Origin of the sequence: Rhizobium hidalgonense, from assembly GCF_002914525.1 — a bacterium.
Classification (GTDB): Bacteria; Pseudomonadota; Alphaproteobacteria; order Rhizobiales; family Rhizobiaceae; genus Rhizobium; species Rhizobium hidalgonense.
Window position 1 is genome coordinate 279,692 of sequence record NZ_LODW01000059.1, and the last position, 55,719, is coordinate 335,410.

59 protein-coding genes and 3 pseudogenes (1 of these 62 running past the window's edge) are annotated in these 55,719 nt (G+C 59.9%); 30 read left to right on the forward strand and 32 right to left on the reverse strand.

Annotated elements, in window-relative coordinates:
- Positions 1-459, reverse strand: partial view of an aldo/keto reductase family oxidoreductase gene (locus ATY29_RS18760; protein WP_097533012.1) — the 5' portion only. 417 nt of this gene lie to the left of the window's left edge; only the first 459 of its 876 coding nucleotides appear in the window; its start codon is at positions 457-459; its stop codon lies off the left edge, out of view.
- 96 nt (positions 460-555) lie between these two features.
- Between ATY29_RS18760 and ATY29_RS18765 the strand changes: the two genes are divergently transcribed.
- A complete protein-coding gene (locus tag ATY29_RS18765; RefSeq protein ID WP_003572156.1) occupies positions 556-1,467 on the forward strand; it encodes a LysR family transcriptional regulator in 912 nt (303 codons plus the stop codon).
- A gap of 15 nt (positions 1,468-1,482) precedes the next feature.
- Here the strand turns inward: ATY29_RS18765 and ATY29_RS18770 are convergent.
- From ATY29_RS18770 to ATY29_RS36935, 5 genes and pseudogenes are all read right to left on the reverse strand, one after another.
- Positions 1,483-1,956 (reverse strand): annotated as a pseudogene (locus ATY29_RS18770) (pyridoxamine 5'-phosphate oxidase family protein).
- Positions 1,957-2,024: 68 nt separating this feature from the next.
- Positions 2,025-2,603, reverse strand: a complete 579-nt coding sequence (locus ATY29_RS18775) for an alpha-ketoglutarate-dependent dioxygenase AlkB (protein ID WP_097533079.1) — start codon at positions 2,601-2,603, stop codon at positions 2,025-2,027.
- 11 nt (positions 2,604-2,614) lie between these two features.
- Positions 2,615-2,809, reverse strand: a complete 195-nt coding sequence (locus ATY29_RS18780) for a hypothetical protein (protein WP_003572153.1) — start codon at positions 2,807-2,809, stop codon at positions 2,615-2,617.
- A gap of 62 nt (positions 2,810-2,871) precedes the next feature.
- Positions 2,872-3,105: a 30S ribosomal protein S21 gene (gene rpsU, locus ATY29_RS18785; RefSeq protein WP_097533013.1), complete on the reverse strand. Its 234-nt coding sequence runs from the start codon at positions 3,103-3,105 to the stop codon at positions 2,872-2,874.
- Positions 3,106-3,144: 39 nt separating this feature from the next.
- Positions 3,145-3,297: a hypothetical protein gene (locus tag ATY29_RS36935; protein WP_165779353.1), complete on the reverse strand. Its 153-nt coding sequence runs from the start codon at positions 3,295-3,297 to the stop codon at positions 3,145-3,147.
- A gap of 426 nt (positions 3,298-3,723) precedes the next feature.
- Here ATY29_RS36935 and rapA2 point away from each other — a divergent pair, with 426 nt between their 5' ends.
- Together rapA2 and ATY29_RS18800 are read left to right on the forward strand one after the other, a co-directional pair.
- On the forward strand, positions 3,724-4,440 hold the full coding sequence (gene rapA2 / locus ATY29_RS18795; RefSeq protein WP_097533015.1) for a calcium-binding lectin RapA2: 717 nt from the start codon (positions 3,724-3,726) through the stop codon (positions 4,438-4,440).
- 168 nt (positions 4,441-4,608) lie between these two features.
- Positions 4,609-4,797 carry a hypothetical protein gene (locus ATY29_RS18800; RefSeq protein WP_003572146.1) on the forward strand — a complete coding sequence of 63 codons (189 nt, stop codon included), beginning with the start codon at positions 4,609-4,611 and terminating at the stop codon, positions 4,795-4,797.
- Positions 4,798-5,021: 224 nt separating this feature from the next.
- Here the strand turns inward: ATY29_RS18800 and ATY29_RS18805 are convergent, their stop codons facing one another.
- The 7 genes from ATY29_RS18805 to otsB all read right to left on the reverse strand — a co-directional run bounded on the left by ATY29_RS18805 (position 5,022) and on the right by otsB (position 11,898).
- Entirely contained in the window at positions 5,022-5,786 is a 765-nt protein-coding gene (locus ATY29_RS18805; protein WP_097533016.1) for an SDR family NAD(P)-dependent oxidoreductase, read from the reverse strand.
- A 40-nt stretch (positions 5,787-5,826) separates the two neighbouring features.
- Positions 5,827-6,555, reverse strand: a complete 729-nt coding sequence (locus ATY29_RS18810) for an SDR family oxidoreductase (RefSeq protein ID WP_097533017.1) — start codon at positions 6,553-6,555, stop codon at positions 5,827-5,829.
- 24 nt (positions 6,556-6,579) lie between these two features.
- The gene (locus ATY29_RS18815; RefSeq protein ID WP_097533018.1) at positions 6,580-7,839 is read right to left on the reverse strand and encodes a sugar ABC transporter permease; all 1,260 of its coding nucleotides are present in this window, start codon (positions 7,837-7,839) and stop codon (positions 6,580-6,582) included.
- On the reverse strand, positions 7,836-8,657 hold the full coding sequence (locus ATY29_RS18820; protein ID WP_097533019.1) for an ATP-binding cassette domain-containing protein: 822 nt from the start codon (positions 8,655-8,657) through the stop codon (positions 7,836-7,838). The genes ATY29_RS18815 and ATY29_RS18820 overlap by 4 nt, the downstream gene beginning before the upstream one ends.
- 72 nt (positions 8,658-8,729) lie before the next feature.
- On the reverse strand, positions 8,730-9,803 hold the full coding sequence (locus ATY29_RS18825; protein ID WP_025417943.1) for an ABC transporter substrate-binding protein: 1,074 nt from the start codon (positions 9,801-9,803) through the stop codon (positions 8,730-8,732).
- Between the two features lie 233 nt (positions 9,804-10,036).
- Entirely contained in the window at positions 10,037-10,921 is an 885-nt protein-coding gene (locus tag ATY29_RS18830; RefSeq protein WP_003572137.1) for a helix-turn-helix domain-containing protein, read from the reverse strand.
- A 197-nt stretch (positions 10,922-11,118) separates the two neighbouring features.
- Entirely contained in the window at positions 11,119-11,898 is a 780-nt protein-coding gene (gene otsB, locus ATY29_RS18835; protein WP_025417944.1) for a trehalose-phosphatase, read from the reverse strand.
- A gap of 122 nt (positions 11,899-12,020) precedes the next feature.
- On the opposite strand from otsB, the gene ATY29_RS18840 reads away from it, so the two are divergent.
- Positions 12,021-13,106, forward strand: a complete 1,086-nt coding sequence (locus ATY29_RS18840) for an ROK family protein (RefSeq protein ID WP_097533020.1) — start codon at positions 12,021-12,023, stop codon at positions 13,104-13,106.
- Positions 13,107-13,882: 776 nt separating this feature from the next.
- On the opposite strand, the pseudogene ATY29_RS18850 reads toward ATY29_RS18840, so the two are convergent.
- Positions 13,883-14,281: pseudogene (locus ATY29_RS18850) on the reverse strand (PIN domain-containing protein).
- Positions 14,278-14,529: an antitoxin gene (locus tag ATY29_RS18855; RefSeq protein WP_025417946.1), complete on the reverse strand. Its 252-nt coding sequence runs from the start codon at positions 14,527-14,529 to the stop codon at positions 14,278-14,280. Before ATY29_RS18855 ends, ATY29_RS18850 begins: the two are co-directional and overlap by 4 nt.
- Positions 14,530-14,739: 210 nt before the next feature.
- Here ATY29_RS18855 and ATY29_RS18860 point away from each other — a divergent pair, with 210 nt between their 5' ends.
- From ATY29_RS18860 to ATY29_RS18900, 9 genes are all read left to right on the forward strand, one after another.
- Complete coding sequence (locus tag ATY29_RS18860) at positions 14,740-15,579, forward strand: transporter substrate-binding protein (protein WP_003572128.1); 840 nt, start codon at positions 14,740-14,742, stop codon at positions 15,577-15,579.
- A gap of 131 nt (positions 15,580-15,710) precedes the next feature.
- Positions 15,711-16,373 carry an amino acid ABC transporter permease gene (locus ATY29_RS18865; protein WP_003572126.1) on the forward strand — a complete coding sequence of 221 codons (663 nt, stop codon included), beginning with the start codon at positions 15,711-15,713 and terminating at the stop codon, positions 16,371-16,373.
- Positions 16,374-16,377: 4 nt separating this feature from the next.
- On the forward strand, positions 16,378-17,037 hold the full coding sequence (locus ATY29_RS18870) for an amino acid ABC transporter permease (protein ID WP_003572125.1): 660 nt from the start codon (positions 16,378-16,380) through the stop codon (positions 17,035-17,037).
- Positions 17,038-17,049: 12 nt separating this feature from the next.
- The gene (locus tag ATY29_RS18875; protein ID WP_003572124.1) at positions 17,050-17,820 is read left to right on the forward strand and encodes an amino acid ABC transporter ATP-binding protein; all 771 of its coding nucleotides are present in this window, start codon (positions 17,050-17,052) and stop codon (positions 17,818-17,820) included.
- Positions 17,821-18,113: 293 nt separating this feature from the next.
- Positions 18,114-18,857, forward strand: a complete 744-nt coding sequence (locus ATY29_RS18880; protein ID WP_097533080.1) for a GntR family transcriptional regulator — start codon at positions 18,114-18,116, stop codon at positions 18,855-18,857.
- A 3-nt stretch (positions 18,858-18,860) separates the two neighbouring features.
- Positions 18,861-19,646: a transporter substrate-binding domain-containing protein gene (locus ATY29_RS18885; RefSeq protein WP_003572122.1), complete on the forward strand. Its 786-nt coding sequence runs from the start codon at positions 18,861-18,863 to the stop codon at positions 19,644-19,646.
- A gap of 77 nt (positions 19,647-19,723) precedes the next feature.
- Positions 19,724-20,395 carry an amino acid ABC transporter permease gene (locus ATY29_RS18890; protein ID WP_097533022.1) on the forward strand — a complete coding sequence of 224 codons (672 nt, stop codon included), beginning with the start codon at positions 19,724-19,726 and terminating at the stop codon, positions 20,393-20,395.
- The gene (locus ATY29_RS18895; RefSeq protein WP_003572120.1) at positions 20,392-21,051 is read left to right on the forward strand and encodes an amino acid ABC transporter permease; all 660 of its coding nucleotides are present in this window, start codon (positions 20,392-20,394) and stop codon (positions 21,049-21,051) included. The genes ATY29_RS18890 and ATY29_RS18895 overlap by 4 nt, the downstream gene beginning before the upstream one ends.
- Complete coding sequence (locus ATY29_RS18900) at positions 21,029-21,754, forward strand: amino acid ABC transporter ATP-binding protein (RefSeq protein WP_097533023.1); 726 nt, start codon at positions 21,029-21,031, stop codon at positions 21,752-21,754. The genes ATY29_RS18895 and ATY29_RS18900 overlap by 23 nt, the downstream gene beginning before the upstream one ends.
- A 98-nt stretch (positions 21,755-21,852) precedes the next feature.
- On the opposite strand, the gene ATY29_RS18905 is transcribed toward ATY29_RS18900, so the two are convergent.
- The 4 genes from ATY29_RS18905 to ATY29_RS18920 all read right to left on the reverse strand — a co-directional run bounded on the left by ATY29_RS18905 (position 21,853) and on the right by ATY29_RS18920 (position 24,201).
- Positions 21,853-22,359 (reverse strand): RES family NAD+ phosphorylase, encoded by a 507-nt coding sequence (locus ATY29_RS18905; protein WP_097533024.1) that lies wholly within the window; start codon positions 22,357-22,359, stop codon positions 21,853-21,855.
- Positions 22,356-22,841: an Xre family toxin-antitoxin system antitoxin gene (parS, locus tag ATY29_RS18910; protein WP_003572115.1), complete on the reverse strand. Its 486-nt coding sequence runs from the start codon at positions 22,839-22,841 to the stop codon at positions 22,356-22,358. The genes ATY29_RS18905 and parS overlap by 4 nt, the downstream gene beginning before the upstream one ends.
- Positions 22,842-23,023: 182 nt before the next feature.
- Entirely contained in the window at positions 23,024-23,758 is a 735-nt protein-coding gene (locus ATY29_RS18915) for a PspA/IM30 family protein (RefSeq protein ID WP_097533025.1), read from the reverse strand.
- Positions 23,755-24,201 (reverse strand): YjfI family protein, encoded by a 447-nt coding sequence (locus tag ATY29_RS18920; RefSeq protein WP_003572110.1) that lies wholly within the window; start codon positions 24,199-24,201, stop codon positions 23,755-23,757. Before ATY29_RS18920 ends, ATY29_RS18915 begins: the two co-directional genes overlap by 4 nt.
- A 105-nt stretch (positions 24,202-24,306) precedes the next feature.
- Here ATY29_RS18920 and ATY29_RS18925 point away from each other — a divergent pair, with 105 nt between their 5' ends.
- From ATY29_RS18925 to ATY29_RS18950, 6 genes are read left to right on the forward strand one after another with little or no spacing between them, the layout of a single operon-like run.
- The gene (locus tag ATY29_RS18925; protein ID WP_097533026.1) at positions 24,307-25,362 is read left to right on the forward strand and encodes an ion channel; all 1,056 of its coding nucleotides are present in this window, start codon (positions 24,307-24,309) and stop codon (positions 25,360-25,362) included.
- Complete coding sequence (locus ATY29_RS18930; RefSeq protein WP_097533027.1) at positions 25,359-26,018, forward strand: YjfK family protein; 660 nt, start codon at positions 25,359-25,361, stop codon at positions 26,016-26,018. Before ATY29_RS18925 ends, ATY29_RS18930 begins: the two co-directional genes overlap by 4 nt.
- Before the next feature lie 33 nt (positions 26,019-26,051).
- Positions 26,052-26,453, forward strand: coding sequence for a DUF350 domain-containing protein (locus tag ATY29_RS18935; protein ID WP_003572104.1), 402 nt, complete (start codon positions 26,052-26,054; stop codon positions 26,451-26,453).
- Positions 26,454-26,463: 10 nt separating this feature from the next.
- Positions 26,464-27,066, forward strand: a complete 603-nt coding sequence (locus tag ATY29_RS18940) for a DUF1190 domain-containing protein (protein WP_097533028.1) — start codon at positions 26,464-26,466, stop codon at positions 27,064-27,066.
- Between the two features lies 1 nt (position 27,067).
- Entirely contained in the window at positions 27,068-28,225 is a 1,158-nt protein-coding gene (locus ATY29_RS18945; RefSeq protein WP_097533029.1) for a glutathionylspermidine synthase family protein, read from the forward strand.
- Positions 28,226-28,283: 58 nt separating this feature from the next.
- A complete protein-coding gene (locus ATY29_RS18950; protein ID WP_165779354.1) occupies positions 28,284-29,150 on the forward strand; it encodes an alpha/beta hydrolase in 867 nt (288 codons plus the stop codon).
- Between the two features lie 63 nt (positions 29,151-29,213).
- Here the strand turns inward: ATY29_RS18950 and ATY29_RS18955 are convergent, their stop codons facing one another.
- Positions 29,214-30,323 (reverse strand): LacI family DNA-binding transcriptional regulator, encoded by a 1,110-nt coding sequence (locus ATY29_RS18955; RefSeq protein ID WP_037092666.1) that lies wholly within the window; start codon positions 30,321-30,323, stop codon positions 29,214-29,216.
- A gap of 323 nt (positions 30,324-30,646) precedes the next feature.
- Here ATY29_RS18955 and ATY29_RS18960 point away from each other — a divergent pair, with 323 nt between their 5' ends.
- The 5 genes from ATY29_RS18960 (at position 30,647) to ATY29_RS18980 (ending at position 36,834) form a co-directional block, all read left to right on the forward strand.
- Complete coding sequence (locus tag ATY29_RS18960; protein WP_003572097.1) at positions 30,647-31,609, forward strand: sugar-binding protein; 963 nt, start codon at positions 30,647-30,649, stop codon at positions 31,607-31,609.
- A 78-nt stretch (positions 31,610-31,687) separates the two neighbouring features.
- The gene (locus ATY29_RS18965) at positions 31,688-33,229 is read left to right on the forward strand and encodes a sugar ABC transporter ATP-binding protein (RefSeq protein ID WP_097533031.1); all 1,542 of its coding nucleotides are present in this window, start codon (positions 31,688-31,690) and stop codon (positions 33,227-33,229) included.
- Positions 33,230-33,269: 40 nt separating this feature from the next.
- Positions 33,270-34,295, forward strand: a complete 1,026-nt coding sequence (locus tag ATY29_RS18970) for an ABC transporter permease (RefSeq protein ID WP_003572093.1) — start codon at positions 33,270-33,272, stop codon at positions 34,293-34,295.
- Between the two features lie 264 nt (positions 34,296-34,559).
- The gene (locus ATY29_RS18975) at positions 34,560-35,549 is read left to right on the forward strand and encodes an AraC family transcriptional regulator (protein WP_165779355.1); all 990 of its coding nucleotides are present in this window, start codon (positions 34,560-34,562) and stop codon (positions 35,547-35,549) included.
- A gap of 58 nt (positions 35,550-35,607) precedes the next feature.
- Positions 35,608-36,834 carry an MFS transporter gene (locus tag ATY29_RS18980; RefSeq protein ID WP_025417955.1) on the forward strand — a complete coding sequence of 409 codons (1,227 nt, stop codon included), beginning with the start codon at positions 35,608-35,610 and terminating at the stop codon, positions 36,832-36,834.
- 115 nt (positions 36,835-36,949) lie between these two features.
- On the opposite strand, the gene ATY29_RS18985 is transcribed toward ATY29_RS18980, so the two are convergent.
- The 3 genes from ATY29_RS18985 to ATY29_RS18995 form a co-directional block, all read right to left on the reverse strand.
- Positions 36,950-37,354, reverse strand: coding sequence for a hypothetical protein (locus tag ATY29_RS18985; protein WP_003572083.1), 405 nt, complete (start codon positions 37,352-37,354; stop codon positions 36,950-36,952).
- A gap of 372 nt (positions 37,355-37,726) precedes the next feature.
- Entirely contained in the window at positions 37,727-37,984 is a 258-nt protein-coding gene (locus ATY29_RS18990; RefSeq protein ID WP_003572082.1) for a hypothetical protein, read from the reverse strand.
- A gap of 234 nt (positions 37,985-38,218) precedes the next feature.
- Complete coding sequence (locus ATY29_RS18995; RefSeq protein WP_097533033.1) at positions 38,219-39,361, reverse strand: helix-turn-helix transcriptional regulator; 1,143 nt, start codon at positions 39,359-39,361, stop codon at positions 38,219-38,221.
- Positions 39,362-39,966: 605 nt separating this feature from the next.
- On the opposite strand from ATY29_RS18995, the gene ATY29_RS19000 reads away from it, so the two are divergent.
- From ATY29_RS19000 to ATY29_RS37780, 4 genes and pseudogenes are all read left to right on the forward strand, one after another.
- Positions 39,967-40,167, forward strand: coding sequence for a hypothetical protein (locus tag ATY29_RS19000; RefSeq protein WP_003572080.1), 201 nt, complete (start codon positions 39,967-39,969; stop codon positions 40,165-40,167).
- Positions 40,168-40,574: 407 nt separating this feature from the next.
- Positions 40,575-41,807, forward strand: coding sequence for an HlyD family secretion protein (locus ATY29_RS19005; RefSeq protein WP_097533081.1), 1,233 nt, complete (start codon positions 40,575-40,577; stop codon positions 41,805-41,807).
- A complete protein-coding gene (locus tag ATY29_RS19010) occupies positions 41,789-43,783 on the forward strand; it encodes a glycosyltransferase (RefSeq protein WP_003572078.1) in 1,995 nt (664 codons plus the stop codon). Before ATY29_RS19005 ends, ATY29_RS19010 begins: the two co-directional genes overlap by 19 nt.
- A gap of 23 nt (positions 43,784-43,806) precedes the next feature.
- Positions 43,807-44,195, forward strand: a pseudogene (locus ATY29_RS37780) (hypothetical protein); the annotation flags it as partial.
- A gap of 337 nt (positions 44,196-44,532) precedes the next feature.
- Here ATY29_RS37780 and ATY29_RS19020 read toward each other — a convergent pair.
- On the reverse strand, positions 44,533-45,129 hold the full coding sequence (locus ATY29_RS19020; RefSeq protein ID WP_003572073.1) for a TetR/AcrR family transcriptional regulator: 597 nt from the start codon (positions 45,127-45,129) through the stop codon (positions 44,533-44,535).
- A gap of 91 nt (positions 45,130-45,220) precedes the next feature.
- Between ATY29_RS19020 and ATY29_RS19025 the strand changes: the two genes are divergently transcribed.
- On the forward strand, positions 45,221-46,312 hold the full coding sequence (locus ATY29_RS19025) for a saccharopine dehydrogenase family protein (RefSeq protein WP_097533034.1): 1,092 nt from the start codon (positions 45,221-45,223) through the stop codon (positions 46,310-46,312).
- 154 nt (positions 46,313-46,466) lie between these two features.
- Here ATY29_RS19025 and ATY29_RS19030 read toward each other — a convergent pair whose 3' ends face one another.
- The 8 genes from ATY29_RS19030 to ATY29_RS19065 all read right to left on the reverse strand — a co-directional run bounded on the left by ATY29_RS19030 (position 46,467) and on the right by ATY29_RS19065 (position 54,817).
- Positions 46,467-47,510: an ABC transporter ATP-binding protein gene (locus tag ATY29_RS19030; protein WP_003572068.1), complete on the reverse strand. Its 1,044-nt coding sequence runs from the start codon at positions 47,508-47,510 to the stop codon at positions 46,467-46,469.
- A gap of 19 nt (positions 47,511-47,529) precedes the next feature.
- The gene (locus ATY29_RS19035; RefSeq protein ID WP_097533082.1) at positions 47,530-49,242 is read right to left on the reverse strand and encodes a GH32 C-terminal domain-containing protein; all 1,713 of its coding nucleotides are present in this window, start codon (positions 49,240-49,242) and stop codon (positions 47,530-47,532) included.
- Between the two features lie 4 nt (positions 49,243-49,246).
- Complete coding sequence (locus ATY29_RS19040; protein ID WP_097533035.1) at positions 49,247-50,140, reverse strand: carbohydrate ABC transporter permease; 894 nt, start codon at positions 50,138-50,140, stop codon at positions 49,247-49,249.
- Positions 50,133-51,071 (reverse strand): carbohydrate ABC transporter permease, encoded by a 939-nt coding sequence (locus ATY29_RS19045; protein WP_097533036.1) that lies wholly within the window; start codon positions 51,069-51,071, stop codon positions 50,133-50,135. The genes ATY29_RS19040 and ATY29_RS19045 overlap by 8 nt, the downstream gene beginning before the upstream one ends.
- 222 nt (positions 51,072-51,293) lie before the next feature.
- The gene (locus ATY29_RS19050) at positions 51,294-52,586 is read right to left on the reverse strand and encodes an ABC transporter substrate-binding protein (RefSeq protein ID WP_025417965.1); all 1,293 of its coding nucleotides are present in this window, start codon (positions 52,584-52,586) and stop codon (positions 51,294-51,296) included.
- A gap of 36 nt (positions 52,587-52,622) precedes the next feature.
- Entirely contained in the window at positions 52,623-53,627 is a 1,005-nt protein-coding gene (locus ATY29_RS19055) for a LacI family DNA-binding transcriptional regulator (RefSeq protein ID WP_097533037.1), read from the reverse strand.
- A 130-nt stretch (positions 53,628-53,757) separates the two neighbouring features.
- Complete coding sequence (locus ATY29_RS19060; protein WP_003572057.1) at positions 53,758-54,078, reverse strand: hypothetical protein; 321 nt, start codon at positions 54,076-54,078, stop codon at positions 53,758-53,760.
- 103 nt (positions 54,079-54,181) lie between these two features.
- Positions 54,182-54,817 carry a transcriptional regulator NanR gene (locus ATY29_RS19065; protein ID WP_244597421.1) on the reverse strand — a complete coding sequence of 212 codons (636 nt, stop codon included), beginning with the start codon at positions 54,815-54,817 and terminating at the stop codon, positions 54,182-54,184.
- Positions 54,818-55,060: 243 nt separating this feature from the next.
- Between ATY29_RS19065 and ATY29_RS19070 the strand changes: the two genes are divergently transcribed.
- Positions 55,061-55,594 carry a GNAT family N-acetyltransferase gene (locus ATY29_RS19070; protein WP_097533038.1) on the forward strand — a complete coding sequence of 178 codons (534 nt, stop codon included), beginning with the start codon at positions 55,061-55,063 and terminating at the stop codon, positions 55,592-55,594.
- Positions 55,595-55,719: the final 125 nt, after the last annotated feature.

Sequence of the window (55,719 nt, forward strand, 5' to 3'; positions counted from 1 at the left end):
CAAATCGGCAAGCACCGTCAGCGGCGCTTCGATCGACCCTTCGGCAGGGCCATGCAGGTCGAACGCAATCCTGAAGTTGACAACGTCAAGCACGTCGAGGCCGAGATTGCGGAGGTTGTCGTGTACCGCCGCCGTCAACTCTTCACGCGAGAAGGCCGGAATCCAGGATCCGTCCGTGCCGCGGCGCGCGCCGATCTTGGTGACGATGACAAGGTCGTCGCGATAGGGATGGAGCGCTTCACGAATGATCTGGTTGGTGACGTGCGGACCATAAAAATCGCTTGTGTCGATGTGGTTGACGCCTGAAGCAACTGCCTCGCGCAGCACGGCCAAAGCCGCACCGTGATCCCTGGGCGGGCCGAACACGCCGGGGCCGGCAAGCTGCATGGCGCCGTAGCCGAGCCGCTTCACGCTGAAGTCGCCGAGTTTGAAGGTTCCGGACTGATCGATTATGGACATGATGTTACTCCTTTCAAGAGGTGACGCCAAGATAGGCGCTGTTGACGCGCGCGATAATCCGGTACAATCCGCACGGGCTGTGCGGAAAGGCGAACAATGAAGACAGACCTCGGTGATCTCACCGCCTTCGTCGCTGTGGCGCGGGCCGGCGGTTTTCGCGAGGGCGCGCGTGTCAGCGGCAGTAGCGCCTCCTTTCTCAGCGAGGCGGTGCGTCGCCTGGAGGCCGAGCTCGGTGTCCGGCTCTTCAACCGCACAACACGCAGCGTCGTCCCGACCGAAGCGGGCAAGGGCTTGCTGGAGAGGCTCGGCCCTGCTCTGACCGAGGTGGAGTTGGCACTGGACGTGGTCAACGGATTCCGCGACCGGCCGGCCGGCTCGCTGCGGCTCAACGTGCCGGTCAGCGCGGCGCGGCTGGTGCTGCCCGCCATCGTTCCGCCGTTCCTCGCCGCCTATCCCGACATTCGCCTGGAAGTGATTGCTGAGGAGAGTTTCGTCGACGTGCTCGCCGCCGGCTGCGATGCCGGCATCCGTTATGACGAGCGGCTGGAGCAGGATATGATCGCGGTGCCGATCGGGCCGCGTGTGCAGCGCTTTGCCACGGCCGCCTCCCCTGACTATCTCCACCGCCATGGCCGGCCGCAGCATCCAAGCGAACTGCTCGGTCATGCCTGTCTGCTGGGTCGTTTTGCCAGCGGCGCGCTGACGAGCCCATGGGAGTTCGAACGTGAGGGCGAAGTGGTTCGGGTGGAACCTTCAGGGCCATTGATCGTGAGGGTCGGCGGGGCGACCGACCTGACCGTCGACGCAGCGATTGCGGGCACTGGGATCATCTGCGTTTTCGAGGATTGGCTGCGCCCGCATCTCGACAGCGGCGCTCTCGAGCCCATCCTCGAACCCTGGTGGCAGCACTTTTCCGGTCCGTTCCTCTATTACCCCGGACGGCGACTGGTGCCGGCCCCGCTCAGAGCATTTATCGATTTCATCAAGGCCTCGGCCAGGCAGGCTTGAACGGCGCTTCATGCGTCAAAGCTTAACCTCGGCATTGTCGCCCATATCGGGCTTGCTTCGAAACCGCTGCGGCCGCCATTTTGATATAGCTGATGATCGTGCCCGGGCTGTCCCAGTATTCGGCCGAAGTCGGTCCTTGAGGATGCGGATGGAGGGATCATCGGCATTGTCCCAGCATGCCTTGGCTGGCGTGGCCCACAATTCTTTGATCTTCTCGCGATCGTTCTGCACCTCGGCCACGCCCGACACGGAAACATATTTTTGTCCCTTGGTGTCGGCAAAGGCGAGGCACACCTTTGGCGATCGGGCGATCTCGTCGTCCTTGTGGCTGGCCACATCCGTCAGAAAATAGACCGCATTCTCGAGCTGTGCGGAATAGGCAGACATCGGGCGGGCACGCAGATCGTCACCGCTGCGGCTCGTCAGCATGCAAAATCCTATTTTGTCGATCAACTCCCATACCCGTGTCGCATCGTCCTGCTCGGCCATCATTATCTCCATCTTTGCAGAAGACGGGATAACCATCTGCCGAAGCAGAGGTTCCGGCGTGTTGGCTGCTACTGAGCCAATTCCCGGAAGGTGATCGAATAACGCAGCCGATCGACGGGCGGGATGGAATGTTCCCAGAGTACTCGCGACGCGCCGGCCATGAGATAGGCCGAGCCGGGTTCGACGATGAGAGACCGCCGCTGCCATTTGCCGCCGTCCCGCAGCCTCAGCCTGAAGGTACAGGACGAGAGCAGGGAAATACCGACGACCCGGCCGAATACGAACTTGTCTTTGTGCCAGCCGATCGGAGCACCCGGGCCATATTCGGTTACCAGAACCTGCTCGAGCGCAGCCGGTTCGATACCGGCGAAACTTGCGGCTATCTCGCGAAGGGGCAGCAGCAAATGTGGTATCGGCTCGGATTTCCTCACGCACCGGCTGTCGAAGTCGTATTTCCAGCCGAAAGAGACGGTCCTTCGCTTGCCTTCAAAACCGTGAAAATCAAAGGCTTTGAAGGGAAGCGTAGGAATTGCCTCTAGAACAGAATGCTGAAGCTCCAAGGGAACGATATCGGGAGAATATCGAAAGCCCTCAGGAAGTGACTCGTCGGGCGCACCAAAGAGATCCTTCTGTGCCGTTACCTTCACGCGATTGTGCCTCAATGCACGCTTGGGGTTTCCATGACCATTGCGAAGTCTTCGGCCACCAGCTCGCTGACGGCGATGAGAATTTCCTCGCGGGAAAAGCCGGAGGACAATGCGCGTTGGATCAGATCCTGCAGATCCGGTTCCACGACATCGCGGCAATCCTCGAGGCGCTCTTCTGAAACGGTGAGGCTATTGAGTTCGTCCATGTTCTGTCCTTTCCGGGGAATATAAACACTAGAAGCCTGGGAAGGCCGGATCGAGATGGGCCTTAACGGGCGGCCGTCCGCTGTGGCCCGGCGATCAGGCCTTCGCGCTGCATTTTCTTGCGGGCAGCCTTGCGATGCCGGCTGATCGCCTGCGCCTTTTGCCTGACGCGCCGTTCGGAGGGCTTCTCATAGGCGCGCCGTTCCTTCATTTCGCGGAACAACCCTTCACGCTGCATTTTCTTTTTCAGAACCCTCAGCGCTTGGTCGACATTATTATCTCGGACGAGTACCTGCATTTCGAATTCTCCTTGTTTGGTTGATGAGCCGATCGCCGTTCAGCCAAGCTGCTCGGCGATCAGGGCCTGCAATTCGCGGCGGGTGAGAAGGCAGGGAGACGGCTTCCAGGCTCTGGCAGCACAGCGGGCGGCCTCGTCACGCTCACGCGGGTTGACCGCCGCGACCGCGGTGGCTTTATGTGTGTCGTTCAAAAGTAATCCTTTACCGGCAAGCGCCGGCGTCATCGATTGTTTGTGGGATTGCCTGTCGCAGCCTCGAGGGCGCGCAGCGGTTCAGCCGACTAAGAGGGCTCTGCTCGGATCGGTTATAGCCCTAAAATAGTCGTCTCGGGACGAGATTGCAACGACAGGCCGAATGGCACGGTACCAGCGTCCCGAATCACCTATAGATATATAAGTCCTAGATCTTCAAGTTAGCCGGGTATAGTTTTCGCCCAATGTTCTTCAATTTCGCTTAAATATGACATTATTCCGTCGGCAATGAAGCAACGGGTAAATCGGCGAGGACATTAACCTTTCATTAAATAACCCATTGACTTGCAGTATTAATAGGTTGTTAAAGGAGCCGCTCGCTGAGGTCGAAATTGACCCGCCAATAAACAATTTTAGGAGATAGCGATGGCTTCGCCGATACACGCAACTGATGATAGTGCAACTTTTCTAGAAACTGACGTTATTTCCGGAAATCTGCTTTCCAACGATTCATCTGACAATGGCCACTTGTTCCTGCGCGCCTTTGACGGTGCGACCGTCGGCGCCAAGAGCGGCAACAGCCAGGTGACCGAGATCAAGGGCGACTACGGCACGTTCTTCGTCAAGCCGGACGGCAGCTACACCTATGTCCTGAGCGACGCTGCCAAGATCGGTTTCGCCAACGGCGAATCGTACCAGGAGAGGGTTTCCTACAAGATCTCCGACGGTAGCGGTCACACCGACGTCGGCGTCTTCTCCCTGAACATTCAGGGCGTAACCCAGGTCAAGCCGGTCGCGGTCGACGATACCTTCCACTTCACCGAAGGCAGCGCCATCGGCGGCAACGTTCTGGACAACGACATTGCCGGCGACAACGGCAAGATGTTCCTCCGTCAGTTCCTGAGCACCCAGGTAAACGGCAGCACCGACGCCGTGACCGACGTCGCCGGCACCTACGGCACGTTCCATGTCAAGTCGGACGGCTCGTTCACCTATGATCTGAACACCAATCTGAACGACGGTCAGACCTACACGGAAGTTCTGCGCTACTACAAGATTTCCGATGGCGAAGGCCACACGGACACCGCCAAGGTGACGCTCAACATCACCGGCACCGATTTTGATGCGACCCATATTGCTTGATCAACCGCAATAGATAAGCGAGACACGCCCGCCGCGCAATCGGCGGGCGCTTTCGTATATTCGCCTACGGTGTGGCTGAAATATTCGGTCGAATGCCCTTATAATTCTTTTTAGCTAGTTCTTATAAATGCCGGGGAGGCGTAGTCTCGAAGTTCGGAGGACACGCCCTTGACCGAACACATCGAACCAAAGCAAATCGAAACGGATGATCTGACGAAAGTCTGGTCCGTCACCGAGTATTGTGCTCGCCATCGGATAGATGCCGAGGAACAGGCGCTGTTGCTTAAACTTTTCGGGCCTTTCGCGACAGCCTGCGAACTACTCCACAACGCCAAGCGCGCACCACGATTCAGATGAGCCTTTCTCTATTCCCTGATTGATCTTCTCGAAAATATAGCTGGCTGGTCGATGAGCGAGGCTGCGCCAGATTTCGCTTGATTGGGTGACCCCTGCCACCCTCCTGCTGAATACGGCCGGCGCGGGAGCCGAGTTCGAAATCACCATACCCGTGTAATTCTCTTATGACTGGCCGATTCCCGGGGAGGCGACGAACCGCCCTTCCCCGACCCATCGCTTGCGTCTTACCGCGTTGTATAACCGCCATCGATGACAAGTACTTCGCCGGTGACATAACTTGCCGCCGCCGAGCAGAGAAACAAGGCGGCACCCGCCACCTCCTCCGGCTGCCCGACGCGGCCCATCGGGGTCATGCTGCGCCAGGTCGGGAACCAGTCGGGATTGTCGATGCCGCCGCGTGACAGGTCGGTCTCGATGTAGCCCGGCGCAATGGCATTGACGCGGATGTTTTCGGCGGCGACTTCGCTCGCCAGGCTCTTGGTCATCATATGAACCGCCGCCTTGGAAGAGTTGTAGGCGACCTGGTTCTGCGGAATGTTGGAGACGATACCCGATATCGAGCCGATATTGAGGATGACGCCGCCCCCCTGGCGTCGCATGGGGGCAAGTGCCGCGCGGCAGGCGCGGAAGACGGCGTCGACGTTGACGGTCATGATCTTGCGCCAGATCGCGTCGGAAAACGCGCCGCTGTCGCCATGAATAGCGACGCCGGCATTGTTGACGAGGATGTCGAGCCGGCCCGCCCGTGAGAGCGCCTCTGTGACGAGCGCGTCGGCGGCATGATCTTTGGTCAGGTCGGCGGCGATGAAATCGCAATCGACGCCGGCCTTGGCGAGCCGGTCTTCCGCAGCCGCATTGCGCGACCTTCCCGCAATGAGCACCTTAGCGCCCGCCTCGCCGAGCGCCTCGGCGATCGCAAGCCCGATGCCACGCGTGCCGCCGGTTACCAGCGCCACCTGCCCGTCCAGGCGAAATCTGTCGAAGATCATGGCGGTTTCCTTTCTGGTTTGGGAAGGCGGCAAGCGCTGATCAGATGTCGGTACTTTGCGGCAGGATGACGAGGTCGCGGATCGTGACGTTGCGCGGGCGCGTCAGCATGAACAGCACCGCCTCGGCCACTTCCTTCGGCTCCATCAGGCCGCCGGCGGCAAGCGCCTCATCCAGCTTCTCCTGCGGCCAATCGCTCAAAAGAGCAGTGACCACGGGGCCCGGCGCGACCGCCCCGACCCGCAGGCCATGCTTTGCCACCTGGCGCCTCAGCGTATGGACGAAGGCCTGCACCGCATGTTTGGAGGCTGTGTAGATCGGCTCCCATACCACGGGAACCAGACCGGCGACGGAACTCGTCAGGATAATATCGCCGGTCTTGCGTTCGACCATATGCGGCAGGACGGCATGCACCGAACGGAAGGCGGCGTTGACGTTCAGATTGAGCATCCGGTCCCAGGCATCGGGGTCGCCGCCCAGCACCTCGCCGCCGATATAGGAACCGGCATTGGCGTGGAAAATATCCAGCTGGCCTGCCTTCTCCAGGATCGCAGGCATCATGCAAGCCATGCTCTTCGGATCCATGAGATCGATGACCAGCGGAATGGCGTCTGCACCGAGCGTCGAGCAGATTTCCTTTAGCGCTTGCTCGTTGCGATCGACCAGCACGACCCGGGCGCCGGCGGCAAGCATGGTCTTGGCGCATTCCAGACCGATACCCGATGCCGCCCCGGTGACGGCCGCGACTTTTCCAGACAGATCCTGTCCCATTTTCTTCCTCTGCTTTCCTGTTGATTAGGCCCGGCCGTGCGAAATACGCGATCGGCGGGCCAGCGAGTCGACAATGACGGCGACGGCAAGGACGGCGCCGGTGATCATGTACCGAAGCGACGACGACAGATCGAGAAGCGTCAGCCCGCTGGCGATCGACTGGATGACGATGATGCCGAGAAGGGCCGAATAGGCACTGCCGCGCCCGCCGAACAGGCTGGTGCCGCCGATAACCGCCGCTGCGATGGCGTTGAGATTGACGTCACCGGTGCCGGCCTGCTGGCTTGCGGTCGCCAGCCGCGCCGCCGAAAGCACGCCCCCGGTCGCCGCAAGCAGGGCGCAGGTGACGAAGGCGCTCGCATAGATGCGCGACACATCGATGCCCGAGCGGCGGGCGGCTTCCCTGTTGCCGCCGACGGCATGCATGGAGCGCCCCCATTTCGTGCGCGTCAGCGCATAGTTCATGGCGGCGACGAGCCCGACGAAGAGGCCGAACATCCAGGGGATGCCGCGCGACTGGTTGAGATAGAAAGCAACCGCTTCCAGGGCGACCGTGATGACGACAGCACGCAGAAGCAATCCTCCGACCGATTTCGAAGATAGGCCGGCAGCCCGCCGCCGTGACGCCGTGCGGTAGCTGGAGTAAAGGAAGGCAGTGCCGGCAAGGGCGATGAGCGCATAGGCGATCGGATCCGGCATGACCATGATCTGCCCGAAATTCACCAGCCAGGAACCGTAGGTCAGATTGATCGATCCGGTCGATCCGAGGATATAGAGCTGCAGGCCAAGTACGGCGAGCAGTCCCGACAGGGTGGACACGAAGCTCGGCATGCCGAAGCGGTTGAAGAGGAAGGCGTAGAGCGAGCCGATCAAGGCGCCGACGGCCATGGCGGCGAGAATGGCCAGCACCACCGGCCAGCCCTGATTGATCCAGAAGACGCCGGTGAGCGCCGAGGCGAAGCCGCTGACCGAACCGACGGACAGATCGATCTCACCGACCATCAGGATGCAGACGATGCCGAGCGAGATGACGCCGACCGTCGAGCAGTCGAACAGCATGTTGACGAGATTGGCGCTGGAGAGAAACACCGGATTGAGCGCCTGGAACACCGTCCAGATGATCGCCAGGCCGACGATAACAGGCAGCGAGCCGAGGTCGCCTGAGCGGATGCGGTCCCAGAAGGCGCGGACCGATCCGGCAAGGCTGTCGTCGTGGCGCACCCTTTCGTCGCGCCGGTCGAGGAGAACAGGTGCGGCCGGTTCATTCTGCATGGTCTTCGTCATGGTCTTCCCTCCTCGCTCTCTCTGCTTTGCGCCTTGCGGCGCGTGGCGCGGCGGGAGACGGAATTGTTGGATGCGCCCGTGATCGCGCTGACGAGCTCTTCGTTGGAGGCATCGGGCATGAAGGTGCCGTTGTTGCGCCCCAGCCGAAGCACGACAATGCGGTCGGCGACGGCACGCACATCCTCCATATTGTGGCTGATCATGATGACGGCGAGACCGCGTTCACGCACGCGCTCGATCAGATCCAGCACCTCGGCGGTCTGGGCGACACCAAGCGCTGCCGTTGGTTCATCGAGCATGATCAGTTTCGGCTCGAGCAGCAGCGACCGGGCGATCGCCACGGTCTGGCGCTGGCCGCCGGAGAGCGAGGCGACGGGCTCGCGCACGCTTGGGATTCGGGCCGAAAGCTCGTTCAGCAGCTTCCAGGCGCGGATCTCCATGGCGACCTCGTCGAGCTGGAAAGGATTGAGCTCCTTGCCGAGGAAGATATTGGCGACGACGTCGAGGTTTTCGCAAAGGGCCAGATCCTGGAAGACGGTGGCAATGCCGAGGTCGAGGGCGGCACCTGGGCTCGACAGATTTGCCTGTTTTCCCTCGAACAGGATCGTGCCCGAGCTCGGCTGATGCACACCGGCCAGGATCTTGACCAGCGTCGATTTGCCGGCGCCATTGTCGCCGACGAGCGCCACGACCTCGCCGGCATGCACGTCGAGCTCGATATCGGTGAGCGCCGACACGGCCCCGAAGTTCTTCGATATTCCGCGCAGGCTGAGGACAGGCTGACGAGAGCCGTCAAGGATATGAGAGGTTTCAGACATCGCCTGGTCTTTCGGAAAGAAGTAGAAACCGGAAGCGCGACCGGCGATCCGGCCGCGCTTCCCTTGGCTCGATTATTTGGTGATGCCGAGCTTCTTGCAGCCTTCGGCATAACGGCCGGTGCACAGTTCTTCGGCGGTGTTGATCTTCTTGTCGATGATCTCGGCCTTGAGGTTTTCGGCAGTGACGACGGCAGGCACGAAGAGCTGCGCCGGTGTGTCGTAGAGCGTCATTTCGGCCTTGATCGTTTCGCCTGCCAAGAGCTTGACGGCGACGTCGGCCGCGGCCGCGGCGACGATTTCGCTCGGTTTCGAGATCGTGTTGTACTGATCCCCCGATATGACCAGTTGCAGCGCGGCGATCGTCGCATCATTGCCGGTCACCGGTGGCACGGGATCGACACCGGCCGCCTTGAAGGCGGCGATGGCGCCGCCACCGGTGCCGTCATTTGCGGCGACGACGCCGACGATCTGTTTGCCGAAGCGGGTGATCTGGCCTGCGGCCCATTGCTGGGCATTCGCCGGCTGCCAATTCGGCGTGTCGAATTCGGCCAGCGTTTTATAGCCACCGCTGGCGAGCCCCTCATGAATGCCGTCCTTGATCAACCCGGCGGCCGCATCGGTCGGCGAACCGTTGATCTGCAGAATCCCGCCGCCATCGGTCGGCACGTTCTTCGCTTTCAGATGCTGGACGAGCGATTCCGCAATCGCCTTGCCGATCGCCTTGTTGTCGAAGGAGACATAGAAATCGGCCTTGCCTTTCGGGATCGGACGATCATAGGCGATGACTTTGACACCCTGGCTCTGGGCGAGCTGGACCAGAGAGGCGGCGGCTGCCGAATCCACCGGGTCGAGCACGATGACCTTGGCACCCTGGGTGATGGCCGAATTGAACTGCTGCTGCTGTTTGGCGATATCGGCATCGGCATTCTGGTAGATGACCTTGCACGAGGCGCAAAGCTTCTTCATTTCCGCAACGAAGCCCGGGTGATCGTGCTCTTCGTAACGGGTCGAGCCTTGGTCCGGCATGAGGAAAGCGACCGTTGCATCGGCAACGGCGGTTTGTGCAAAGGCGGACGTGCCGCCGAGCATGGACAGTGCAAATGCTGCGGCGCCTGCCGTTTTCATCGAGAATTTCATCATTTCCATCTCCTCCCATTGGAAAAATTGTGTAGCGTCATCATTGCAGTATTCTGCTGTGGCCGTTCGGCTGATCGAACCGCCACGCCTGTCCTGGCGACTTGCTGTTTTGCGGACAAGCGTCTCCCGTCACGAACCGCTCGTTGCGCGCTCGCGTCCAAATCAGTGTCGGTTTGGTTCCTCCTCCTCGTCCTCCCTATCGCCGTCTTCGGCGACCTGCTTCGTATTCTCGTCCGGCTGGGTCAGGCCGCCTTCGCCACGTTGATATTGTCACCCAGCAGCCGCCGAAAGCGGGACGGCGTCATGCCTTTTTCCGCCAGAAACTGCCGGTTGAAGTTGGACAGATTGTTGAAGCCGACTTCGAAGCAGATATCGGTGATCGATGCGTGGTCGTCGCTCATTAGGATCTGACAGGCGAGATTGATGCGCAGGCGTTTCACATATTGCACGAGCGACATGCCGGTGTGGCGGCGGAAGGCGCGCGAAAAGGCGCCTGTGGACTGTTCTGCAATCCTGGCGAGATCGGCTTCATCGAAGGATTTCGTCAGGTTCTCTCTTATATAGGCGAGCGCCTTGTTGATGCCGGCCGACATGTAACCGGACGGATCGGGCAGATAATTCGGGCTGGCGAGGAGCTGGGCATCCTGCGCCCGGCTGAGCAGGCCGACGATCATCATGAAGAGTTCGATGCGGCGTACGCCCTGCGCCCGCTGCACCTCGTTCATCAGCGGCGCCACCTGCCGGCTGGTTTCGGCGCCGAAGAGCACGCCGCGTCGGGAGGCTTCGAGCACCGGCTCGAAGGGGCCGAGTTCTGCCAGCACCTTCATCGTGTCACTGATGAAATTTTCGCTGAACTGGATGAGCTGGCATCGAAGTGGAATGCTCGATCCCTTCGGCACATCGCTGATCCAGTTGTGGGGAAGATTGGGGCCGGCAAGCACAAGATTGCCCGGCTCGAACTCGCCGATGAAGTCACCGACAAAATAGCGTCCGGTCGTCGCCACGACGAGATGCAGCTCGTATTCCGGGTGAAAATGCCAGCGAACCGTATGATAGGGATAGCCATGCGCCTTCGTTGCGAAAGATTCGCCCGGCCTGATCTGAACGACTTCCAAGTCAGGTTCCATGTTTCCTCCTCCGAGGGCGGGTTCTAAGCCCACTGCCAAATTCCCGGTTTGGCTTAATTGTCAGGGAGTGTAGTGGGCTTGTTTCGCGCCCGCCACCACGATTCCCAGTCAAAACTGATACTTTTTTGACGATTGTCGCCGTGCATCCGGCGTGTAGACGGCAACAACACGCATCCGATATCTCGTACGGACGTATCTCAGGCGGCCAGGGCGGCAATGACGTTCCTGACCAGCGCAGCCGAGGACAGCCGGCTCGTGGCGCAGCTCGGGGCGCCGATGGCGCCGACACGCACCGAAACGCCGCCGCGTGCATTGGCGATTGCAAACATCGACTCGTCTGTCAGATCGTCGCCGATGGTGATCGGGCTGCGGTTTTTGAAAGGGTCGGCTTGGAAAAACCGCTCCAGCGCATCGCCCTTGCTCGACCGTGCCGGGCGCAGCTCAAAGACTCTCTTTCCGAGCTGCAATGCCCAATTCGGCCCGGCGAGCTCGGCATAATGATGCATGCGCTCTTCGAGTACCTTTTCATAGTCGGGCGCGAGCCGATAATGCGCGGCAACGGCCGCGCCCTTGTCCTCGATCAGGACGCCGGGATAGTGCTCGGCTTCTGCCGTCAGCGCATGCTTGAGCGCCTGAAACTCCGGTGTTGGCTCGACTGTGTGCATTCCGGCAGCACTCCTTATTTCCGCACCGTGAAGGCCCGCTGTCGGAAAGGAAAAGGGTTTGAACAATGCGTCCGCATAGGCAAGCGACCGTCCTGTAACCAGCGCCAAGGCGCCGCCGAGCTTGTTCGACAGGCGGTGAAGTTGTCCGGGAAGCGCCTCAGGGACCTCGATCGCATCCGGCGTGGGCGCGAGATTGAGCAGGGTCCCATCGATGTCGAGAAACATCGCCCAGCGCTCCGGTTCTTCCAAGACCAGTGAAAGCATTTCCTGGGTAGCAGTATCGTCCTGCACGGCATTCTCCAAACTCTGCAATCTTTGAAGCTAGGTCACCGGCCGACGAGGGCAAGTGACCTTTCGGACGCTGGAACATCCGGCGCTAGTCTGCGTTGTATCTCGCCGCCCGTTCGAGCCCTCGCGCCGTAGAAGGTACCTTGATGGCCAAAAGCAGTTCCGAGCCCCGTGATGAGGTCAATGCCCCGTTGGCGCATGGCGCGTCAAACCTGCCATTGGTGACGGTCGACGATTACAACAACGAACTGCGTGACAAGGATGGTTTCGTTGGCGACAACGCCAACAAGAAGACTTTTCAAATGAAGCTCGACGATTGGAGGAAACGTGTCCGCAAGGTCGGAGATGACCCGATCGGCAAGACCGCGACGGCGAAGCTCTCCAAGAAAAAGATCGATGCCTTTCTGAAGGGCGACGATATGGAGGCAGCGGCGTTGGTCATGGGGGCGGTGGAGGACTTCGCGCAAGACTTTGCCGATGTGATTGGAAAATTCCTGAAGGACAAGCGCTGGCTGAAGACGGAGCGTATCGTCGTCGGCGGGGGCTTCCGGCATAGCCGCTTTGGCGAGCTGACGATCGCCAGGACCATGATTATTCTCAAAGCGGCCGGCATCGATGTCGAGATCGTGCCGATCGTTCACCACCCTGATGAGGCCGGACTGATCGGCTCGGTCCACCTGATGCCACGCTGGATGTTCAAAGGCCACGAGGCGATCCTGGCCGTCGATATCGGCGGCACTAACGTTCGCGCCGGCGTCGTTAAATTCGGAAAGGACGACGCGCCGAACTTTGCGGATGCGAGTGTCTGGGAATCAACTATCTGGCGTCATGCCGACGACGAGCCAAGTCGTACCGCAACCATCGAGAGGTTGGCCGCGATGTTGCAGCACCTGATCGACAAGGCTGAAAAGGCCAATCTGAAACCTGCTCCCATCATCGGTATCGCCTGCCCCGGCATCATCAAGGCCGATGGCTCGATCGAACGAGGCGGCCAAAATCTGCCCGGCGGAAACTGGGAAAGCGACAGCTTCAACCTTCCCGCCGCGCTGATGAAGGCCATTCCTGAGATCGGCGAGGACAGCACATTCGTGATGATGCACAATGACGCCGTCGTGCAGGGTTTGTCGCAGATCCCTTTTATGACCGACGTGTCGCGATGGGCCGTGCTGACGATCGGCACGGGTTTGGGCAATGCGCATTTTACCAATCGCGAGACAACGAAGGCACGATAGGCTCAACTCTACCTCACGCGACGCCCACGAATGACGGACGCGGCTCGGCCAGCATCGCGGAGTACTTATGGTATAGGTAAATAGAAGGAATTTAGGCGGAAACGAACTCACCCATTCGTTCCACCAGGAAGGTTGCGTTATTAATATGGAGCCCAGGTCAAACTGGCTGGCTGCAACTCCACCACACTCCGTCATGCCAACGCGACCGAGCATAGCCACCGAATTCGCCTGGATGCGCTGTTGTGATCTTGCAGTTGATGTGATCATGAGGCCTCGGATGTCGCCTCGCCATCAGCTGCCGGCATGGGAGAGATGAAACATGCTCCCTCCCCTTTCCTCCTTCGCGTCGGAAAGATGGTGATAAACGCCGACGGGCTGTTCTGGGCGGGTGCAAACTGCGCTTATCTCTGCAGCGTTACACAAGCCATGCGCAGACGAAAGATGGATGATGAACTTCAAGGGAATAAGCGCTCCGCTCAATGCCGGTCGCCTTGAACAAATGCTCGGACTTGCCCCCTCACGCCACGACCCAGAAACCCAGGATGCAAACGACAAGCCTTCCGGCAATGGTCCTGTCCGCGGGCCGGACGCCGAAAACCTGTATCATGCCTCCGCCTATAAATGAGAGACGGGGTGCCAGGTCTCCGCGCCCAGCTGCGGAATCCGTCTTCGGTGCGCCGGCGCCAATGCTGGGTCGCATCGAGGATGTCAGGATATGTTGAAGGCCGGCCGACTTTAGCGGGTGGAGAAAACCATAGTTGTCAGCGGACAACGCGCTAAGGCTCCGGAATTGCACATGATTTTTTTGTCGAATCCGGATTGTTATCCATTTGCCAGAACGACCCGAGGGCAGATGCATGGGCGGCATCAACATGTCGTGGGCGCGGATAGGTTTGCCGGCGGCCTCCAGTTCGGCCCGGATGCCGCCGTACTCGGCATCGGCCGGCGCGTCCTGCACGAGCACGGGCACGCTGTCGAGGAGGATCGCCTCGATTTGAGCCAGAAGTTTCGCTGACCCCTTCTTGGCGCAGCCGTAGCGCAGTTCGCACGCCATGATAATTTTGACATATATTGCATTTGGCCCAACCTCGCCGATGCGTCGAGCGACGATGCCCCTCGGGTTTTCGGGCAAGTTCGGACACGATACTGGTATCCAGCATATAAAGCCTGCTCACAGGTCGATTGCCTTCGCAGGAAGCAGGGACTCGTCGACATCATCTTCAGGACAAAGTACGTCACAACCTGCCAGAACATCCTGCAGTTTCTTGCGGTGCACCGGCTCGATGGTGATCCGATCGTCGCGGTAGATCATCACGCCGTCACCGGGGAGCTCAAAGTCAGCCGCGATGCGGACGGCTTGGCTCTTGTTGTTTCGGAAAAGTTTGGCTTCGCGCGAAGGGACAGTTCCTTGACGATGCGACATCCCGCCGACTGTCAGAGCGCAGGCGGGCAATCCGCTTCGCGGCGAGGAAAATGCTGCACTGCCGAAAAAATCGCCACGTGCATCCCTGCGCGTTTTTTCAGCATGACCCATTGACAATTTGCCCTTGATGGCACTTGATACAGTATTCCAGTAAAACAGACATGCATCCATTATACTGGAATATTGAGAACCATCCATAAGGGGAACGCCATGACCATTTCCTTTCGCGCCGGCGTGATGTCGCTGGCCGCCGCCGCCCTGCTCTCCACGCCCGCACTGGCCGACGGCAGCAAGCTCGATGAAGTGCTCGCCCGCGGCCATCTCGTCCTTGGCACGGGCAGCACCAACGCGCCCTGGCACTTCAAGAGCGCCGACGACAAGCTTCAGGGCTTCGACGTCGACATGGGCCATATCATCGCCAAGGCGCTGTTCGGCGATCCTGAGAAGATCGAGTATGTGAATCAATCCTCGGACGCCCGCATCCCGAACATCACCACCGATAAGGTCGATATCACCTGCCAGTTCATGACGGTGACCGGTGAACGCGCCCAGCAGGTCGCCTTTACCATTCCTTACTATCGCGAGGGTGTCGGCCTGATGCTCAAGGCGGACGGAAAATATGGCGATTACGCCGCCCTCAAGGCAGCCGGTTCCTCCGTCACAATCTCGGTTCTCCAGAACGTCTATGCCGAGGCCATGGTGCATGCGGCATTACCGGAGGCGACCGTCGATCAGTATGATTCCGTCGACCTGATCTATCAGGCGCTGGAGTCGGGGCGCGCCGATGCCGTGGCAACCGACCAATCGTCGCTCGCCTGGTACATGACGCAGAACCCGGGCCGCTACAAAGACGCCGGCTACGGCTGGAACCCGCAGACCTATGCTTGCGCGGTCAAGCGCGGCGATCAGGACTGGCTGAACTTTGTCAACACCGCCCTGCATGAAGCCATGACCGGCGTCGAGTTCGATTTTTACGCCAAGTCCTTCAAGACCTGGTTCGGCAAGGATCTGACCCCGCCGCAGATCGGCTTTCCCGTCGAGTTCAAGTAACGGCCAGCGGAGCGGGATTGTTTCCCGCTCCGCTGCTTGCGCCGCGCGTTTTTTCAGACGCGCAAAGCACGCCGTAATATTGTGAATCTGCGCATCGTGCCCGATGCGTCAGTCCTGAAAGGGCGGCCCGCATGGGTTACACGCTGAATTTTGCTGCCGTCTGGCGCAATTTCGATTTTCTTTTGAGCGGGCTTGCACTCAGCCTCGGCCTTGCAGTGATCTCGATCCTGATCGGAGCTGTGATCGGCCTCGTCCTGGCCTTCGCGCTGACCTCCAAAAACCGCTTCGCGGTCGTGCCGGCGCGGGTCTATGTCACTGTCATCCGCAACCTGCCAATTCTCGTCCTGGTGCTTTTCGCCTTTTTTGCGCTGCCGCAGATGGGCTTGCGCCTCGACAAGATAAAAAGCTTCGTGCTCGTTCTCTCCCTCTATTCCGGCGCTTATCTGGCCGAGGTGTTCCGCGCCGGACTGTTGTCGATCCCGAGAGGATTGACGGAAGCCGGCCTCGCCATCGGCCTGACGGGGATGCAGATTCGCAGCTCCATCATCGCACCGCTGATGCTGCGCAACGTCCTGCCATCGCTATCGTCGACGATCATCTCGCTCTTCAAGGACACTTCGCTCGCCGCCGCCATCGCCGTGCCGGAACTGACCTTTGCTGCCCGCAAGATCAATGTCGAGAGTTTCCGCGTCATCGAAACCTGGATGGTCACCTCGGCCCTCTATGTCGCCACCTGTTTCCTCATCGCCGCCGTGATGCGCTTCGTCGAGCGCCGTCTGGCCCTGCCGAGATAGACCGATGTCCCACACCTTTCTCGAACAACTCTGGATCGCCCGCACCGTCATCATCAACGGCGTCGGCGTGACTGTGTCGATCTCGCTGCTGGCCATTCTCGCAGGGTCCGTCCTCGGCGTTTTCGTCGGCTTGGCGCTCGTCTATGGCGGCGTTGTCTTGCGGCTCATCGTGCGCGCCTATACCGATATTATCCGCGGCACGCCGGTGCTTGTGCTGGTGCTGGCAAGCTATTACGTCTCGGCTGCCGTCGGGCTCGATCTCGGGCCGTTTTCCGCCGGTGTGCTCGCCCTTGCGATCTTCTGCTCTTCCCATGTCGGCGAAATCGTACGCGGCGCGCTTCAGGCGATCCCTAAGGGGCAGACCGAAGCCGCAAAGGCGATCGGCCTGACCTTTACCCAGACCTTCACCTCGGTGTTATGGCCGCAGGCCATGCGGCAGTGCCTGCCAGCCTGGGTCAATACCGCGGCCGAAATGGTAAAGGCCTCGACGCTGCTCTCCGTCATCGGCGTCGCGGAGCTGCTCCTGCGCACGCAGGAGATCATCTCGCGCAATTTCATGAGCCTCCAGTTCTATTTCCTGGCCGGAGGTCTCTATTTCATCGTCAATTACGGCATCGAGCACTTCGGCAAATATGTCGAGCGCAAGACCGCCCTGCCGTCCTGAGGAGATCCCCCGATGGCCAAGACCATTCTCGACATCAAGGGTCTGCGCAAGACTTACGGCATCCACGAAGTCCTCAAAGGCGTCGATTGCGCCGTGGGGGAAGGCGAAGTCATTTCCATCATCGGCTCGTCCGGTTCGGGAAAGACCACTTTGCTGCGCTGTGTCAATATGCTGGAAGAATTCCAGGGCGGCACGATCAGCCTCGATGGTGAAGAGATCGGCTACCGCGTCGACGGCGCAACGCGGCGGCGCAAGAGCGAGAAGGAGATCGCCCGCCAGCGCGCGCTGACCGGCATGGCGTTTCAGCAGTTCAATCTCTTCCCGCATATGAGTGCCGCTGAAAACGTCATGCTCGGCCTCGTCAAGGTCAAGAAAATGACCAAGCCAGAGGCCCGCGCCATCGCGGAAAAATGGCTCGATCGGGTCGGCCTCGCCGCCCGCACAAACCACTATCCCGGCCAGCTTTCCGGCGGTCAGCAGCAGCGCGTCGCCATTGCCCGCGCCATTGCCATGTCGCCGAGGCTGATGCTGTTCGACGAAGTGACCTCGGCGCTGGACCCGGAACTGGTGGGCGAAGTGCTGCAGGTCATCAAGGGGCTTGCCGCCGACGGCATGACCATGCTGCTCGTCACCCATGAGATGCGCTTTGCCTACGAGGTCTCATCGCGCGTCATCTTCATGAACCAGGGTGTTATCTGCGAAGAGGGCGATCCGAAGGAAATGTTTGTCCGGCCGAAGACTGAACGGCTCGCGGAATTCCTCAAAACCTCGAGTTTCAACTGATGCATGTCGCCCGGAAGCGTGCAACGGTTCCAGGATAACGACCCGCACAAAGACAAAGAGCCAGAGCACATCGAGCGATCCTCGTTGCGACTGTTCAGCCATTGCAGGACATGTGATTAGACCCGAAGCGCTTCAGCGGTCGATGCTGACCCGGCTTTGCAAGACCTGCGGGGACCCCGCCTAATTTATGCTCAGACTGCATCCCCAGTGCGCAGATTCCAGGCAAGGCATTCCTAACGTCTTGGAAATTCTGAACGCAGAGTTTTGGCATGGGCTTTGCTTTGCTGTCTTGTATGCAAGATAGCCAGACATCCGAGATCATACAGAAGACCATCGAGGAAACGATCGTCTCCGGGATTCTGTCCGCCAAGATCCGGCCGGGTACCCGTCTCAGTGAAAACCAGCTGGCAACGCTCTTCGGCGTGTCTCGAACCCGCGTTCGTGAAGCCATGATGCGCCTGGAAACCCGCGGCATCGTGCATGTAAGTCCGAGGCGAGGCTGGTTTGTCGTCGAGCCGTCCGCTGAAGAGGCGATCGCGGTCTATGAAGCGCGGCGCGTCATCGAGGCCGGATTGCTGCGCAGCATGCGCGTCCTGACAGACGAGGGACAGCAAGCGCTCGACGCGCATTTGAACGATGAGAAGAGCGCGATGGCGGCGGGCGACCGCCAGCGCCTGACGTATCTGATGGGTGATTTTCACATCCGTATCGCGGAATTGAGCGGGAACGCCATCATCGTCGATATCCTTCGCGATCTGACCGCCAGGACGATCCTCATTTCGATGCTCTATCAATCCGAATTTCATGCGGCCCAGTCTCATGCCGGGCATTGCCGCATCTTCGAGGCCATGCAAGCGGGCAATTTCGTCCGCGCTGCGGAGCTCTCCGTCGAGCATCTCGACGAGGTGGAAATGGGTCTCGACCTCACGACACGCCCCGACCCGCTCTCGGAATTGCGCAATTCCCTGTCACTTCCTCCCAAGACCGCGTCCTCACCTCTCAAATCGCACAAACCACAACTTCAAAGGAGTCATTAACGCATGCTGACAAGACGAGTCTTCTTCGCACTGGCGACCCTGGCGGCAACTATCGGCTTCGGCTCCGCGTCTCACGCTGATGCTCTCGCTGACATCACGGCGCGCGGTACGCTGCGTGTCGCCGTGCCTCAGGATTTCCCGCCCTTCGGCAGCGTCGGCACTGATATGGCGCCGATGGGCTACGATATCGACGTCGCCAATCTCATTGCCGAAAAGCTGGGCGTCAAGATCGAGCTCGTGCCGGTCACCAGTGCCAACCGCGTCCCCTATCTGCAGACCAACAAGGTTGACCTCGTGATATCGAGCCTCGGCAAGAACGCCGAGCGCGAAAAGGTGATCGATTTCTCCGTAGCCTACGCACCTTTCTTCAACGGCGTTTTCGCCCCCGCCGATCTTTCGGTCGCCAAGGCGGAAGATCTCGCGGGCAAGAGCATCGGCGTCACCCGCGGCGCGGTCGAGGATCTGGAGCTGACGAAGATCGCGCCCGCCGACGCAACGATCAAGCGTTACGAGGACAATAACGGCACCATCTCGGCCTTTCTTTCCGGTCAGGTCGAAACCATCGCCACCGGCAACGTCGTGGCTGCTGCGATCCTCGCCAAAAATCCTCCCAAACGCCCTGAGCTCAAATTCCTGATCAAGAACTCGCCCTGCTATATCGGTCTCAACAAGGAGCAGGCGGCCCTGCTGGAGAAAGTGAACGGCATTGTCACCGCCGCCAAGGCCGATGGTGCGTTGAACGCCATATCGCAAAAGTGGCTCGGCGCCGATCTCCCGTCGGATCTCTGAGACCCGGTCTTACGGCTGTCATCCCGCGCTCGCACGCGGGATGACGGACGCTCGTCACCGCAAGAGGGGAAAATTTCTTGAGCTACCATTTCGAATTCGGCTGGCTGCTTCAATATTACCCTGAGGTCATCAAGGGCATATTGGTCACGCTGGAGCTGATCGCGATCGGCGGAGTGCTCGGCATTTCGCTCGGCATCTTCTGCGCCTGGGTACGCGCGCTCGGGCCCCGTTGGCTGAAACCTGTCATTGCGACCTATGTCGAACTGATCCGCAACACGCCGTTCCTGATCCAGCTGTTTTTCATCTTTTTCGGTCTGCCGTCGCTCGGCCTCCAACTGCCTGAGCTGACGGCCGCCAACCTCGCGATGGTCATCAACCTCGGCGCCTATAGCTGCGAGATTATCCGCGCGGGCATCCAGGCAACCCCGAAAGGCCAGTTCGAGGCAGGCGAAAGCCTCGCCATGACGCGCTTCGAAACCTTCCGCCATGTCGTTCTCGTGCCGTCGCTGCAGCGCATCTGGCCGGCGCTGTCGTCGCAGGTGGTCATCGTCATGCTCGGCTCATCGGTCGTGTCGCAGATCGCCGCCGAAGATCTGACTTTCGCCGCCAACTTCATCCAATCGCGAACCTTCCGCGCCTTCGAGGCCTATATCGTCTCGACATCAATCTATCTTGTTCTGGCAATTCTGCTTCGGCAGCTGCTGGCAGTGGTCGGCGGGTTCATCTTCCCGAGGAGAGCGGCACGATGATCACGTTCACACTCTGGGACATTCTGCGCAACCTGCTGCTTGCCACCCGCTGGACGATCCTGCTCTCGCTCGTCTCGTTCATCGGCGGCGGCGCCGTCGGACTGGGGCTGCTGTTCCTGCGCATCAGCAAGCGCAAGGCATTCAGCGTGCTTGCGAAATATTATATCGAACTCTTCCAGGGCACGCCGCTGCTGATGCAGCTGTTCATCGCCTTTTTCGGTCTTGGCCTCTTTGGAATTGACGTCCCGGCCTGGCTTGCGGCGGGATTGGCGCTCACCCTGTGGAGTGCCGCCTTTCTCGCCGAAATCTGGCGCGGCTGCGTCGAGGCGGTCGCGAAGGGTCAATGGGAAGCTTCCGCCAGCCTCGGCATGGGGCGGTTGCAGCAGATGCGCTACGTCATCCTCCCGCAGGCGCTGAGGATCGCCATACCGCCCACGGTCGGTTTCTCCGTTCAAATCGTCAAGGGTACGGCGCTGACCTCGATCATCGGCTTCGTCGAATTGTCGAAAGCCGGCACCGTGGTCACCAATGCCACTTTCCAGCCCTTCACCGTCTACGGGCTCGTTGCCCTCATCTACTTCGCCCTTTGCTGGCCTTTGTCGAAAAGCAGCCAGATCCTGGAAAGGAAGCTCAATGTCGCTCATCGCAGTCACTGAAGTCCGCAAGAGCTTCGGAAGCACGGAGGTGCTGAAAGGCATCAATCTCGATGTCGAGGCCGGCGAAGTCATCGCCATTATCGGCAGGAGCGGTTCGGGCAAATCAACCCTGCTTCGCTGCATCAACGGCCTGGAGACCATCACCGACGGTTCGATCTCCGTCGCCGGTGCGCAGCTCATCGATGACGAAGTGCATCTGAAGGCCCTGCGCCTCAAGGTCGGCATGATCTTTCAACAGTTCAACCTCTTTCCGCACCTGACGGCGGGCGGCAACGTCATGCTGTCGCAGACCGTGGTCAAGAAGACCCAGAAGGCCGAAGCCGAGGCCACCGCCCGCACAATGCTGGAGCGGGTGGGGCTCGCCCACAAGTTCGATGCCTATCCGGATGAGCTCTCGGGCGGCCAGCAGCAGCGCGTCGCCATCGCCCGTGCGCTCGCCATGCAGCCGGCAGCACTTCTTTGCGACGAGATCACCTCCGCGCTCGATCCGGAGCTGGTCGCCGAAGTGCTGGCTGTCGTGCGCGAGCTCGCCGCCGAGGGAATGACGTTGCTGATGGTCACCCACGAAATGAAGTTCGCCCGCGACGTCTGCAGCCGCGTCGTCTTCATGCATCAGGGCCGCGTCCACGAAATAGGCCGGCCGGAGGAGGTCTTCGCCAATCCGCAGACCGCAGAGCTGAAGCAGTTTCTCGGCGTCAGTTAAGGAGCGACGATGTGCTGCCGCTTATGCTGGTCCACGTCGTCGTCGGGGGTGCCATTATTTGATATTGAGATTCGAGCCCCGTTGCTGCTCCGCGACGTTCATGACGTGGGCGGATGCAGCCGCGTGTCGAGGGCAAAGGCCTCCTGAAACTTCAGCGCATAGGCGCCCATCGCGCCGCCCGCCAGAAAAATCAGGTTCCAGCTATGCCGCGAGACCGCGCTCGGGATCGCGACGAAACGGTGCTGGCGAAGCAAACCGTCTCCGAAGGCTTGCTGTCCGGCGCCGGGGATGCCCGGGTGCAGCCAGTTGGGATTGGGCACGCTTGTCGGATCGACAAGATGGATATCGCCGGCATCGGCAATGACGGCTGCCGTCATCGTATGCGCCACGGTGTCGAGCGCCCGGAACCCCTTATGGACCGCGACCTCAAGGATCGCCGTCGCGGGATCGAGCGAGCAGTAGACCGCGCGAACCCCTTTGCTGTTCCAGCGACCCCCCACCCGATAGGCGCCTTCGCCGTTATCCCATGTCGGCGCGTGGACGGCCTGATCGAGCCGCCACACGACCAGTTCGGTCCCGCCGAGTGCGATCGGCAAAACGGTCACGCATAGACACCGTATTCGAGGCGATCGAGATGATCCTCCACAAGCTCGACACCTGCGGGTGTCCCGAGAAGATCGATCGGGCGGCGCTGCTCAAATCCGACCGCTGGACGCTCCAGCCACTGTTCGGCCTCTGCCTGTGATCCGAAGATATCCGTTGCCTTTGCGAGGATCTCAGCGAATTTCCACGCGCGGCCGCTCTGTTCCCGGCTGAGCGGCTTGGATGGCGTGTCTTTCCGCCGCTGCCATGTGCGTAAGCTCATGCCCACGGCCTTTTCAAGGGATTCGTTCTTGCCGATGACGACGAGGGTGTCGACAAGATGATCGAGCGCCGATGCAGGCAGGCCGTGCAGGAGCAGTTCATGGGCATCGAGCGCATTGGTCAGGCGACGCGATAAAATGCGCGAGCCGCCGAGTAATGCTTCGATTTTTTGCAGTTCACCGCTGCCTGCCGCTGGAGACGGTGTTTTTGCTGCGACGGCCATGATCTTTCTCCTGCGTCATCTGACGCTCTATATATGTCATGTGTCGCAATTATTATCAAGTTGACGGGCTCCACTGGCGTGCCCGCGAAACCTGCCTTCTCGCTGCCGCGCTGAATGAGCGGGGAGCAGCGATGTTACCGCCTCAGGGTACGGCAGCCAGGGCTGCCGTACCCTGAGGATTGTCAGCTTTTGGTGCCGGTGGGCGCCGGCAGCAGGACGGGCTCGGCCGACTGTCTGGGCAGCATCAATTGGGCAAGAATATCGTCGGCCGAATGGCTCGAGCCACCAATGCCGGCTTCGCGCAATTGACGATCGAGATCGCCGCCGTTTTCCATTGCGGCCAGTTCAGCACCGGCTTCGATGCGGCCGGCCGTAATTTCCTGGCGTTTCTTGATGCGTTCGAGACTTTCGACGGCGCTGCCGAGACGAGTGTTGATGCCCGACTGGTTATGGGCAATCGCCGATTGAGCGCGCAGCAGCGACTCGTTGGCTTTGACGTTCTCAACCTCGCGCTTCATCTGGGCAATACGACCTTCGGTGTCCTGGATCGTCCGCAGCATCTGCTGCTGGCGCGGCAGCAGCCGATCGAGTTCTTCCTGGTCGCGCTGCACTTCGGCACGGCTGGTGGCGATGCGCTGAGCGAGAGCCTGAGCGAGATCGGTGCGGCCCGCCGAGATTGCAGCGCGCGCACTGTCGGTATCCTTGGTTTCCTTTGCGCGGTTTTCTTCAAGCCGGCGCATAACGCTCTTGTTGGACGCCATGATGCCGGCCAGATCGGAGCGCGCCCGGCGCAGCGACTGTTCGGCGTCGCGGATTTCCTGGTCGAGAATGCGCATCGACTGGTTGTCGGCGGCAGCTTCCGCTGCCTCGTTGATGCCGCCACGAATGGCGGTGAAAATCTTTCCCCAGGTGCTCATGCGGCAATCTCCCCGCTTTTCCATTCTTCGATCATGTGTGCCGCATCGACGGCATTGGCCGCCAGAATTGCCACCTCTTCGACCACTGTGTCGGCCGGCGAGTGCGCAGACAGCGAACCGAACAATTCATACCACTCCTCACTGTCGATCGTGGTGATGCCGAAGCTGGAGAGCGGCACGAATTTGTGAGTCTTCAACACCATGCGTTCGAAGGCTTCGCGATTGGGCACGTCTTTGCACGGCAACAAAACGGCGCTGACGAGGATATCGCGCTCCCCGCTCACCGCAACGAAGACGTCGAGATCGCCTTTTTCCTTGAGAGTGACGCAGATGACGTCGCCATGCTCGGGTACGGCGACGTCCACATCGCCGAGTGCCTCCGGATCGGCGGCGAACAGACGCGTTAAGGTGGTGAGGTTCCAGGTCTCCAAAAAGTCCTCCATCAGTTAGAATTCCGAAAAATATCTGGGTATTCGATATGCCACTTAAAGGGGTGGCGCGCTAAATAAATTTCGCTAGGTTACGCACTGGGAACGGGGGCGAATCGCGTGCCATTTATCGCTTCATTACTGCGGCGCGTATATCTCTCGCTCAGCGAATTGGCCTGGTCCGCCCTTTTTATTCTTCTCGTGATCCATCTGGCCGCCTCATACCTGCTCTTTATGCTGGCCGGCGAAGGCGATCTCGTCGGCAATCCGATCGATTTTCTTTACTACTATATGGTGACATCAACGACCGTCGGCTATGGAGATCTTTCCCCAAAATCGGGGCTTGGACGCATTATTGCCGTCCTCGTCGTTCTTCCCGGCGGCATCGCCATCTTCACCGCCGTTCTTGGCAAATTGTTGACAACGATCGGCACGATCTGGAGAAACCGCATGCGCGGATTGGGTGACTATAGGGAACGCACCGGCCATATCATCGTCTTGGGATGGCAGGATGGGCAGACGCATCAGACACTGCGGCTGCTGCATGCAGAACGGCAGGCCGACGAACCGATGAGCGTTCTGGTTGCCAAGGATCTGGCGGAAAATCCCGCCAGCGATTACGCCGACTATATCAGAACCGAGCGGCTTTCCGATGCCGACGCTCTGATGCGGGCCGGGGTGGCCCAGGCGCGCGCAATCATCGCGCGCGGCGCAAATGACGACGAGACGCTGGCCGCCGTGCTGATTGCCGAAGACCATGCGCCCAATGCCCACATCGTCGCTTACTTCGCCGACGACCGCACAGCACAGATGGTCAAACAACTCAGGCCGCGCGTCGAGGCGGTGGGCTCGCTCGCCGAGGAGCTGTTGTCGCGTGCAGCCCGGGATCCGGGTTCTTCGGAGATCGCCGCACGGCTGCTGTCGGCCGCCTCTACCGACACGGCCTTTTCCCTGCCGGTCCCGACTTTGCAACGGCCGCTGCTCTATGGAGACGTGTTTTTGAGCCTCAAGCGTGAGCATAACGTGACGCTGGTGGGCTTGCTCAGCCAGGGCATCACCGACCTCAACTGCCGCGACGAGGTGCTGATGCGAGGCGGCGAAACCCTTTACTACATCAGCGGAATGCGGCTAGATCCCGCCGCCATCGCTTGGGCTCGAATGGGAGACGTATCATGATCGGCTGGTTTGGCAGAGACAAGAACGAAAAGCCCTTACCCAGGGAACTCGGCCCCTTGAGCGCTGCTGTCGGCGGCGCACTGGAAATCGATTTCCTCTCCCTCGAGGCCGAGGCCCTGGGTGGCGAGCCGGCCATGCCGCTGCCGCTGAGCGGCCCCTTCATCATTGCCGGCTACGGCGAGATTTCGCTCGATGCCGCGACGGTTCTGTCGCGTTACTACGATGAAGACCACCGGATGATCCAGGTGATGTCGACGTCGGGCCAGCCGGGGGATGCCGTCGACGACATCAGCTTTTATCAGCCCTGGGACAGCGTCGTGCCTACCGGGCAAAGCGAATGGAGGCGCTGGACCGGGCCGGACGGCCTGATCGGCCAGCCATCTTACGATGCCGACGGTATCCTCTATAGCCGCTTCTGGGGCGAGGGCCCGGAGCGCGCCCAACTGGTGGAGTTTGTCGAAAAGGTCGACGATGGTGAAGAGCAGCGCTCCATTCACCAGACCTGCATGTTGTATTATCGCCCGCTCGGCTCGACGCGTGAAATGCTGCTGATCAATGTCGAGCGCGACCTCGATCTCAGGCAGAGCCAGGCGGGAAGCTCGGTGGAATTTCTGATCGGCTATGGGCTCACGCCAGCCGATGTTCGTCGCGTCTGACACCATATCAATTTTTGGCGGAGGAGTTTTTCAATGCTCGATTATGTGGCGGGTCTGCCTGCCTTCCTTGGTTATTTCGCCGTCGGTCTTGGCGCCTTCACCGTTTTTTCGGTGATTTACACATGGCTCACGCCGCAAGCGGAGGTCCAGCTCATTCGCGCCGGCAATCTTGCAGCCGTTACAGCATTCCTGGGCGCGCTTGTCGGTTTCAGCCTGCCTCTGGCTTCAGCCGCAGCCAATTCGGTCAGCATCATCGATTACATCATATGGGCGGTGATCGGCATCCTGGCGCAGATCCTCGCTTACTACATCGCGAATTTCACCATGACGGACCTGCATGAGAAGATCACTGCCGACAATATCGCCGCGGGCATATGGGGCGGCGGCATCGCACTCGTCATCGGTATTCTCAATGCCGCCTGCATGACCTATTGAGGGGGCAACGATGCGTAGACGCAAGAGCGGGCACAGACGACCTTTCCTGGCCCTCGGCACGATCGCTGCCTCGACCCTGGCTCTATCCGGGTGCGGCGAGCAGACGCCTCCGGAGGTCATGTTCACCTCCGTCGACCAATGCGTGGCATCCGGCATGGACCGGCAGGTCTGCCAGGCCAGCTATCAGGACGCCATGCGGGCTCATCTCGCCACCGCGCCGCGTTTCAACGGCATGGCCGCCTGCGAGGCCGAATACGGCTCGGGCCATTGCACGGAGCAGCCGGCCAATACAGTCCCCAACAATACCGGCGCAAGCGGCAGCTTCTTCATGCCGTTCCTGGCGGGCTACATGCTGTCCTCGGCGCTGAACAACATCGGCGACTACAATGTTTATCGCCAGCGCCAGGTCGACAGTGGCTACTACTACGGCTCGACGCCGATTTATCGCAATCGTTCGGGGCAGACGGTGACAACGACAGTTCGCTCAGGCGGCACGGGCAACGACGCTCTGACTGCGCCCTCGCGCCAGAGTGTCAAGCCGGTCAACGTCAATACTCGCACCGTCGCCCGTCAAGGCTTCGGTGGCCGTTCATCGTTCAGTTTCGGCGGCTGACATGAAACGCATCACCCTTCCGGCCCGTCCCGACTGGCGTGACAAGGCGCGCGCCGTCGGCTTCGGCTTTCACGTCATGTACGGCGAGCCCTACTGGCTCGACGATGCCGCCTATACATTCACGCTCGATGAGATCGAGACTGGGATCGAAGAGCCGAGCCAGGAATTGCACGACATGTGCATGGATATGGTCGGTGATATCGTCGAAAGCGAAGAGGCGCTCGACCGGCTGGCCATTCCGGAAGATCTGCGCGATGTCGTGCAGCGCTCCTGGCAGCGCCGCGACCGGCATCTCTACGGCCGGTTCGACCTTGCCTATGACGGCACCGGCCCCGCCAAATTGCTCGAATACAACGCCGATACCCCGACCTCGGTGTTCGAGACGGCCTATTTCCAGTTCAACTGGCTGACCGACCAGATGGCTTTGGGTGTCTTGCCCGATGATGCGGACCAGTACAATTCCTTGCAGGAAAGCCTGGTCGAGGCGTTCGAGCAATTTTCCAAAGGGCCGGTCTTTCACTTCGCTGTGATGACCGACAATGAGGAGGATCGCGGCACGACGGTTTATCTGATGGACTGTGCCGTGCAGGCCGGCCATCGCGTCGAGCTTCTGGATATACGCGAGATCGGCATCGATCCGCAGGGCCGTTACACTGACCTCCAGGACCGGGTGATCGACCGCTGCTTCAAGCTATATCCTTGGGAATTCATGCTGCGCGAGCCGTTCGCCCGCGAGCTCGCACGCTCCGGCGATGTTTTCATCGAGCCCGCCTGGAAGGCCGTGCTTTCCAACAAGGGGCTTCTGCCTCTGCTCTGGAAGCGCAACCCCAATCACCCCAACCTGCTGCCGAGCTATTTTGCCGACGACCCGGCGGCCTCGGCCTTGACCGACTATGTGCGCAAGCCGCTGCTGTCGCGGGAAGGTGAGAACGTCACGATATTCCGGGATGGTCAGGAAGTAATGTCGGCCCCCGGCGATTACGGCGAGGAAGGCTTCGTCGTTCAGGCCTATGCCCCGCTTTTCGAAAGCGATGGCGGCTTCGCCGTTCTCGGCAGCTGGGTCGTCGGCGACCGTGCCTGCGGCCTTGCCGTTCGCGAAGACCGCTCGCGCATAACCGCCAACCTGTCGCGTTTTGTGCCGCACGTCATCATAGATTAAGGCGACACAACAGTTCTCCTTATGCCATCTTCTTATGCAAACATCAGAAAACATTCTCATGACCGATCCTGTCAGCGTCTATTCATTGCCCGGAACGTGCTTTTTCGATCTGGCTCCGGCTGCAGGCGGCGAGCCTTATCGTATATTCCTGTCCATTCCGGCGGAGAAACCGCCGGCGGGAGGATGGCCTCTTCTCGTGATGACCGACGGCAACGCCACATTTCCCTTCGCGGTTGCCAGCCTGGTAACACAGGCGCCTTATCCCACGGGTACGAATATCAGTTGGGGGGTGATCGCGGCGATCGGCTACCCAACCGACGAGCCCTACGATGCGCTCCGCCGGTCCTGGGACCTCGGTCCTCCGCCGGTCAAATCCTATCCACCCTTCGTTGAGGGCGGTCCTCCGGTTGTCATTGGAGGGACCGGTAAACTGGTGGACTTCATCGAGAACGAGTTGATAGCGCGGATTGCCGAGATGGCGACCCTGGATCCGCTGCGCCGATCGCTTTTCGGGCATTCCTTCGGCGGCCTCTTTACGCTCTATGCTCTGTTCGAACGGCCGGGACTGTTTGCCAATTGGATTGCGGCAAGCCCAACCATCTATTGGGAAAACAGCGAAATCCTCAACAATGAGGCGCAACGTCGAGCGATACCGGGACATGCGGCTTTCCTGCATTTGTCGGCCGGAGAATACGAAGGCGATGAGCTGGCACCCTTTCAGTATCGGAACGACGATGCCGCGACACGCCTGGAAAAGAGGAAGACGGAGCGGACCATCCTCCTGGCGCAGGAGATGGCGGAGCGCCTAAACGGCACTGCAGACGGATTGCGTGCCGAATTCGAGCTTTATGCCGGTCAGACCCACATGTCGGTACTTGCGGCGGCCGTAAACCGTGCGGTCAGCATCGCCTTCGCCATCGGGTGATCGACCGACAGGTGAGGGCCTTCGCTGATCTATTTCTGGCCAGCGCCGCTGGCCTTTCGGCGCCTATGGCGTGGCATTTAAACCATCGAGCAACTGCCGCGCCTCGGCCCGCGGCGCGGCGACGGAATGACGCTTGACGAGCGAGCATTCGAGCTTGGCGATTGGATAACGCTTGCCCGGCATCGTGTCCGGGGTGAGATGTTCGATCGCCCATTGCCCCATGGCAAGATGTGGAAGGACCGACGTGGTTAGCGGGGGGACGAGATGCCGAGAAATTTCCTCGTCGTCATAACCCACCACCGACATGTCCTGGGGAATGCGAAGTCCTGCATCCTTGAGCGCTTCGTAGCAGCCGATGGCGGTGCGGTCGTTCTGGCAGAAGATCGCGGTCGGCGGCTCTTTCAGGGCAAGCAGTTTCATCGTGGCGGCATAGCCGGCGCCGGCCGACCAGTCGCCTTCAATGACCAATTCCGGATCGAAGGGTATATCGGCGGTCGCCAGCGCGCGGCGATACCCCGTCAGCCGGTCCTGCGCGGCCTGCATCCAGATTTCACCGGTGATCGTCGCGATGCGATGGTGTCCGTGCGTGAGCAGATGCCGGGTCGAGCTCTGCCCTCCCGCGATCTCGCTTGGCACAACCGCCGGAAAAGCATGGTCCGCCGTATAACAATTCAGCAGCACGGTCGGGATGTTGAGCTTGCCGATATAGGAAGGAAGCTCGACCTGGCGGGTATAGATCGTCATATAGATCAGCGCCGATATGCCGCCGCTCGTCAGCGCCTTGATGGCTTTCGGCTCCATTACGGGGTCACTGAGCGTCTGGGCAACCAAAAGGACATTGCCGGCATTCCACGACGCTTGCCGCGCGCCTTCGATCGCAACGATCGCTTCTGGGCTGGTGGCGAGTTGATCGACCGCAAAACCGATCACATTGTCCAGCCCCGAATAAGAGGCCTTCGCCGTATAAGTCGTCCCGGTGTAGCCGAGCGCGCGCGCTGCCTCCCAGACGCGGTCGCGGGTCTGCTGCGAGATGCGGGTGCCGGGTGTGTCGTTGAGAACAAAGGAGACGGCTGCCTGCGAGCAGCCAGCCGCCGCGGCGATATCCATCATCGTCACGCGGGCAGGCTTGTCCACGGCGGGCCTGTGGCTTTTTTGGCTCTTGGGTCGTCGCATTCGCGGAAAATGTCTCGCCTTGGTTTACCGTTTTGGTAATTACTATTAGCATCTATCTGAAAGCGCTGGCAATTGCATCAACTGCTGTAACCCCGGAAGTTACTGGACCAATACGAATGCAAAATTGCACCCTGCTTCGTTCACGATCAAATGTTTTGATCTGAATTGATAATACTATTTACTAATTAAAATTCTTCTATACCGTCACGGAGCGATCGGAACCAATGCCACTCGTCGCCTTGCGACGGCCCTGGGAGGGGGCGCATCCGGCCGGCCGTAAGTCGAAAACGGGCCCATGCCTGCGGCCCCTCGGGAGGTGTATTATGAAACAGCTGAAACGCAATGCAGCCCTGTTCTTCGCCGGTTTGATGCTGAGCGCGGCGCCGGCTGCCGTATCGCAAGCCGCCGACAAGCCGACACTTGCATTCGTCGTCAACGGCGCGTCCGACTTCTGGAAAGCCGCAGAGGCCGGCGTCAAGAAGGCGCAGAGCGAGATGCCGGATTACCAGATGGAGCTTAAATACCCTGAGCAGGCGGCTGTCGCCATACAGCAGCGTCTCATGGAAGATCTTGTCAGCGCCGGCGTCAAGGGGATCATGGTCTCCGCGGTCGATCCCAAGACCCAGACGGACGGCCTGAATAAGATCGGTTCGCAGACGGCACTCTTCACCACCGACAGCGACGCACCGAAGACCAACCGCGTCGCCTATATCGGCTCATCCAACGTCGACGCCGGCATGCAGGCCGCCGAGATCGCCAAGAAGGCGATGCCGGACGGCGGCAAGTGCATCGGCTTCGTCGGCCTGCTCGGCGCCGATAATGCCAAGGAACGCATCCAGGGCATGAAGGACGGCCTGAAGGGCACGAAGATCGAGCTGACGGACGTACGCGGCGACGATATCGACCAGACGCGTGCAAAGAAGAACGTCGAGGACGCGCTGGTGGCCAGCCCCGACGTCACCTGCATGGTCGGCTTCTATTCCTACAATACGCCGCGCATCTATGAGGCGCTGCGCGACGCCGGCAAACTCGGCCAGATCACCGTCGTCGGCTTCGACGACGATCCGATCACGCTCGGCGGCGTCAAGGAAGGCACGGTCGCGGCGACCGTCGTGCAGCAGCCGTTCGAGTGGGCCTATCAGGGCATGAAGCTGATGGCCGCCTACCTCAAAGGCGACAAATCAGGCGTTCCCAGCAACGGCTTGATCATCATCCCGACGGTGATCATCGGCAAGGATGACGTGGACAAATATGCCGCCAGCCTGAAGGCCATGGCTGGAAAGTAACCCTCCTTCGCGGCGGCGGCGCTTGCCGCTGCCGCGAGTACGTTTCATGCCGACCGCATCAGCAGCCATGGACAGGCGATGAACCATAGCTCCGACATTCCGTCACCGGACGCGCCTGCAACGCCGTTCCTGTCGCTTTCCGGGGTCGGCAAGACCTATCCGGGCGTCGTTGCGCTCGAGGGTCTATCGATCGACATCATGCCGGGGGAGGTCATCGGCCTTGTCGGTGAGAACGGCGCTGGAAAATCGACATTGATGAAGATTCTCGGCGGCGTGATCACCCCCGACCGGGGCACGATCCTGCTCGACGGTGCGGAGCTTCGTTCTCTGACTGTCGAATCGAGCATCTCATCCGGCATCGCCTTTGTGCACCAGGAACTCAATCTCTTCGACAATCTCGACGTTGCCGCCAATATCTTCCTCGGCCGCGAGCCGCTGAAGGCAGGACCTTTCAAGCTCGTCGATCGCGATCGGCTGCGAGACATGGTCAAACCGCTCCTGAAGCGGGTAGGGGCCCATTTCTCCGCCGACACGCCGGTAGCGTCGCTTTCCCTTGCCGAGCAGCAAATGGTGGAAATCGCCAAGGCGCTGTCCATCAACGCCAGGCTCGTCATTTTCGATGAACCGACTTCCAGCCTGCCGCTGGCCGAAACCGAGCGGCTCCTGAGCATTATCAAGTCGCTGAAAGCGGACGGCATCAGCGTCATTTTCATCTCGCATCGCCTTCACGAGGTCGAGCGCGTCGCAGACCGGGTCGTCGTGCTGCGCGACGGAACGCTGGTCGGCACGCTCGCCAGGAACGACATCGGCCACGACCAGATGGTCAAGCTGATGATCGGCCGGGTGCTTGCGGCCCGAACCGCAAAACCGCAGCGCTCGCCCGGCTCGGTTGCGCTGAAGGCAAGCGGCGTGCGCACCGAGGCCTATCCCGGCCGTCCCGTCGATCTGGAAATCCGCTATGGAGAAATCATGGGGCTTGCAGGCCTCGTCGGGTCGGGCCGCACCGAGCTTGCAAGGGTATTCTTCGGCATCGACCGAAGCTACGGCGGAGCCATCCTGCAGGATGGGCAGGAGATTTCCGTCCGTTCCGCCCGCGACGCCGTGGCTCGCGGCATTTTCCTGGTGCCCGAGGATCGCAAGCGCAACGGGATTCTTCTCGATTTCCCGATCGCCCAGAACATCACCCTTGCCGATCTTCCCAAGCTTTCCAGCCGTTTCATGCTTTCTGCCGAACGGGAGACGGCGGCGGCCGAAAAGCAGCGCCTTCGACTCGCGATCAAGGCGCCCTCGGTTTCGACGCGAACCGGCACTCTGTCCGGCGGCAACCAGCAGAAGGTGGTGCTTGCCAAATGGCTGTCGATGAGCCCGAGGGTGATGATCTTCGACGAGCCAACGCGCGGCATCGATATCGGCGCCAAGAACGAGATTTACGGGCTCATGCGAGCGCTTGCCGATGCCGGGGTGGCGATCCTGATGATCTCCAGCGACATGGAGGAGGTGATTGGCGTTTCCGACCGCATCGCCGTCATGCACGAGGGCCAGATCGCCGGCATATTGGAAGAGGACGAATTCAGCCAGGAAAGCGTGCTTTTGCTTGCGGTCGGCAAAAGGGTAAAATAGCGGCGCGGCCAATATAGAAATATCGGGGAATGGATCTCGAATGGTCAAAAAAGATCTCGGACTGCTGCTTTTGATCGTCGTCGTCGGCATCGTCGTCGCCATCATCAATCCGCGCTTCCTGCTGCCGATCAACCTGGCCAACACCGCAAACCTGATCGGCCTGTTCGGCATCCTGTCGATCGGCCAGGCCTTTGTCATCATCACCGGCGGTATCGAGCTTTCCGTCGGCTCGCTGGTCGCCCTTCTCGGCGTGCTGTTCGTCGATTTCATCGCGGTTCAGGATATGTCATGGATGCTGGCGCTGCCGCTCATTCTCGCGCTTGGCGCGGTCATCGGCGCCGTCCACGGCTGGCTGATCACCCGGCTCAACCTGCAGCCCTTCGTCGTTACCCTCTGCGGCCTCTTGATTTATCGTGGGGCAGCGCGCTTCTACACCGCCGACGGAACGGCGGGCTTTGCGTTCGGCCAGAATTTCCCGGACCTCGAATTTCTGACGGCCGGGCGGTTTTACGGCGTTCCGAACACCTTCATCGCGCTCGTCATCATTGCCGTGGTCATGTGGATCATGCTGCATCGCTCCGTCTTCGGGCGTTATCTCTATGCGATCGGGAAGAATGAGGAAGCGGCCCGCTATTCCGGTATCCGTACCGGCCGCATGGTCATGTCGGCCTATGTCATCTGCGGGCTGCTGACGGCGCTTTCGGCGATTTATTTCGCCATGTATACACGCTCGATCTCGCCGGCGAGCCATGGTCAGTTTTACGAACTCTATGCCATTGCCGCCGCCGTGCTCGGCGGCTTTTCGCTCCGCGGCGGCGAGGGCTCGATCGTCGGCGTCGTGCTCGGCACGGTCCTGCTCCAGGAACTGCAGAATCTGGTGAACCTGCTTGGTATCCCGTCATCGCTGAATTTCGCCGTCATGGGCGGCGTAATCCTGATCGGCGTCCTGATCGACCAGCAATGGCACGCCATCCGCGCAAAGCGCCGCCTCGTCTCCGCCGCCCGGCATACCGAGACCCGTCATTCGAACGAAGGCAGCTTGCCGGTGGCTGCCAATCAGGATTAGGTCATCCGCTGTAGATCGCGCTCGTCAAATCTCATCGGCATGAGACGCGGGCGAATGCGCAGTAGCGCAACGTAAAGATGAAAATTGTCAACGTTATGGAACCAAAGCGGACCGGCCCTTCACCGCTGCGGCGGCACCCGATTGATGCCGAGCCGATCGCGCATCATGCCGGAGATTGAAATCTGGGAGCAAACGATACGCCAAGCCGCCGCGTGGCGAGGCCACCTCCTTGAATGCCAGACGGTTGACACCTAAATTAGCGAAATGCTTGACCATTCGTCTCGACCGTCATCGCCGTCAAACATCCCAATGGATGCCCTAAGCGAAGTCCTGCAAGACTTTCGCTTGAGTGGCGTCAATTACGGGCGCTGCGAACTCAGACATCCCTGGAGCATCGCGTTTCCGCAACAACAACTGCTTCGCTTTCACTTCGTTAGCCGGGGTCCATGCTGGATTCATACCGATACCCAAGGATGGCAGGAGTTAAATGATGGCGATCTGGTGCTGCTGCCTCGAGGCATTGCGCATCGACTGGCCAGCGCGCCAGATGTTGAGGGCGACTCGCTTGAAAGCTGTCAGATAACAAGGTTGGGAAGCAATGTCTGCGAAGTGGTGCGGGAAGGAACGGGGGAGATCAGCACCCTCTTCTGCGGCTCCATGGCCTTGGGAGCCTATGCGCTCAACCCCTTGATCGCTCTGATGCCACCAATCATCAAGGGCTGCGATGTGGCCGGCAATGACCCGATTGTTGGCCCGCTGCTGGCGGCTATGTCGGCCGAGGCGACACAGCCACAAATGGGGAGCGCGACCGTCCTATCACGCATGGCGGATTTGCTCGCAGCGCGGCTTATCCGCTGCTGGGTTAATTGCAGCGGAGCCTCGACCACCGGCTGGCTCGCCGCCATCCGCGATCCCCACATCGGTCGCGTCTTGGCGGCCATGCACCGGGATCCCGGCCATAATTGGACCCTCGAAAGCCTCGCCGGTGTGGCGGGCCAGTCTCGCTCGATCTTCGCCGAACGCTTCAGCACCATTCTGGGAGAAGGCGCGGCACATTACCTCGCCCGTCTGCGTATGCAGCTTGCCCGCGAGTTATTGGGACAAAGCGGCATGTCGGTTGCCGAAGTTGCTTCCCGGTTAGGCTATGAGTCTGAGGCATCCTTCGCGCGTGCCTTCAAGCGCGTGACCAGCGTTTCGCCAGGGATTGTGCGCCGCACAAGTTCCGGACGAACGGACATGAATTTCGGACAATAAGACACATATCGTCCCGATAACTTCGTTTATGAAATCTCCGAACGTAGGAGATATTTTGATGACGGACACAACATCACAGCTCGACGATACAACAATTGAGCTCGGCAGCGCCGAGCAATCCGCATGGTCGGCAGCGACCTGGTTTGCCGTCCTTTCGATGGCGGCCACGAGCTTTGCACTGGTATCGGCTGAGTTCCTGCCGGCGGGCCTGTTGACGCCAATGGCGCGCGATCTCGGGATTTCTGAGGGAACAGCGGGACAGGTCGTCACCGCTACCGCAACGGTCGGCGCCGTCACGGCGCTATTAAGCAATGTTCTGATCGGCAAATTAAACCGAAAGGCGGTGTTGGTCGGTCTCACTGCGTTGGCGATCGGCTCCAATATTCTTGCGGCGTTGGCGGCAGATTTTTGGCTATTGTTGTTGGGCCGGGCCGGATTGGGCATTGCGCTTAGCGGTTTCTGGGCGCTTTCAGTTGCCGTCGTGGCGAGGCTGGTCGGCGCGAATGCGACAGGTCGGGGCATGGCTATCGTTACCCTCGGCGTCTCGCTCGCCACGATAGCTGCACCATCAATGGGCGCTTTGATCAGCGACTGGTTGGGCTGGCGCAGCGCGATGGCGATGACCGCCGGGCTTGCCGCGATCGCCATGCTGCTGCAGGTGCTCAGCTTGCCAACACTGCCTGCAAGTACAAGCAACAGTCTCGCCGACGTTTTTCGGCTGACAAGGCGGCGCGGCATTCAATTGGGAATGCTTGCCATCCTCTTGTTGATGACGGGGCATTTCGCCGGCTCGGTTTATGTGCGTCCCTTCCTCGAACAGGTGACGGCCCTTGACACCAGATCGATCGCCCTGGCGCTGCTTGGCTTTGGCATCGCCTCTGTGATCGGCAATGTTGCCGGCGGTCGAATGGCCGACGCCAGTATCGGCGTGGCGCTCGCGGTTACCGCCGCGCTGATGACGTTCGCGGCGGCCGTTCTGGTGATTGGAGGCGCTCATAGTGGCATTGCGTTCGCGCTCGTTGCACTTTGGGGCTTCGCCTTCGGCATGGCGCCGGTGGTTCTGCCGACCAATCTTTCACGCGGTGCGCCCGACGCTCTGGAGGCGGCAGGCAGCCTGATGGTCGTCTCTTTTCAGGTGGCCATCAGTATCGGGGCGGTTTTCGGCGGCTATGTCGTCGACCACTACGGCGCCGTTGGGCCATTGACCCTCACCGCTGTCCTGGCTGCATCGACGGTAGCCTTGGCGCTGCTGCAGCCTCGCAAGCTGGTCGTTGATTCAGCTTGAGCAATCATGCGCAGTTAGACTGACGTAGCGGTTCTGTACCTATGAGGGCAACACTGTCCCGCGGTGATAAGTAAAGATCACCGCGCCTCATCGCCCCTCCCCCATCCCGATTGGATCACCTCGCCCGGGAGACGCCAGCCGGATTCGAAGCCTCGCTGCCCGAGAAGATGATGACGGCGAACATCAGCACGCCGGCGAAGGCGATGAGCGAGGAAATGGCGACAATCGGTTCCATCACCGTGTTTCCGGAAAGCAGCAGATAAAGCGATGGGATCAGCACCGCGACGCCGAAGGTGTAGACGACGTATTGGATCATCGCCAGGCGCTTCTCGGCCTTGTGTGGATTGAGCGCGTGGTAAACGCCGAAGAGCGCCATGGTGACCCAGCCGAGCAGGTTGGCGTGGGCATGGGCCCCGGTCGGTGCGTGATTACCTGAAATCGACATGTGAAGGCCGATCGTGATGCCGGCAATCAGAAAAATGATGGCGGTCTTGAAGTAAAGATTTGCGATGCGTGGCATTGGTTTCCCCCTCTGTAGCCGGCGAAACCTAGCATGTTTTCAAGCTTCTGAGAACGAGCGCATCAGAAGATCTTTGGAGCGCCAGCCCAGTTACCGATATTACAATAGAAATATTGTCGGGAAGTAAGGCGACACTAGACAATATTGCCGGCGGGCGAAGCGCACTTTTCAGTGGAGTTCGTTGCGGCGGCGGGAATTGACTTTGCCATGGCCGATCGCCTTTACAAATACGGATCGGTCATAGCGCTTCAGGCTCAAGACCAGTGCTGCACTCGCCGCGCAGTCCTTCAAAGGCGGCCGCTCGCCGCTTGGTGGACCCCGCAATGCGTTCATTCTCCAGACGGCGCGCAATCCGTCAGATTGATCAGGCCTCTAAAGTGCATTCCTGATCGGAAACATGTCTTCGCCGTAATGGTGAAGCCTCGTGTGGTGCCGTCGGCATAACCACCGTACCCTTAAAGGCTCGTCATATTGATCATGATGGGCATCGACTGCTTCGACCCCGCAGACTTCACAGCTTTGCTTTTCCAGCTCGCCGGCGTTGACTGCTCGCTGCACGGCTAGGTGAGCATCATATTTGCCTGGATTGGCACGACGCCAATTCGCTTGGCGGGTATCGGTTTTCAGCATCGCTGCATCCTGCCTCATGTCAGTCTGGGCTCTCGTCGGAGACGATACCTGTATCACAACGTCGCGCCTGGCTTCCGGGGCGAACATCCCGACAACTGCGAATCTACCTTGGCTGGTGTGAGATTGCCACCTCCCCTATATCGCCGTGTCATCAATGGCTCCGCGCCGCACTGTGGATCACCCGTCAACCGCATGGGATACCAGACTGAGTTGAGGAAAGCTTAGCCCACCGCATCAACGTGCGACCGTTAGCCAATCGCCGATCGTTGTCCCAAAATGCCGCATGGAAGGTGTTGCGGGGATGGCGGGGCACTCGGTTGCTATGGTCTTTCTGACTTCACGCGGGCTGAGCCCGAATTCATGGCTGAATGCGCGCGTGAAATTGGCAGCGACGTCGAAGCCGGCGGCCTCGGCAATCGCCGAGATCGGCCGGTTGTCGGTCGGGTTGGTAAGATCCGCATATGCCTGCAGCAATCGACGTTTGCGAATGTAGTTGAAGACGCCCCCGCTCGTTTCGAACAATTGGTAGAGCCGCGTCCGCGAGATGCCCAGCGCACGGCACATGACGTCAGGCGTCAGGTTATCTGAATGAAGATTGAGATGAATATAGCGATGCGCCCGCTCCATCAGCCCCATATTGGTCTGTTCCTGGCCGCGATCCAAACTTGCGGAGGATGCAGCGCATGCAACGACCATATCGCCGATCGTGCGTATGATCCGCGGCACCTCCTCCACCGTCAAATTGCCGAGGTTCGCTTCCAGTCCGTCGAGATAGCTGACGAGCAATTCGGCGAGGCTACCGGAGAGGGCGATGTTGTGGGCGTTCTGCAGAAGACCCGCATCACGGGTCAACAGTTCATAGGGCAAGAAGACGAGCACCGCGGCTGAATCGGTCATCCGCCCACGATACGGATAACCGAGAGACCTGAAAAATATCTCACCCGCGCCGGTCTCCGTTACATGGCGGTTGGCCTCCGTCCAGGCCCGGCCGCTGCGAAGTACGCCGACGTTCCAGTGATCGATTGGGCTCGATCGCACCATGGCCTGATCGCGAATATAGCTGCATGCCTGCGCGCGCTGCTGGACGATGAGGATATCGCCGAGATGCCAGCCGGTCTGTTCCGCGAGAAAAGCGTCGTCCTCTGCCTGTCCGTCCGGCAGATGAACATCCACAAGCGGCGCCATATGAGATCGCCAGGACTGGAATTGCTCTTTCGGCGGCAGGTCTCGCGTCGAAAATCGCACGGGCACCAATGCCGGCGGAACGTCCAGCCGATGTTCTTTTTGCGCGGACGGTTCGCGCGGCCAGCGCCGCCGCTCCAGATGGGCCGGCCATTCCTGTCCAGCAGCGGGGTCATCTCCAGGTTCCGTAACCATCCAGTTCCCCCCGCGCATAAGTCGATCCGGGCTGTTGAAAACAGCGAAAATCGTTTTCGCGGCTATATGTCCGCGCAGCCGATAACGCCGAATCGACTGAAGTCTAACGTGCATAAGCTACTTATCATATTCCTATACGAGCAGAAATGGACGGACCGATAATTTTCGGGATGCGGCGATAACGACATTGGCGTCCCGTTCCTGTATCTAAATGAGCACGGGTTAACTCCGAAGGACGTACGGAAAGCCCAAATACTCACTTGCCAGTGCAATGCAGTTTCAAAGCACTCTCAACGTGAAGCGACAAATAATCACAACAAAATATGCAAGCAGAGGAGGATAGGTCGTGAACTATCGGGGCAATATTCGTGCGCGCTTTGCGCGAGTGTCCGCTTACGACAGGAATTCGGCGGGTTTCCTCTGCTCACCTTCGTGCGAGGCGCTCCTGAGGCCGGACATCGGCAAATAAGGACGCGAAGGGGTTGCGCGCAGGCCGAGGCCGTCTGTGTCGATGCGTAAAAGGCCGAGGCTTGCACGCAACCCTTACCATATCCAACCATTGGCGAATTGACGCTGCCCATTTCTATGGCAGAACGGAGGCTAAGATGACCACCACATGTGATGAGAAACATACCGAATTGAAGCCGATTTCGATCTGCAGACGAGAGGTCGAAGTCGCCATGGTGGAAATGCTCGTCAGTTTGCAGAAACGTGGATGGACGGCTGCGGAATTGGCATTGGAGCTCGCAGATGCCTCCGAAGATCTCGTCATGCTGATCGCGACCAAAAGGCTTCGACCGCATTAGAGCAGTTCCAGGAAAAGTGCGAAGCGGTTTTCCGTCCGGGATTGCGAAAAAACAAAAGGTAGAGCGGTTCGGCGCTTCCGTGAAAAGCTGCACCGCTCTAGAAAAAAATCGCGTGGAATTGTGGCAGCACTGTCGGGCGCGGCGCAGTGATTTCCCACGCGATCATTACCCATCACGTCAGTCGCCGCGCCGGAGATGGCTTGACCATATCCCTGCGCCGCATTGATACGATGCCACGCCTCCCGTCGGCGGCGGTTCCTCCACTTCCGAACTCTTTCTGCCTCAGCTTTACGACCATCACTTGTCTACTAATTTTCGATGCGCTAATTTACAAGAATGAGTTGCATGCGTTTGTGCCGGCTCGATTGGGACGGATGGCTGCAGCAGCGATATCTTCGGATGCCAACATGATCTGGAACCATCGCATTACGCGCATCGTTGTCGGCTTGCTGCTGCTGGCACTCGTGACTGTAGTCTCATTGCCGACGATCACCGGCTTTACCAGCCTTGATGGCACGGTCAATGCGCGGTTTGCTGTCGTTAATGCGCCGATCGACGGCACGATTGCGGAAGACCCCCTCAAGGTCGGCAGCGCGGTCAAAGCGGGACAATCGCTGGCTGAAATCAGAAATATGCGCATCAATCACGCAATCCTCGCGTCGCTCGAGGCAGATCGCAATACGGCGCTCGACCGCGTTGCGGCGCTAAAAAAGGAACGGGAGGAGCTCTCGACGCTTCGCGAGGAATTGTCTGCCAGATTGGAAGTCTACAGGCAGACCACCATTGCCAATCTTGAGAGCGAAGTCGAAATCCTGCGGAAAAAAGTCGAAGTGTCGCAAGCGCAGGATCTGGTCGCGCAGGTCGACCTGAGCCGCCGGATGCAGCTCGAGTCAAAAGGCATTCTGACGCAGAAGCTGGTTGAGGCCGCGCGTGCTGCCGGCGCTGCGACCGGCGGCGAGGTCGAAATCAGCAATCTGACTGTCGATCAATTGCAACAAAGGCTCAATGCGGTCCGCCAGGGTATCTTTGTTTTCGGCGACGGACAGAATGACGTGCCCTATTCGCGACAGCGTGAAGACGAGGTGGTCGTTCGCATCAATGACTTGAACTCGCGCATAGCGGAAAACGAGACACGAGCGACCGAAGTTCAAAAGCAGCTGGTCAAAGAGGCGGGCCGCGTCAGCAGCCTTGAATCCGCAACTGCAACAGCGCCGTTCGACGGCGTTGTTTGGACCAGGAGTATCGTCAACGGTTCCAACGTCGTGCTGAACGACGAGTTGATGCGCCTTCTCGACTGTCGAGAGCTGTACGTGGATATCCTTGTCCCTGAGGTCAACTATGACGAGATCTATCCAGGGCTCGTCGCGCAGGTGCGATTGTTCGGCCGCAGCGATGTCTTCCCAGGGACGGTCGTGTCCGTCAGAGGCAGTTCGGCTTCGGTTGACGCCGATTCCTTTGCCGCCAGTTTGCCGCCGTCGACACAACGCAATGCCCGCATTCGGGTTCGCCTCGATCCATCCTTCATGAACGACGACTTTGCGAACTCCTGCCAGGTCGGACGCACAGTGCAGGTACGGTTTTCCAAACACGGCATCAACGTATCCAACTGGGTCAAAAGCCTGTGGTTCAGTATCTTGTAGCGCTGGCTCCGACCTTTGCAGTTTTGGCCTTCTTCTTCTTGGGGCCGTTCAATTGGTCGCGCCATCACACCTGGACACGGGCGGTGACCTGCGCGTTTGTCGCAGCAATCGCATTGCGATACATGTTCTGGCGTTTGACGGAGACAGTGCTTCCCTATCCCGACGGCGGTGCGAGTTTCTACTGGGTCTGGATCCTCTTCATCGTCGAGATTCTGGCGTGCGTCGAAGTCATCCTTTTTCTGGTATTGATGAGCCGCTACGTCGATCGCAGCGCAGAGGCGGACAGGCTGGCGCGGGTTTTCTTTGCGCGGGAGCAGCGTGAGCTGCCGACTGTCGATGTTTTCATTCCTACCTATAATGAGCCGCTCGACGTACTCGAGCGAACCATCATCGGCGCCCGCTCGCTGGATTATCCTGCCGACAAGTTGAATGTGTATGTGCTTGACGATCAACGCCGAGATTGGCTGAAGGCCTATTGCGAGGAAAAGAAGGTCATCCACGTCACGCGCGGCGACAACAGCCACGCCAAAGCAGGCAATATGAACAATGGGCTGAAGGTCAGCTCGGGCGATTTTATTGCGATTTTCGACGCCGATTTTGTCCCCTATCGACATTTCCTTCGCCGGACGCTGCCCTTCTTTTGCGATGACAGCATCGGCATCGTCCAGACACCTCAACATTTCTTCAATGTCGATCCGGTGCAATCAAACCTTGGCCTGGAGAATATCTGGCCGGACGAGCAGCGCTTGTTCTTCGACGAGATCGCGCCCAGCCGAGATGCCTGGGACGTCAGTTTCTGCTGCGGTTCATGCTCGATTGCCCGCCGCAAGGCCGTCGACGCAATAGGCGGGTTTCCGACGGAGTCGATCACGGAAGACCTGCTGACAACGCTTTCGATGCTCAACAAAGGCTACAAGACGCGCTATCTGAACGAGCGGCTATCGATGGGGCTGGCCGCCGAAAACCTGACCGGGTATTTTGTGCAGCGTGAACGGTGGTGTCAGGGAGGTATTCAAACCCTTTACCTCTATAACGGGCCGCTGCGCGGCCCGGGATTGACGCTCTTTCAACGGATCATGTTCCTGCCGGCATCATGGCTGGTGCAGTATCTGGTTCGCTTCACGATATTGCTCGTCCCCATCGTCTATCTTTGGTTCGGCCTGCTCCCGCTCTATTTCACTGATATAGCCGATTATGTCTCGCATCAGGTGCCGTTGCTGGCGGCGTATTTTCTGCTCATGCTGTGGATCACGCCGACCCGTTATTTGCCTGTGGTTTCCAGCGCCGTCGGGACCTTTGCGACATTCCGCATGTTTCCGACCGTGGTCTCGAGCCTGGTGAGGCCGTTTGGTAAGCCGTTCAGGGTGACGCCAAAGGGCAGCGGCAATGAGTCGAACCAGTTCGACCGCTACAGCTTTACCTGGATCGCAAGCATAGTCACGGTCACCGTCCTTGGTCTGCTGCTCAACGTCGTACCGGAAACGTCGCATGTACAGGGCCAGTTTTCGCCGGTCGCAGCCTGGTGGTCCGGTATCAATATCGTCGTCCTGCTCATCGCCTCGCTCATCTGCTTCGAGAAACCCCGGCGCCTGTTTCATGCGTTCAAGCTCGATGAGCCTGCTGTCGTCGACGATGTCTCCGGCCAAATCGTCAGCCTGGCACTGGACAAGGCCGTCGTTGCAGTCCCCACCATGGCCCGATTTCAATCCAAATCGGTCATGCTGAAACTCCACGGCTTCGCTCCGTTCAAGGCGGAGCTCGGGCAGGTCACTCAGCGAGGAAGGAGCGTAAGTCGCAGCGGCGACAAGCAAGCTTATTACCTGCATCTGTATTTCGAACTCAGCGGCGCTGCTCGCGACAGCATGATTGTCAAACTCTACACCGGTCAATATTCGAGGGATATTCGCGACATCGACAAGGTTGCCGTCTCTCTTAATCTTTTGTTGCGGTCATTCGGGCGAACTCGAACCTTGTAGTGCGATGCGCAAATCGCAGCAATAGGTTTCCCGGTATTACATACGGCGTCGCTTTCGCTTCTAGGGGAGGCAGAGAGCTTCGCCCATGACGAAGGCGATCAAACGACGATAGAGGATCCGGATCTGCTTGCAGGCGTGATCGTCGCCCCCCCGGTTAGCGATGGAAATGGCAAACCTGATCTGCTTCAAGACCGCAACGCTGACCGCTCTCGGATTTCAGAGAAATGGCGTATAGGGGGAAGAGACGGCGTCCCAGAAGATCGAACATCTCGGCTTGATGTTTGGTTCGTTGGGACAATCACCGACTAGCGCGGTAAACGGCTTTGGCGTCCCTCCCGGTCAATTGACCTTTGGCCTCCTGGTCTTCCCCGATATTTGGGACTGGTATCTGCAATGGTGCGAACAGCGCCGTGAGGCGGCGGCACGAATGCCCGCAGGGACTCGCCCGCCACAGAGGATTCGACAAAGCGGCCATACCGCTGATTAGGCTCGGAATCAGACATGGTGAGTGTGATTTTCAACTATTTAAGCAAGGCGCTGTTTTCTTTAATAAGGAAGAAGCTAAGTTAAGCCCCCTTAAATAAGCGTCTCTCAATTCCACGCCTTGAAGGGATCCGAACCGGCGACCTTGCGAAAGCCCGGTGCTCGCAAAAGGCTGAGCCGCAAGTCGACGAATGACGAGAACTCTCGATCTCGATGGGTGTTCCTATCGATCCATTTCCCAAGTCTGAGAAATCTGCCTCTAGGCATTAGCTACGGCCGGCGGCGATCAGCGCGTGCGCCGCATCGCGAAGCAAACCGGTCGCCTCGCCGGGTTCGAAGACCTGCATGCTGACAAAAGCGCCGTTGATCAGCACCGCGAGTTGCCCGGCAAGCCGGTCGGGTGCCGTAACCGCCAGTCTCCCGGCAATCGTCTTCAGGCGCCGCCGCATTTCACGCATGTGGGTTTCGGCAACTTTGCGGGCGGGGTGACCGGCTTCCGGAAACTCGGCCGCCGTGTTGATCTGCGGGCAGCCCCGGTAATTATCCCGCCCGACTCGTTCGCCGATCCACTCGAAATGGGCGTCGAGTTCAGCTCCGGCGTCATCAGCGTGTTGTTCGGCTACCTGGTCCCAGGTGTTCCAGAAGTCCAGATCCTCGCGCTTCAGGAAGGCCGCGATCAAATCGTCCTTTGTGCCGAAGTGGCGGTAAAGGCTGGTTTTGGCGACACCGGATTTTTCAACCACCAGATCGACGCCGACGGCACGCACGCCGCGCCGGTAGAAGAGTTCCGATGCCGTCTCGAGAATTCTGTCCCGGACATCGTTCACGGCCGGCGCAGGTGCGTTCACTGTGCTTTTTGTCATTTGTGTATCTCCAATTCAGTCACCCTAGCAGAAAGTCGGTTGACACGCTACAGACCTGTATGTTTTATTAAGTACAGACAGGTCTGTAGCGATGGAGAGAGCGGTGACCACTCAACAAGCCGACATTATCAGAACATCACCCCACGCCGTGGCGGTCCTTGGCGCAAATGGCCATACCGGCCGTTTCGTCGTCGCCGAACTCTTACGGCGCGGGCTGAAGCCGATCGCGATCGGACGGAGCGCCGAACGATTGGCAGAGGCGGGCTTTGCCGAACGCGGCGTCGAATGCCGCGAAGCAGCGACAGAGGATGACGCGGCGCTGGACAGGGCACTCACTGGTGCGGCAGCGGTCATCAACTGCGCCGGCCCGTTCATGGACACAGCTGACGCAGTCGTGCGTGCCGCGTTGCGGGCGGGCATCCATTATCTCGACGTAACGGCTGAACAGCCAAGCGTACAAGCGACGTTCGACCGGCATGAGGCTGCGGCCCGGAATGCCGGCGTAGCCGTCATCCCGGCCATGGGATTTTACGGCGGGCTGGCAGACCTGCTGGTGGCGGCCCTGATGGACGAATGGCAGCATGCCGACACTGTCGAAATCCGGATTGCACTAGACAGCTGGCTGCCGACGAAAGGCACGCGCGTGACCGGGGAAAAGAATACCGCAAAGCGCCTGGCGGTCAGCGGCGGGCAGCTTGGGCCTGTGCAGCAGCCGCCGGCCGAGAAAATATCCGTTTTGCCGGCGCCGTTCGGCCAGCAGACATTCGTCGAGCTTCCATTTTCGGAAGTGCCGTTGATCGCCCGCCACGTCCGGACCAAGGAATTGCACACCTTTCTCAGCACGATAGCTCTGCGGGATGTTCGGGATCCATCAACGCCCCCGCCTCAGGCCATCGATGAAACCGGACGATCGGCGCAGCGCTTTGCCGTTGAGGTGATCGTCACGCAAGGCGAGCTGCGCCGCCGGAGTCTCGCCCAGGGACAGGATATCTATGCCGTTACCGCGCCGATCATCTGCGAAGCGGTCCAGCGTATCCTGTCCGGTGAGATCCGTGATACCGGGGCAAAGCCACCGGCTGCCATTTTCCACGCCGCGAGTTTCCTGGGCGCACTCGGCCCCAATCTGTCGGTTGAGACATCGGAAACCTCAGATCTTCAGAAGGTCAGTCCATTGATGGCGTGAGGGACCTCCAGTCTCCAACCTAATCAGGGAGCCTGTTGCTGCACAAATCCCCCGCGAAATCACTCACCCTCGCAAAAGTCGGGCATTTTTTGCGAGGGATCTCTGCGACACTCACATCGGCACGCCGCTCAGAGCGACCCACAGGGCATCAATCTCAATTTAGGCGATTACCGCCTGTTCCAAACAAATGCACCTTCGACAGGTCAGGGGCGATCGAGATTTGTTGTCCCGGTTCCAATTCGACCCGTTCTCGTAGAAGCAGGCTGATATCGACGTTCCCGAGCCTCGCGTTGATGTGGGTTTCTGATCCGGTCGGCTCGACAACGACGATGGTGGCCGGCACGCCGTCCTCGCGGATCGCCATATGCTCGGGGCGGATGCCATAAGTGACGGCGTCGGCGTTTTGCCGGCCGGGCGGCAGAGGCAGGCTGGTCCCGTCCAAAACGAAGCTGCCGCCGCTGACCTTGCCTTCGAACAGGTTCATGGCGGGCGAACCGATGAAAGAGGCGACGAAGGTGTTTGCCGGCCGGTCGAAGAGTTCGAGCGGCTTGCCGATCTGTTCGACGCGGCCGCTGCGCATCACGACGATTTTGTCGGCCATGGTCATGGCTTCGATCTGATCATGGGTGACATAGACGGTAGTGGTCTTCAGCCGCTGGTGAAGCTCCTTGATTTCGGCCCGCATCGTCACACGCAGCTTGGCGTCGAGGTTGGAGAGCGGCTCGTCGAAGAGAAAGACCTGCGGATGGCGGACGATCGCCCGGCCCATGGCGACGCGCTGGCGCTGGCCGCCCGACAATTGCTTGGGCAATCTGTCGAGGAGAGGTCCGAGCGCCAAGATGTCGGCAGCCTCCCTCACCTGCTTTTCGATCGTCGACTTGTTCCGCCCCTGGAGCTTCAGAGCGAAGCCCATATTCTCCGCGACGGTCATGTGCGGATAGAGCGCGTAGCTCTGGAACACCATGGCGATATCCCGCTCCTTCGGCGCCACGTCGTTGACCACCCGGCCGCCGATGCGGATTTCGCCGTCGCTGATCTCCTCGAGCCCTGCGAGCATTCTGAGCAGCGTAGACTTGCCGCAGCCCGAGGGGCCGACGAGCGTGACGAATTCGCCGTCCTCGATATCGATGGAGACGCCGTGGATCACCGGCACGGCACCATAATGCTTGCGGGCTTCATCTATCGTCACCGACGCCATGTCGTTTATCCTCCAGAAATTAAAGACCGAGCTGCCAGATTTCGGCGGCGAGCATATTGCCCTCGGGCGCGCTCAGGCGTACCGCGCGTACACCCTTGAAGCCGGGCAGCCGTTTGGTTCCCGTCCATCGGCCATCGTCGGCGAAGACCTCGAGCGAGCCCGCATCGAGGAATATCCGGATAGTCGACGGGCGTGCGCCCGCAGCGATATAGCGGGGCGATGTCTTGGCATTCGCCACCGAAAAGGGAATGCTCAGCCCATCATCGTTCAGCTGAACAACAACCGTTGCTTCGGAATGTTCGAATTCCAAACGGAACGCGTTGCCGGCTTCCTTCAGCGTCAGCAGGATTTCGATGGAGCCGTTGGCGAGATCGACGGCCTGGCCTTCCAAAAGACCTCCGACATCCAGTCGGTGCCGCCGCAGGCTTTCCGCACCTGACACCGGTGGTGTGATCAGCGCCCCGTTTCGCAATGCCAGCCGGCGCGGCAGGGTCATCGCCGTCGGCATGTCGATCTCTCTGGAAATATCCGTCCAGTTCGCAAGCCACGCAATGCCGACCGGGCCGTCCTCGTCGACGAAGGCCTGAAAGGCATAGGCATCGGTGCCGAAATCCAATTCCTGTTCAAATTCCATGGAGAACTGTTGGCCATCGAAGCGGCCGACGGTCGCAGTCGTCATGTTGCGCCGGCCCGTTGCCGGGTCGCGGCTTGTGAGAAGACCGAAGATCAATGCCCAGCGCGTCGACGGGTCGCCTGCCGGACCGTCGAGCGGCACCATGCAGGGGCACTCCGCCGCCGTCATCCCGAAGCGGTTTTCGCGGTGAAGCATGCCGAGGAACGTCCAACCCGTCGCCGCAGCCGGATCATCTGTTTCGTAGAGCAGGATGACGCCGCCCTCGCGGTCCCGCGTGCCCAGCAACATCTTCCATTTGCCGTCGGGGCCTGAAAAGACGTAAGGGTCGCGGAAGTCAGTGGTCAGGCCGAGCCCGGTGGGACGCGCCGGCAGGATCAGGCTTGCCGGCTCGACATTGACAAGATCGCGGCTGGTGGCCGTGAACTGAACCTGTTCCTCCGGTTCCCGATCCTTCATATGCTCGGTGAAAAAGATGCGAATTCCGCTGCCATCAAGCGCGATCGCCGAGCCGGAAAATGCCCCGCCCCGCCCATCGGCCTGCGCGGCGAGTTCATCCGAAGGCGGAAGAAAGATCGGGAGATGCGTCCAGCGAAGATAGTCGTCCGAGACCGCATGACCCCAATGCATGTTGTTCCAGCGAAGGCTGTGGGGATAGTGCTGGTAGAAGAGGTGCAGCTTGCCGCCGAACCTTCCGAACCCGTTGGGATCGTTCATCCAGCCGAAAGGCGGGCGGAAGTGATAGCCGCCCGGTACGTCGGGGGTAGCATTGGAAGGGCGGACGTGCAGTAGCCGGATGCCTTCTTCGAGAACGCGGGACTGACGGAAGGCATAGAGCACCGAGACCTCGGTCGTCGTGGGATCATAGGAAAAGACGGTCTCTCCGCCTCTTTCCAGCGTCAGTAACCGGAACTCGAATTCATGCGGATTTGAAGTTTCGACAGTACCGGCCGCATTTCCTTCGGCGTGTGCCGTCAGCCTTCCCGGGGCGGCGCCGTGCGACGCCTTGATCCAGGCATGGATCGTGGCCCCCTCGGGCAGGATGGCGCTGATCGTCTCCAGTTCCCTTTCATCGGATGGAGAAATCGCTTGGCTTGTCATCAATTCAACCTTTCACGGCAGAGCCGATAAAGGAACTCACGAACCAGCGCTGGAATGCGAGGTAGAGCCCCAGGATCGGGATCATCATCAAAACGGAGGCTGCCATCGCACGATCCCAGTAGATGCTGTCCTGCCCGAAGAAGGTGGCGATGGCCACCGCGATCGGCCGGGCATAGTCGGTCTGCGTTACGAGGATTGGCCAAAGATACTGGTTCCACGTCTCGATACCCATGAGGATCGACACGGTGGCGAGTGCGGGCAGGCTGAGCGGCAGGAAGATCGAGCGATAGACCCGGAAAAAGGATGCGCCATCGATCTCGGCGGCCTCCAGCAATTCCTTCGGCAGCTGCGCGAAGAACTGGTAGAACAGGAAGATGTAGAGGGGGCTGGCGACCCAGGGCACGATCTGCACCGCGAAGGTATCGGACATTCCCGCCCGGGAAACCATGATCACCAGCGGCATGATGATGCTTTCCTGCGGGATCACGTAGAGCGCGATCACGATCGACAGGATGACGGCGCGACCCTTGAACGATCCCCAGGCCAGGACAAACGCGGCCATCGAATTCACAATCAGGCCGGAACAGACCGTTGTGACCAGGATGATCAGCGAGTTGATGAGGTAGCGTCCGAAGGCGAGTTCGCCCGAGAGGTGGCCGACCTCTGCATAGTTGGAAAGCGTCGGGTTCGACACCCAGAAGGCCCGGAAGCTGCCCATATCGGCCAGAATCTGGAACCGGACATCCTTGAGGCTTGCCACGACCAGCAGCAGCAATGGGGAGACGATCACCAGGGCGATGATGAAGATGCAGATCGTCTGGATGATGCGAAGCACCGCTGCAGCGGAACGGGGCCGTGCTGTGCGGGCCTGCGGGATCGAGAGAGCGATATCAGACATCGAAGCGCCTCAGGAGCTGGCGCTGGATCAGCGCGATGATGAGAACGATCACGAACAGGATGACGGAGACGGCCGAGGCATAGCCCATCTTCTGTTCTTCGAAACCGGCCCGGACCATGTAATGGACCACCGTTTCGGTGCTGCTTTTCGGTCCGCCCTGCGTGAGAATGGCGACCTGGGTATAGAGCTTGAACGCTTGGATGGTCGTTATCACCAGGACGAAGACATGGGTCGGCCGCAGGCCGGGCATGGTCACATGCCAGAAGCGGCGGAAAGCGTTCGCACCGTCGATCTTGGCGGCATCGTAGAGTTCGTCCGGGATGCCCTGAAGGCCGGCGAGGTAGACGATCATCTGAAAGCCGTAGGCCTGCCAAGCCGAGAGCAGGACGAGCGAGAACATCGCCCACTCGAGATCGCCGAGCCAATCGATCGGCTGGATCGCTCCCCCTGAGACAAAGCTGAGGATCTGGTTGAAGGGACCCGTCGGATACTGGAACAGGGTGCCCCAGATGACGCAGACCACGACCATCGAGGTGATCGCCGGCAGGAAGAACATGCCGCGCAGCAGATTGCGGAACGGCAGCTTCTGATGCAGCAGCAGCGCCGTTGCGAAAGCCAGGCCGCACTGCGCTGGAATGATCCAGAAAGTGAAGCGTGAGACGTTCCAAAGGGCGGTCCAGAAAAGATCGTCCTGGAAGATGCGAATGAAATTGTTGAACCAGACGAACCGGACGGGCGTTGGCCGCGGCACCAGAGGCTGGTTGGTCATCGCCGTCCAGAAGGACAAGAGGAACGGCAGGATAAGAAAGAGGGTCAACAGGATCACGGCCGGCGCGAGCATGGCGGCTTCCTGCATCAGCCGTCCCTTGTCATGCCGGCGCGCCGGAGCCTTTCGGACGGATGTCGAAGATGTCGATTGTTGCATGACCATGCAGTTCGTCCTTTCCAAGCCTAAAGCATGCCGCGCAAAAGTGGGCAGCGGCTTTGCCAGGCAAAGCGCTGAGCGCTTTTGCGGCAATGACATGCGCAAAAACAAAGAGCCAAAGCGCGCGAGGAGCGGATCTGAAAGATCTCGACGCGCTTTCGATGCCGGTCCCGCCCTGCGATGTCTGACGGAGACATCGCAGGGGTCGACCTTCCGGCAGCGATGCGCTTATTGCGCGTCGCCGAACGGCGGATATCCGTCATTGTCCGCGATATCCTCATCGATCTTCTTGGCGGCTGACGTCAGCGCCTCCTTCGGATCGCCACCATTGAACACCTCGTCGGCGGCTTGCATGAAGGCCGAGGTGATTGTGGGATAGGCGGGATGCGGCGGGCGCGAGACGGCCGTCTTCGACGCCTGTTCGAAGGCGATCGCCATCGGGCCGCCATTTGCATAGAGCGGAGATTCGGCCGCGAAACTCTTCAGGCCGGGATAACCCGACTGGCTCGCGACGTAGGCTCGATATTCCTTGTCCTTCAGCAGGAAGCTGATGAACTTGGCCGCTATATCGGGATGTTTCGACGTCTTGGTGATCGCCCAGATCCAGGTGCCATTGGGGCTCGCGCCCTTTGTGCCGAACTTCGGAAGCGGCAGCACGACAATATTGTCCTTCATGGTCGCTGCGGCCTCCGCATAGACCCAGTGTCCGCCGAGCGCCAGCGCGGCCGGATTTCCTTCGGCGAAGAACTGATTGGTGCCGGCCGATTGCGGCACGACCCAGCCGTTCTTGACCCATTTCTGCATCATGGCGAGAGCATCGACGCAGGCGTCGCTGTCGAGCGTGCCCTCTGATTTCCAGGCCTTGCGGTCGATCAGGTCGCAGCCGGCCGATTGCAGGATCGGGCCATAGGCATAGGTGATCCACTCGGTCTTGATGCCGTAGCCGCGGAAGGTGTCGATCGGCCACTTCACCCCATCGAGCTTGGAGAGCTTCTCGAGATAGGTTTCGAATTCCTCTCGGGTCCAGGCATCGTCGACGGATTTCGGGATGCGGGCGCCGATCGCTTCGAGATATTTCTTGTTGCCGTAAAGAACCACTGACGAGTCGGTCAGGCCGATCGCATAGAGGTCCTTGTCGATCGGGTATGTGCCTTGAGCGATGTTGGACTCCGTCATGTCGTCGAGGAGGTCCTTGTCGATCAGCGGCTTGATCGGCTGAAGATAGCCCGACCAGACGTAATTGGCGAGGAACGGTGCATCGAGCTCCATGACATCGGGCAGCTGCTTGGCCATGACGGCGGCGCTGAACTTCTCGTTATAGGCGTCGTGCGGCGCATAGATGAACTGCACGTCGACATCGGGGTTGGCCGCCTCGAACCGTTCGGCGACCTTGCCATAGGCGGCGACAAAACCGGGATCGCCCTGATGCATGATCTGGATCGCGGTCTTTTCGGCGGCAGCAGCCCACGGGGCAAAGAGCGCCGATGTCAGGACCAGAGACCAAAGTAAACGATTACCCATTAGAATTCCTCCTCAATTGAATGGGTCGAGTTCAAATTATACGGATGCCCGCTCCACCAGTTGGAACGGCAGTTTCTGCACTCCGACCGGGGGCCGGTCATCGGCAAGCAGGATGTGCGCGGCTTGGCGGCCCATGGCACGGTGCGGCAGCGCCATGGTCGTCAGCGGCGGATCGAGACGCGAGGCGATCTCGACATGGTTGTCGAAACTCGCGACCGCGACATCATCGGGGATACTTGCGCCGCATCGGCGCAACGCGGCATAGACCTCCATCGCCACGCGATCGTTGCCGCACAGGATGGCATCGGGGCGGCGGGGACCCGTCATGAGATCATGCACATGCGTCGGCACGAGGCTGTGGGCCCGGTCGCTATAGATCGCCTTGCTGACGGCGGGCAAGACGATGGCCCCTGCCCCGTCGATGGCGGCGTGATCGAGCGCTTGGCGGAAGCCGAGTTCGCGCAGTTCACCGGCGAGCAGTCCTGGCAGATTGATGAAAGCGATATTGCGACGGCCCGCCTCGATGAGATAGGTCGTAATCTCGATCGCCGCTCCCGCTTCATCTGGCACCAGAGACGTCACGCGGTCGTTGGCATCCCGGCAATTGATCATGACGCCCACGGTGTCGGCAAACTCGGGCGGCAGGTCGACGCTTTTATGATACATAGCGGCATAGGCAATCGCTCGCGGGCGAAATTGCCGCATCTCATCGAGGATCGACGCTACGCTGCGATGGCCGCCGAGCGTCATCGCGAACACGGCCATGTCGGCCCCACGCACGGCGCCGTCGAGCCCCCTGATGATCTCGGTTGCGAAAGGTGAGGTGATCAGGTCATCGGCAACGAGGCCCACGAGCGGCATCCAGCCCTGGCGCATGCTGCGGGCGGCGAAATTGGTGACATAGCCAATCTCCTCGGCTATCTCCTTGATCCGCTGGCGGGTTTCCTCCGACATGCGCGCCGAGCCGCCATGCAGTGCACCTGACACCGTCTTGACGGAAACGCCGGCGCGAGCGGCTATGTCGTTGAGTGAGGCAGTCATGGGTTCTCATGGGTTATCGATTATCCAAGCTGACATCAGTCGCGTTCCATCGAGTCAAGAATGTCAATCCTCGACGCTGACCGATGAAAAAAAACCCGCCGAAGCGGGTTTTTTTGGGCGAAGAGGCCACTCAGTTGTTGTGGGCTGCGCAGGCCTCGTCCATTGGCGTGGCGTTGCTGGTGCCGCCCTGCGTCTGAAGATTGGCGGAGTTGTTGACCGGGTTGGGGCACTTGGTCTTGTCCATCTTCATCGTGCCGCCGGTCGTGGAGCCCGTCGTGGTGCTATCCATCGCCATCGGTTTCTTGGCCTTCGTGTCGGTCGTGGCACCGCCGCCCTGATCGGCCTGGTTCTTGTCGATCGTGGCGCCGGCCGGAGCCGGATTGGACTGGGCGAAAGCCGACGTGGCCATGCCGAGGGCGAAAAGCGAAGCTGCTACGAGTTTCATACGCATCTGATGTCCTCCTTGGGATCTTTGCGTGCTTGGCCTATCCACAACCTCGCCGCCACATCATTGTTCCGCTGATGCTGATAAATGCGGACATGCAGAGTTGAGCCTATTTTGCGTAAAGCGCCCGTGATCGTTCGAGGTGATTGAGCAGCGCCATTTCGGAGCCGTCGACATCGTTGGCTTCGAGGCGGTCGACGATTTCGTCGTGTTCGGCCAGCGTAAACTTTTCCTTGCCGGTCCAGATTAGCATCTCGGTGTGATATTCCTTCAGCCAGGCGAGCATCGCTTCGCTGACGGCGACGTAAATCGGATTGCCGGAGATCTGGGCGATGCGGGTGTGGAATTCCATATCGGCGTCGATGAATTCTTCGGCCTGCCCGAGCGACAGGCGCTGGCGCTCGATGATGGCTCTGAGGTCGCTGATATCGTTTGCCGAGGCGCGTTGGGCGGCCTCGCGGGCCATGCCGCGTTCGAAGAAGATGCGCGCGCTTTTCAGGTGCTCCAGTGAATCGGCCGATTGTGACAGCATGATCTTGGCGGTGAGGTCGACCTGGCGGAAAATCGACTTTGCCGTCAGCCTCAGCACCTTGGCCCGTTCGCCGTGCGAAATGCTGACGAGGCCCTTGTTGGCGAGCGACTGCATGGCCTCGCGGATCGCCGGGCGGCCGACGCCGAAGCGCTCCATCAGCACCCGCTCGGAGGGCATGTCGTCATCGGGCAGAAGCTCGCCCGAGGTTATCATTCGCTCAAGTGAAACAGCGGTGAAGCTTTCCTTTCGAAATATCGAGGTCCATTTCTTCGACCAGCGGACCCAGCAGCGTTTGCACGCCTGAGACTCGTCGCGCGCAGGGCCTAAACGCGACATCGGGGTTGATGATGTCAGGCGCGCTTGACGATGCCTCATCTTGGCAGAAGAAATGCGACGTGTAATCTAATCTCCGAAGATCGCCGATAGGTTGTCGGCTGACGATGAGGGAGCCAAGACATGCACGTTCGAAAAGCCGTCTCCTCGGACGCCGGGGAGTTGAGCGCACTGCTGAACGAGATCATCCGCGCCGGCGGAACGACAGCACTCGAGACCCCGCTTTCGGCCGCCGAGTTCGCCGATTGGTTCATCGACGGCGAGTTTTCTCTTGTCTGCCATGTTGCAGAACACGGTCAGTCGCTGATGGGCTTTCAATCGCTGAGCCTATACGGCGACCCGCCAAAAGGCGTTGCCGACATTGGGACCTTTGCACGTCTGAACCCGAAGACCGCAGGCGTCGGCAGCGCGCTTTTTCCCGCGACCCGCGCGGCTGCGAAAGAACTCGAATTCATCAATGCGACCATCCGCGCCGACAATGTCAGCGGACTTGGCTATTATGCGAAGATGGGCTTTGAGACCTATGACAGGCTGCTCCAGGTTCCACTTCAGGATGGGACGCCTGTCGACAGGATCAAGAAGCGTTTCCGCCTAGACGCCCGGCATCACGCGACGCCTGACGCCCAAGGAGCCGACGGCGTTATCGGAAAACGTTGACGCGGCAGGCTGCTCGCATCTCATCGATGTGCGGCGAGTACTTGGGGCAGTATCGGTGGAAGCGTTTCAGTGAACGAGCATAGAAGCGTGCATAAGGTAGTTCACCGACGCTGCCGAGCACATGT

Coding starts and splice junctions, on each gene's coding strand:
- ATY29_RS18935 (WP_003572104.1), top strand. CDS start 26,052: ATGCTCGATTATGTGGCGGGTCTGCCTGCCTTCCTTGGTTATTTCGCC.
- ATY29_RS18810 (WP_097533017.1), bottom strand. CDS start 6,555: ATGGGACAGGATCTGTCTGGAAAAGTCGCGGCCGTCACCGGGGCGGCA.
- ATY29_RS18940 (WP_097533028.1), top strand. CDS start 26,464: ATGCGTAGACGCAAGAGCGGGCACAGACGACCTTTCCTGGCCCTCGGC.
- ATY29_RS19030 (WP_003572068.1), bottom strand. CDS start 47,510: ATGGCGTCGGTGACGATAGATGAAGCCCGCAAGCATTATGGTGCCGTG.
- ATY29_RS18895 (WP_003572120.1), top strand. CDS start 20,392: ATGATCACGTTCACACTCTGGGACATTCTGCGCAACCTGCTGCTTGCC.
- ATY29_RS18825 (WP_025417943.1), bottom strand. CDS start 9,803: ATGGAAATGATGAAATTCTCGATGAAAACGGCAGGCGCCGCAGCATTT.
- ATY29_RS18820 (WP_097533019.1), bottom strand. CDS start 8,657: ATGTCTGAAACCTCTCATATCCTTGACGGCTCTCGTCAGCCTGTCCTC.
- ATY29_RS18945 (WP_097533029.1), top strand. CDS start 27,068: ATGAAACGCATCACCCTTCCGGCCCGTCCCGACTGGCGTGACAAGGCG.
- ATY29_RS19000 (WP_003572080.1), top strand. CDS start 39,967: ATGACCACCACATGTGATGAGAAACATACCGAATTGAAGCCGATTTCG.
- ATY29_RS18865 (WP_003572126.1), top strand. CDS start 15,711: ATGGGTTACACGCTGAATTTTGCTGCCGTCTGGCGCAATTTCGATTTT.
- ATY29_RS18930 (WP_097533027.1), top strand. CDS start 25,359: ATGATCGGCTGGTTTGGCAGAGACAAGAACGAAAAGCCCTTACCCAGG.
- ATY29_RS18805 (WP_097533016.1), bottom strand. CDS start 5,786: ATGATCTTCGACAGATTTCGCCTGGACGGGCAGGTGGCGCTGGTAACC.
- ATY29_RS18830 (WP_003572137.1), bottom strand. CDS start 10,921: ATGGAACCTGACTTGGAAGTCGTTCAGATCAGGCCGGGCGAATCTTTC.
- ATY29_RS18780 (WP_003572153.1), bottom strand. CDS start 2,809: ATGGACGAACTCAATAGCCTCACCGTTTCAGAAGAGCGCCTCGAGGAT.
- ATY29_RS18970 (WP_003572093.1), top strand. CDS start 33,270: ATGGTCAAAAAAGATCTCGGACTGCTGCTTTTGATCGTCGTCGTCGGC.
- ATY29_RS18980 (WP_025417955.1), top strand. CDS start 35,608: ATGACGGACACAACATCACAGCTCGACGATACAACAATTGAGCTCGGC.
- ATY29_RS18965 (WP_097533031.1), top strand. CDS start 31,688: ATGAACCATAGCTCCGACATTCCGTCACCGGACGCGCCTGCAACGCCG.
- ATY29_RS18870 (WP_003572125.1), top strand. CDS start 16,378: ATGTCCCACACCTTTCTCGAACAACTCTGGATCGCCCGCACCGTCATC.
- ATY29_RS19040 (WP_097533035.1), bottom strand. CDS start 50,140: ATGTCTGATATCGCTCTCTCGATCCCGCAGGCCCGCACAGCACGGCCC.
- ATY29_RS19005 (WP_097533081.1), top strand. CDS start 40,575: ATGATCTGGAACCATCGCATTACGCGCATCGTTGTCGGCTTGCTGCTG.
- ATY29_RS19035 (WP_097533082.1), bottom strand. CDS start 49,242: ATGACAAGCCAAGCGATTTCTCCATCCGATGAAAGGGAACTGGAGACG.
- ATY29_RS18960 (WP_003572097.1), top strand. CDS start 30,647: ATGAAACAGCTGAAACGCAATGCAGCCCTGTTCTTCGCCGGTTTGATG.
- ATY29_RS18950 (WP_165779354.1), top strand. CDS start 28,284: ATGACCGATCCTGTCAGCGTCTATTCATTGCCCGGAACGTGCTTTTTC.
- ATY29_RS19065 (WP_244597421.1), bottom strand. CDS start 54,817: ATGATAACCTCGGGCGAGCTTCTGCCCGATGACGACATGCCCTCCGAG.
- ATY29_RS19050 (WP_025417965.1), bottom strand. CDS start 52,586: ATGGGTAATCGTTTACTTTGGTCTCTGGTCCTGACATCGGCGCTCTTT.
- ATY29_RS18975 (WP_165779355.1), top strand. CDS start 34,560: ATGCTTGACCATTCGTCTCGACCGTCATCGCCGTCAAACATCCCAATG.
- ATY29_RS18815 (WP_097533018.1), bottom strand. CDS start 7,839: ATGACGAAGACCATGCAGAATGAACCGGCCGCACCTGTTCTCCTCGAC.
- ATY29_RS18855 (WP_025417946.1), bottom strand. CDS start 14,529: ATGTCGCATCGTCAAGGAACTGTCCCTTCGCGCGAAGCCAAACTTTTC.
- ATY29_RS18985 (WP_003572083.1), bottom strand. CDS start 37,354: ATGCCACGCATCGCAAATCTTTACTTCAAGACCGCCATCATTTTTCTG.
- ATY29_RS19025 (WP_097533034.1), top strand. CDS start 45,221: ATGGAGAGAGCGGTGACCACTCAACAAGCCGACATTATCAGAACATCA.
- ATY29_RS19055 (WP_097533037.1), bottom strand. CDS start 53,627: ATGACTGCCTCACTCAACGACATAGCCGCTCGCGCCGGCGTTTCCGTC.
- ATY29_RS18955 (WP_037092666.1), bottom strand. CDS start 30,323: ATGCGACGACCCAAGAGCCAAAAAAGCCACAGGCCCGCCGTGGACAAG.
- ATY29_RS18900 (WP_097533023.1), top strand. CDS start 21,029: ATGTCGCTCATCGCAGTCACTGAAGTCCGCAAGAGCTTCGGAAGCACG.
- parS (WP_003572115.1), bottom strand. CDS start 22,841: ATGGCCGTCGCAGCAAAAACACCGTCTCCAGCGGCAGGCAGCGGTGAA.
- ATY29_RS18840 (WP_097533020.1), top strand. CDS start 12,021: ATGGCCAAAAGCAGTTCCGAGCCCCGTGATGAGGTCAATGCCCCGTTG.
- ATY29_RS19060 (WP_003572057.1), bottom strand. CDS start 54,078: ATGCGTATGAAACTCGTAGCAGCTTCGCTTTTCGCCCTCGGCATGGCC.
- ATY29_RS18880 (WP_097533080.1), top strand. CDS start 18,114: ATGCAAGATAGCCAGACATCCGAGATCATACAGAAGACCATCGAGGAA.
- ATY29_RS19045 (WP_097533036.1), bottom strand. CDS start 51,071: ATGGTCATGCAACAATCGACATCTTCGACATCCGTCCGAAAGGCTCCG.
- ATY29_RS18765 (WP_003572156.1), top strand. CDS start 556: ATGAAGACAGACCTCGGTGATCTCACCGCCTTCGTCGCTGTGGCGCGG.
- ATY29_RS18990 (WP_003572082.1), bottom strand. CDS start 37,984: ATGCTGAAAACCGATACCCGCCAAGCGAATTGGCGTCGTGCCAATCCA.
- ATY29_RS19020 (WP_003572073.1), bottom strand. CDS start 45,129: ATGACAAAAAGCACAGTGAACGCACCTGCGCCGGCCGTGAACGATGTC.
- ATY29_RS18885 (WP_003572122.1), top strand. CDS start 18,861: ATGCTGACAAGACGAGTCTTCTTCGCACTGGCGACCCTGGCGGCAACT.
- ATY29_RS19070 (WP_097533038.1), top strand. CDS start 55,061: ATGCACGTTCGAAAAGCCGTCTCCTCGGACGCCGGGGAGTTGAGCGCA.
- rapA2 (WP_097533015.1), top strand. CDS start 3,724: ATGGCTTCGCCGATACACGCAACTGATGATAGTGCAACTTTTCTAGAA.
- ATY29_RS18915 (WP_097533025.1), bottom strand. CDS start 23,758: ATGAGCACCTGGGGAAAGATTTTCACCGCCATTCGTGGCGGCATCAAC.
- ATY29_RS18875 (WP_003572124.1), top strand. CDS start 17,050: ATGGCCAAGACCATTCTCGACATCAAGGGTCTGCGCAAGACTTACGGC.
- rpsU (WP_097533013.1), bottom strand. CDS start 3,105: ATGCAGGTACTCGTCCGAGATAATAATGTCGACCAAGCGCTGAGGGTT.
- ATY29_RS18860 (WP_003572128.1), top strand. CDS start 14,740: ATGACCATTTCCTTTCGCGCCGGCGTGATGTCGCTGGCCGCCGCCGCC.
- ATY29_RS18920 (WP_003572110.1), bottom strand. CDS start 24,201: ATGGAGGACTTTTTGGAGACCTGGAACCTCACCACCTTAACGCGTCTG.
- ATY29_RS18995 (WP_097533033.1), bottom strand. CDS start 39,361: ATGGTTACGGAACCTGGAGATGACCCCGCTGCTGGACAGGAATGGCCG.